The organism is Nocardiopsis lambiniae, from assembly GCF_031845465.1.
Taxonomy (GTDB): Bacteria; Actinomycetota; Actinomycetes; order Streptosporangiales; family Streptosporangiaceae; genus Nocardiopsis; species Nocardiopsis lambiniae.
This window is the reverse complement of sequence record NZ_JAVREP010000026.1, coordinates 1-57,158: the sequence shown is the minus strand read 5'-3', so window position 1 is coordinate 57,158 and position 57,158 is coordinate 1. Positions and strand designations below refer to the sequence as shown.

Genomic DNA, 57,158 nt, shown 5'->3' with positions numbered 1-57,158 from the left:
CGGCTGCGAACATCGCGGCGTCGCCCGGTTCGGGACACCAGGAGGCCACCTCCAGGCCCGCCTGGTGGGCCAGGTCCACCGTGTACTCCACCGAACGGCGCCCGGGCAGCGGACCGTCGTCGGTCAACCCGAACGACCGCACGTCCACGGCCACGATCGGGCATCCCAGCCCCACGGCCCCCGCGACCGCCTGGTCCAGCGGGTTGCGCACGAACGGCATCCAGGCCGTGGGAACCTCCGGGGCGCCCTCGTGGACGGCCAACAGCACACCGGGGTCGAAGGAGCAGACGAACACCCGGCGCCGCTCCGCCTCCCGGCGCAGGTAGGGCATCAGCAGGGACGTGGTCCGTCGGGAGGGGGCGTCGATCGCGTCCTCCATCACCGTCTTCACGTCCACGTCCAGCCCCACCCGCTCGGGGATGGCGGCCAGCCCCTCCTCCAGGCCCACCAGTCCCGCCTCGGCGCACTCGGCCGCCGTCAGGTCCACGATGGCCCGCCCGTCGTCGAGGGCGGCGTTGTGGTAGAGCACCAGTTCGTCGTCGGAGGTGCGGCGCACGTCGATCTCGATCCAGTCCGCCCCGGCGGCCACGGCGGCGGCGAAGGACGCCGGCGTGTTCTCGCGGGCCTGGTCCACCACACCGCGGCCCACGCCCCGGTGCCCGATGATCTCGGTCCCGCTGAAGACCCCGCTCATAGCGCCGCCTCGTGCAGGGGGGCGGGTCCCCGCGACCGGCGCAACAGCGTCTCGGCCACCTCCACGTCCCCCGGATTGGTCACCTTGATGTTGGTCTCCTCGCCCGGCACGATCCGAACCTCCTTCTCGGGGAGGTAGCGGAGCACCACCCCGCAGTCGTCGGTGGCGACCAGGTCCGGATCGGCCGTCGCCAGAGCGTAGGCGCGGCGCACCGTGCCCATGCGAAAGCCCTGGGGGGTCTGCATACGGCGCAGTTCCGCGCGTGGGGGGACCTCGGCGATCGCCTCGCCGTCGGGACCGGCGACCACGCGCACCACCGTGTCCGCGCTGGGCACCGCCACCCCCACCGCGTCCACCCGTGCCAACGCGGCCACGCAGGAGCCGATCGTCGCGGGGGAGACCAGGGGCCGGGCCGCGTCGTGCAGGAGCACGATGTCGTCGTCGGCGGCCCCGGCCAGGGCGGTCAGCGCCGCGACGGAGGTGTCGGTGCGCGTGGCCCCGCCCGGCAGTACCCGGCTCACCTTGGCGAATCCGGCCTCGGCGACGAGCTCCTCCACCCGGGGGGCGTACTCGGCCACCATGAGCACGATGATCTCGTCCACCTCGGGGCAGGCCTCGAAGGCGGAGATCGTGTGTTCGATGATGGTCCGTCCGGCCAGGGGCAGGAGCTGTTTGGGCGTCGCCGCGCCCATGCGCGCGCCGACCCCACCGGCCAGGACGGCGGCGAACACCCGGGGGCGGGTGGTTCCGCTCACTTCGCTCATCGTTCCCCTCCTCATCGTCAGTTTCCCAATCGAAGGGAAATCGATACCGCAAGCGCGCGGAACAGAAGGTGACGGGCCGTCGGCGATAAGGCGCCCGGTACCGGCGACAACGCCCGTGGTCGAGGGCGTGTGCGTTTCCTTCGTGTTTCCGGATGCTTCGAGCCGAGGCTAGCCGACGGGGTTCGACGACGCGTGGTCACGGTCCGGACACGGATGTGCGGCAGGTTGGTGGGCGCGCCCCGTCCGTCGCAGCGGTAACCTATGGACGCCTGTTCAACGTGCCCGGTCCGACCTCCTTCCGAAGCGGTCGTGAGAGCCGGGCGCGGTCCGTGACATCCCCCGGTCGCCCGGACACGCTCCCCCGTATCCCGGTCGTGATCGATCCGGGCCTGGACCGCGCGTGTCGACCGGTGCGCGCAGGCGCGAGCTCACCGTCCGGCCCCGAGCCTGTGCCGGGCGACAATTCTTCGATCCTTGGAGGTGGCGGTGGCGTCAAGGGCGCTGGCCGTCTGGGAGCACCGGAAGGTCGTCGGCCTCCTGGTCCGACGCGACCTGAAGGTCAAGTACCAGCAGTCCATTCTGGGTTACGCGTGGACGATGTTGGAGCCGCTGGCTCTGACCCTGGTCTACTTCTTCGTCTTCGGGGTCATTCTCCAAGCCGACCGGGGCATGCCGGCCGACGCGCCGGAGTACGGAGGTTTCCTCCTCTTCCTGGTGGCCGGGATCCTGCCGTGGACGACCTTCGGGGCGATCCTCAATGAGGCGCCCCGGGCGATGATCACGCACTCCAAGCTGATCACCACCATGAAGGTGCCCCGGGAGATCTTCCCCATGGCCACCGTGGGGACCAAGTTCGTCGAGTACCTGCTGACCTGGCCGGTGCTCATCCTCTTCGTGATCTTCCTGGGCGGTCGCCCCTCCTGGGAGGGCGTGCTGGTCTGGCTGCCGCTGGCCGTCCTGCTCCAGTTCACGATGGGCCTGGGCCTGACGCTGCTGCTCTCCTCGATCAACGTCCTGGTGCGCGACGTCGAGCGGCTCGTGCGGATCGCCTCCCGCATCCTGTTCTACGGTTCGGCGATCCTGTACCCGGCCTCCCTGGTGCTGGACTCCCCGAAGGTGCCCGAGTGGCTCATGATCGCCTACCAGATGAACCCGTTGCTGGGTATCTTCGAGATGCACCGCGCGGTGTGGTTCGCCGGGTTCGAGGAACTGACCCCGGGGCCGATCGCGATCACTTCCGCGGTGGTCGGTTCCCTGCTGATGGTGATCATCGGATACTGGACGTTCCGCCGCTTGGAGATGTCCGTCCTGAAGGAGTTGTGATGGCGCAGACCGATTACGGCGCCGACCTGGCGACCGGCCCGGTCATCGAGGCCAAGGGGCTCGGTGTCAAGTTCGCCGTCAACCGCCGTCGCAAGCGCAGCCTGCGTGAGATGTTCATCCACGGCACCAAGCGCGACCCCAACGCCGAGGGCGACGAGTTCTGGCCGCTGCGCGACGTGTCCTTCGAGGTCGCCCGCGGCGACTGCGTGGGCATCGTCGGCAAGAACGGCACCGGTAAGTCCACCCTGCTCAAGATGATCGCCGGGGTGCTCATCCCCGATGAGGGCGAGGTGCACGTCCGGGGCAAGGTCGCGCCGCTGCTGGAGCTGCGCGCCGGCTTCAACGACAACCTCACCGGCCGCGAGAACGTGTACCTGGTGGGTTCCCTGCACGGGATGAGCGAGAAGCAGATCGACGAGCGCTTCGAGGAGATCGTCGACTTCGCCGAGATCAAGTCGAAGTTCGTGGACACCCCGGTCCGCCACTACTCCAGCGGCATGAAGGTGCGGCTGGGCTTCGCCCTGATCTCCCAGTTGGAGCACCCGATCATGCTGGTCGACGAGGTGCTCGCGGTGGGCGACAAGGCCTTCAAGCGCAAGTGCTACGAGGCCATCGAGCGGATGCTGGCCAACCACCGGACCATGGTCCTGGTCTCCCACAACGAGGGGGACCTGCGCCGGTTCTGCAACCGGGGCCTGTACATCAAGGGCGGCTCCCTGGCGGTGGACACCGACATCGAGGCCGCGCTGGCCGCGTACAACGAGGACACCAAGGCCGAGATCGCCAAGCGCAAGAAGGCCGACGAGGCCAAGAAGAAGCGCGCGGAAGAGGCCGAGAAGAAGGCCGAGGAGGGCAAGGACGGCGGCCAGGCCGCCTGACCCGTCCCCCTGTCGCGAGGGCGCCCCGGGGTTCCGGGGGCCGCCGGTCGAGGGTGGTGGTGGGTGAGGCCGTGCCGGAGTCGGGGCCCGAGAAGATCACGGTGCGCATCGCTGGAGCATTCCGGCGGTGCGCACTTTGGCATCTGACCTGGCCGAAAAACCCGTATGCCGCGCCGACCAGGCCAAACGGACACCATTGGCGTGTCAGTGATTGAATGACCACAGAGCGTAAGCGACGGTTGCTCTCACTGTGCGATTCGAGAGGGACACGTCCATGGCCAACGGCACGGCGGCGCGGTCGACCGCGCGGCTCCTGGAACGCAGGCACGTCACCCGGGCGGGAATGAGCCGGATCGCCGTGATGGCCGCGGTCGGGGCCGCCATCTGGTTCACCCGACCCGACACCATCGGGGGCCTGGCCGGTTCCGCCTTCCTCGTGGCCGTGCTGTTCTGCGACTCCGTCCGCGAACGCATGCGCGTCGGTCGGCGCGACGCCCTCACCCTGTGGCTCGCGGCGATGCTCGCGCAGTTGCGCGAGTACATCGTCTACCTGGGGTTGGCGATCGGCGCGGTCCTGGCGGGGATCGGCGGCGCCTGGGGGTGGGCGGCCGGAGCCCTGGTGGCCCTGGCGCTGCGCGACTGCTTCCTGGTGGCGCGCGAGGCCCCGCCCGCGCCCCCGGCACGCCCGTGTCCGCCGCCGTCCCTCCCCGCGCACCGTGAACGCGTCGACGTCCTGCCGGGCGGTCTCGTGCCGCGTCCCGCCGACGGGGCGCACGACGACGCGGTGGCGGGGCGGGCTCCGGGGCCGCAGCGCCGGCGTCCGCCGGGCGACCCCGGACCCTCCGATGATCCGCGCCACCCGGGTCCGGGGCGGCGGAGCGCGCCCCTGGCCGACCTCGCCCGTCGGGTCCTGATCTTCCCCCAGCCCGTCCGTTTCCTGGCGATCGCGGTCACGGCCACGCTCTGGGACGCCCGGGTCTCCTTCATCACGCTCATCGTCGGCTGCGTCGTCGCCGTCACCGCGGCCCTCGTCGACCCCTCCTCCGCCCGCGGGAGGCGATGATGAGCCGTCCGGGGACACCGGAACCCACGGGGGAGGAGGCCGTTCACGAGCGTGCTCCGAGGCCCGGGACACGGCTCGGAGTCATGCCCGACCTCCGATACCTTCGTGATGATGGTCATATCTGCCGGCTTCTCGGGCGGATCGCCCCCGGAGCCGTCCCGCCGCTTCCGACGGCTGTGGCGGCGGCCCTGATCGTCCTCACGCTCCTCGCGGCGGATCGTGGACATCCGGCAGGCATTACCCTGTTCGCACCGGTGGCTGCCCTACTCCTGTCCGGACCGGCCTCGGGCCACCCCCACAACGGACGGTTCGACCGGTTCGTGCCACCCGTACTGCGCGTCATGGAGTACGCGTACCTGACGGTCGTGGGGCTCGCCTCCGGTGTACCCGGTCCTCTGGTGTTCGTACTCTTGGTGGCGGTCGCCTCGCATCACCGTGATGACGCCGCCCGCCCCCCGGTCGGCGTGGCGAGATCGGCGAAGGCGCGCGCGGCGACCCTCGGTTGGGACGGGCGCGTGCTCGTCGTCGCGGCGGGGAGTGCGCTGCACGTGCTCACCCCGGTCTACGGCATACTCGCTGGATACCTGGCGGTACTGCTCATGATCGAGGCGGTGCGCACCTGGAGTGCGACACCGGTGACCGACGTGCGTCCGGAGGGTCCCACCCTCCGGGGCGGCGCCGATCCCGGACACCCCCGGACCGGGTACGGCCAGGAAGGCGACCCTTCATCGGTCGCCGGAACGAACGGGGAGGCGTGAGAGCCTCCCCGCTAAGGAGGAACACGCCCGCATGCTCGGAATGGTTCTCGCCGCAGGCGCGGGTCGACGTCTGCGCCCCTACACCGACACCCTCCCGAAGGCCCTGGTGCCCGTCGACGGTGAGACGACCATCATGGACATCTCACTGGGCAACCTGGCCGCGGCCGGGCTGACCGACGTCGTCGTCGTGGTCGGTTACCGCGCGGAGGCCGTCGAGGCCCGCAAGGAGGCGCTGGAGGAGCGCCACGGTGTGAAGATCACCCTCAGCTACAACGACAAGGCCGAGGAGTGGAACAACGCCTACTCCCTGTGGACCGCGCGCGAGTTCTTCTCCGAGGGCGTCCTCCTCGTCAACGGTGACACCGTGCACCCGGTGAGTGTCGAGGAAACGCTACTCGCCGCTCGGGGACCGGAACTCCTCCTCGCGGTGGACAACGTGAAAAGCCTTGCCGACGAGGAGATGAAGGTGACCCTCGACGAGGACGGTCACCTCGCCACCATCACCAAGCTCATGGACCCGGCCACCGCCGCCGGCGAGTACATCGGCGCCACCCTCATCGAGGGCTCCCTGGACGCCCGCCTCGCCGACGCCCTCCAGGCCACCTGGGAGCGCGACCCGCAGCTCTACTACGAGGACGGCTACCAGGAGCTCGTCCGACGCGGCGAGAAGATCGCCATCGCCCCCATCGGCCAGGTCGCGTGGGTCGAGGTCGACAACCACGACGACCTCGCCAAGGCTCGGGAGATCGCGTGCCGCTACTAGCCCGAATGCTGCCCTCGCCGTTGTCCATCGACGTCCGGCGCGGGGCCATCGCCTCGCTCGGATCGGTGCTCGCCGACCGGCGCATCGCCACCGAGGGACGGATCGCCGTCGCCGTCGGCCCGGGGCAGGGCGAACAGATCGCCGCCGACCTCGACCTGCCGCACTGCGAGGTGTTCCGGGTCGAGGAGGGCACCGTCGACGCCGCCACCGAACTGGGCAAGAAGCTCCGCTCGGGCGCCTACGAGGCCGTGGCCGGCATCGGTGGCGGCAAGACCATCGACGTCACCAAGTTCGCCGCGACGATGGCGGGCATCCCCATGGTGGCGGTCGCCACCAACCTCGCCCACGACGGCGTCGCCTCCCCGGTCAGCTCCCTGGAGCACGAGGGCGGCAAGCCCTCGATCGGGGTCACCATGCCCATCGCCGTGGTCATCGACCTCGACTACGTCCGGGCCGCGCCCTCCCGTCTGGTCCGCTCCGGCATCGGGGACGTGGTCAGCAACATCTCCGCCATCGAGGACTGGGAGCTGTCGGGCCGGACCAACGGCGAGCCGGTCGACGGCATGGCCGTCACCTTCGCGCGGGTCGCGGCCGAGGCGATCCTGCACCGGCCCGACTCGGTCGACTCCGACGCCTTCCTCACGGTCCTGGCCGAAGGACTGGTCCTGTCCGGGATGGCCATGTCGGTGGCCGGATCGAGCCGGCCGGCCAGTGGCGCCTGCCACGAGATCCTGCACGCCGTCACCCAGCTCCACCCGGCTGCCGGGAACCACGGCGAACTCGCCGGTCTGGGCGCGCTGTACGCGTCCTTCCTGCGGGTCCGCCACCTGGGCTGGTCCGAGGCGCGCCTGGGCGAGATCCGCGACTGTCTGATCCGCCACGGGCTGCCCGTGCTCCCCTCCGACGTCGGCCTCGACGAGGAGCAGTTCACGCGCGCCGTGGTCCACGCTCCGGGTACCCGGCCGGGCCGGTTCACCATCCTGGAGCACCTCAACCTCTCAGAGCACGAGATCGGGCGGAGTGTCGCCGACTATGTCGAAGCCGTCGGTCGCTGAGGTCCGCGCGGGCGGCCAGCCCGCGGGGATCAAGGAGCGGACGAACGAGGAGCACTGGGCGGGCCGCCTCTACATGAGGGACCTCTCGCCCTACGTCAGCACCGTGTTCGTCCGGCTCGGCGTGCCGCCGAACCCCATCACCTACCTGATGATGGCGTTCGGCGTTCTGGCAGGGGTGGTCGTCGCCTTCGGCGGCCCGTGGACGGCCCTGGTCGCCGCCCTGATGATCCAGATCTACCTGCTGTTGGACTGCTCCGACGGCGAGGTGGCCCGGTACACCGGACGCACCAGTGTCACCGGGATCTACCTGGACCGGATCGGGCACTACGTGTCCGAGATCGCACTCCTCGTCGGTCTGGGCGTGCGCGCCCAGGGCGACGGGGAGGCGGGCGGCTGGGTCGTCCTGGGCATGATCGGCGCGATCGGCGTCGCGCTCATCAAGGCCGAGACCGACAACGTCGTGGTGGCCCGGGCCAAGGCCGGGTTGCCGGAGAAGGTCACCGACGAGGCGATGCGTCCGCGTTCGTCCGGGCTGAGCCTGGCCCGGCGACTGGCGTCCGCCCTCATGGTCCACCGGCTCATCCAGGCCGTCGAGCTCTCCCTGCTCATCGTGGTGGCCGCCGTGGTCGACGTGGTCCTCGGAGACCTGACCGCCACCCGCGTCCTCGTCGCCGCCTGCGCGGCGGTGGCGGCGCTCATGAGCGTCGCCCACTTCGTGAGCGTGGTGGCCTCGCGCCGCCTCGAATAACGCGTCGGTGACGTTCCTGTCACATACGGGGCCGCGGACATTACCCTGCCCGGGGCCCCGTACACCTGGCCTTTATCCTTTCGTTAGCCTGTTTCTGCGAATGTCGGTCTCCGTCAATCTGCAGGAAGCCTGTCGTCCACTGATACGGTCCCGAACATGACCACACCCGTGATTCCGCCCCGGTCGGACCCCGAGGAGTCCGAGGCGGAGGTCTCCCCAGGGTCCAGAACCGAACGGAGCCGTCCCCAGGTGTCCGGTAGCAAACCCAGCCTCTCCTGCGTTCTGCTCACCATGGGCAACCGTCCCGCCGAGCTGCGCCGCGCCATCACCAGCGTGTTCGAGCAGGAGGGCGCCGACGTCGAGGTGATCGTCGTCGGTAACGGCTCGGATCTCCCCGAACTGCCCGAGGGTGTGGTCACCGTCCGGCTGCCGGAGAACGTCGGTATCCCCGAGGGGCGCAACCACGGTGTGCGCGCGGCCCACGGGGACGTGATCCTCTTCCTGGACGACGACGGCTGGTACCGGTCCACCGACCTGGCCCGGCACGTGCGCGAACGGTTCGCGGCCGAACCGTCCCTGGGCGCCCTGTCCTTCCGCATCGCCGACCCCGACGGCGGCCCCGACCAGCGTCGGCACGTGCCCCGGCTGCGGGTGGGCGACCCGCGCCGCTCCAGCGTGGTCACCACCTTCCTCGGCGGCGCCTGCGCGATCCGCCGCACCGCCTTCGAGGCCGGCGGCGGCCTGCCGGGCGACTTCTTCTACGCCCACGAGGAGACCGACCTCGCCTGGCGGGTCATGGACTCCGGGTACACCATCGAGTACGACGCCGAGGCGGTCATGTACCACCCGGCGGTCGCCCCGACGCGGCACGAGAACTTCTACCGACTCAACGCCCGCAACCGGGTGTGGCTGGCCCGCCGGAACCTGCCCTGGCCGCTGGCGTTCGTCTACCTGGGCACCTGGGTCCTCCTGACCGTGGTGCGCGAGCGCGACCGCGCCTCCCTCAAGGCCTGGTTCGCGGGCTTCCGCGAGGGCTGGCGCGAGGACGCGGGCCCGCGCACCCCGATCCGCTGGTCCACCGCCTGGCGCATGACCCGGGCCGGTCGCCCCCCGGTGATCTGAGCCGTCCGTGCCATGATGGGCGTCCCGCCCCCATGCCGGCGGTCCCCGCACTCCGGGGAGGATCGTGTTCTCCGGCGTCGGTCGTCATCGTCCTGCTCGTGGGCGCCCTCGTGGGCCTCGCCGTCATCGGCGCGACCGTCTTCCCCGTGGTCCGGGCCGCCGGACCCGGGGCACCGCGCCCGCCGCCCCCTCGGGGGCGGGGTGGCTCCGACGCCCCGCGTCGAACCGTGAACGACGAAGGGCTCCTCACCGGGTGGTGGGGGGCCCTTCGGGCGTTCGGTCGCCCGCATGGTAACTGTTGTCGCTTGACAATAGTTGAACTTGTCGGCATTGTTTCGGATGGGATGCGGACCCTTCGGGGTCGCGGCGCTCCCCGGTGACGCGGGGGAGCGGAGCCTCTCCGTCCGGTCCGGCCCGAGGTGTGTGCCGCCTCAGGCCGTTCGGACGTCGGACCGCTCGGAGTCATCGGAGTAACGGTCGGAACGGTGTGCCGCCTCACGGAAGGACGCGAGTCCCTCCAGGAGCATCGCCCGCTTACGCGGGGGCATGCGGGCGATCACGTCGTGGAACTCCGCCTCCCTGCGGGACCGCAGGTCCCGGAGGAAGGAGCGCCCGTTCTCGCTCAGCCACAGGCGCAGCTCCCGGCGGCTGGTGGCACTCGCCGTCCGCTTCACGAAGCCGACCGCCTCCAGGCGGTCGCACAGCCTGCTCACGGACGGAGGGGTGGAGCCCAGACGCTCGGTCAAGGTACGTAGGTTGACCCCGTCCTCCTCGTCGAGGACGAAGAGGACCTTGAGTTGCGATGGGGACACGGGGGATGAGGCGACCTCGCGGCCGCGTCCCCAGAGCACTTCCATGAGTTCGGTGGCGGTGGAGGCCGCGCTGGCCGTCTCCGCCGTGTCTTCCCGCGGTTCAGGACTCACTTTCCACTCTCGCACTATCACCTCGGTGAGCCGCGCCCGCTCGTGAACGGGCATCGGGTATCTCTACGACCATAACGGAACGTCCCCCTCCGCGCCCGTTCACGGTGCCGTCCCGGCACGAGGGCGCTGACAGAAAACGCAGGTCTACCACAGTGAACAGATCCCAGGCCGTGGCGCGCTCCCTCCGGGAGGCCGAGCCCTACCGGCTCATGGCGGTCGTCCGGGCCTCGCTCGCGCGGGACCACGGAGCGGTGTCCGCCGACCTCTACCTCGCGGACTACGGACTCAAGACGCTCTGCGGCGTCGAAGACCTTCCGGGAGAGGAGGCCCCCGAGTACTCCGTCTTCAACACCGTCATCGGCCGTGTCTTCGGCTCGCAGGAGGTGTTCGCCGAGGAGACGGACGAGGACGGGACGCGCGCCGTCCACCTGCCCGTCACCGCGCGAGGTGAGCGGCTGGGCGTGCTCACCGTGCGCACGGCGCCCGAGACACGGGTCCGCGCCATACTCCCCGACCTCATCGACACGGCCGACGCCCTGGGGCACGAACTGATCGTGGCCGCGCGCCACACCGACCTCTATCGCTCCTTCCGCCGGCGCGAACGGCTCACCCTGGCCGCCGAGATCCAGTGGGACCTGCTGCCCGGGCGCGGCTACGAGTGCGCCGAGTACGTCATCGGCGCCCAACTCGAACCCGCCTACGACGTGCGCGGGGACAACTTCGACTGGTCGGTGATGCCCGACCGTCTCGAAATCGGCGTCACCAACGGGATGGGCGAGGGCATCGAGGCCTCGCTGCTCACCAACCTGGCCGTCAACGCCCTGCGCAACGCCCGACGCGGCGGAATCTCCCTGGCCGACCAGGCGGCCCTCGCCGACAAGGCCGTCTACGCCCTCCACAGGGGAAAGCGCCACGTCGACATGCTCCTGCTGGGCTTCGACCTGGACACCGGACGGGTGGAGGTGGTCGACGCGGGCTCCCCGCGTCTGTACCTGCTGCGCGGCGACCGCGTGACCCGTGTCCCCTTCGACGCCCAACTGCCGCTCGGCATGGCCGAGGACACGGTCTACGTCGCCCAGCACTTCCAGGTCGAACCGGGGGACCGGCTCGTCTTCGCCAGCGACGGCGTGTTCGACGCCGTGGGATCCTCCGGTCCGGAGGCGTTCGGGGACCGGCTCCTGGCCCGTGCGATCCTGGGCACCCGGCTGCTGCCGGGCGCCTCGGTGCCGCAGGAGGTGCTGCGACACCTGGTCGAGTACCAGGGCGGCCGGGAGGCCGAGGACGACGCGCTGGTCGTCTGCGTGGACTGGAGGGGGCGCCCCTGAACCCGTCGGCCCCGGGAAGCCCTTCCTCCACGGTCGTGGTTCCCTCTTCCCCCTTCCCGTTTCCGCGGGTTCCGGGGTCGTGGATACTTGTCGAACGACAACTGAATGCCATCCACGAGGGTCGAGAGGACCCCTGAGGACGAGGAGACCCATGACCGACGGACCGCCCGACTCCGGCCTGTCGTCGACCGAAGCGCTGTCCGCGTTCCTGCGACGGCGTACCGAACAGATCGCCCAACGATGGGCCGACCTGCCGCTCTTCCAAGCGGTGTTCACCGTGACCCGCGACGAAGCGGTCGAGGCCTGCCAGGCCGTGATCTCGTGCCTGGTCGAGGTCGCCGAGAGCGGGCGCCTGGAGGACTTGGAGGCCCCGGGCTTCCTTCCCGCCCGCCGACAACTGGTGGCGATGACGGCCTCCCGTTCCCGCTCGGGTCTGTCCATCGCCCAGGTCGACCGCGAGTTCATCGTCCTGCGCGACGCGGCGCTGGACGTGTTCGCCGCGGACTCCTCCGCCGTCGACCCGGAGGAGTCCGCACGGCTCCGCCTGCTGCTCGTCACCCTCTTCGGCACCCTGCGCGTGGTGGTCGTCGAGACGATGCTCCAGGAGAACCAGGAGATCGTCCAGCGCCAGCGTCAGCAGCTCCTGGAGATGGCCACTCCCGTCGTCAAGCTCTGGGACCGCCTCGTGGCGGTGCCCCTCATCGGCATGCTGGACAGTGCGCGCAGCCAGGTCGTGATGGAGAACCTCCTGGAGGCGATCGTCGAGCACAACGCGGACATCGCCATCCTCGACATCACCGGAGTGCCCACCGTGGACTCCCTGGTGGCCCAGCACCTGATGAAGACCGTGGCCTCGGCCCGGCTCATGGGCGCCGAATGCGTGATCTCCGGGATTCGCCCCGCCATCGCCCAGACCATGGTCCAGCTCGGGCTGGACCTGGGCCACGTGACGACCCGGGCCACCCTGGCCGACGCCCTGGAGTGGGCGCTCGAACGGCGTCGCCGGCGGGAGCGAGACTCCCGGATCCCGGGATGAGGGAGTGAACCCCACATGACGACGCGTTCCCCGATCCCCGTTCTCGACCTCGGCGGCCTGTTGCTGGTCACCATCCAGGGTGAACTGCCCGACGACGCCGCGGTCGCCCTCCAGGAGGAGGTGACCGAGACGATCGCGCGCACCGGGGCGCGGGGCCTCATCATCGACGTCGGCTCGCTGGAGATGGTGGACTCCTTCCTGGCCCGCGTGCTGGCCGAGGTGGCCGCCGCCTCGCGTCTCCTCGCGGCCAGGGCGGTTCTGGTGGGCATGCGCCCGGCGGTGGCCATCACCCTGGTCGAACTCGGTCTCACCCTGCCGGGCCTGGCCACGGCCCGGACGCTCACCGAGGCCGCGGCCGGTTTCGGGGTCTCCATCGAGCACGCCGGTTCGCGGCGACAGGGGGAGACGTGACCCCGGAGCGCGAACGGGTGGAGCTCGTGCACCTGCCGATCCGCGGGGACACCGACCTGACGGTGATCCGCCACCAGGTGCGCTCCCTGGCGCGGTTGGCCGGGTTCGGGCTGGTCCAACAGACCAAGCTCGTCACGGCCGCCAGCGAACTGGCCCGCAACACCCTCCTGCACGGCGGTGGGGGAGAGGCGGAGATCCGGGTCCTGGACGGTCCGGACGGGCCGGGGCTGAGGGTGATCTTCACCGACTCCGGCCCCGGCATCCCCGACGTGGAGCGCGCGCTCCAGGACGGTTTCTCGACGGCGAACGGACTGGGCATGGGGCTGGGCGGTTCCAAACGCCTGGTGCAGGAGTTCCGGATCGAGAACCCGCCCGAAGGCGGGGCCAGGGTCACCATCGCCTCGTGGGCCGCCTCCTTCCCCGCACGGTACGGAGTGTGATGACAGAGGTCTGGGAGATCGCCGTCACCGACACGAGCCGCATACGCGACGCCGCCCGGGCCGCGTCCGAGGCGGCCCGGGTCGTGGGCCTGGACGCGTCCCGTACCGCCGCCGCCGTCCTCACGGCCTCCGAACTCGCCACCAACATGTGCCGCTACGCCGGTGGTGGTCGGTTCCTGGCCGAGACGGCGCGCGAGCCGTGGGGCGCGTCCCGGGCGCTCCAACTCGTGGCGCTGGACCACGGGCCCGGCATCGAGAACGTCCCGCGCGCCCTGACCGACGGGTTCACCGGTCACCCCGACTCCCTGGGGACCGGTCTGGGCGCGTGTCTCCGGGCCGCCGACTTCTTCGAGGTGCAGAGCAGCCCCGGTCGCGGCACGGTCGCCGTGGCCCGCTTCGCCCTTCCCACCGACCGTGAGCGGTTCACCGGGCCCACCGTCACCGGCGGCCTGCACGTGCCCCTGAACGGCGCCGCCCTCTCCGGCGACGCCCTCGCCTTCCGTAACGACCGGGGGCGCCGCACCGTCATGCTGGCCGACGGGCTCGGTCACGGCGCCGCCGCCGCGCAGGCGTCCGAACTGGCCGCCCGCCTCGTCCTGGGACGGGGCGGAGACCCTCCCGAAACGCTCCTGCGCGACATGCACGAGGCCCTGCGCCGCAGCCGCGGGGCCGCGGTGGCCGTCGCCGACATCGACGAGTCCCACCGGCGGTTGACCTTCTGCGGGGTCGGGAACGTCGGGGCGCGGCTGTACCACGGAGGGCGGTGGCGGACCCTGACGTCCCGACCCGGGATCGTCGGGGCCTTCGCCCTGCGCACACCGTCCCCGCAGCGGCACGGGTGGGAACCGGGCGACATGCTCGTCCTGCACACCGACGGGCTGCCGAGCCGTTGGACACCCGACGGCGTCGAACGGCTGGTCGCGCACGACGCGGCCGTCATCGCCGCCGTCGTCTTCCGGGACGCGGGCAGTGCCGCGCGTCCCCTGCGCGACGACACCGGGGTCGCCGTGGCCACGCACACCGTTCGACCGGACGGAGGAGACCGATGAGACGCAGTCGGATCGAGGTGCCGGTGCGCGGGAAGGTGGACGCGGCCCTGGCGCGCACCGCGGCCGCGCGTCTGCTCGACGCGGCCGGCATCTCCGACGAAACCGGACTGGAGTTCCTCGACGCCGTCACCGACCGGGTCCTGACGGAGGTCGAGACCGGTCCGATGAAGCTGATCGTGGAACCCGAGGAGGCCGACGCCGTCATCCGGGCCACGGTCCGAGACGGCTCCGGGGGCGACCGGTGGGTCGGTCTGCTGAGGCTGCCCGCCCCCGTCGATCCGGACGTCCTCGCCCTCGGGCGCCCCGAGGGCGACGCGCGCACGCTGGCCGAGGAACTGCTGCGCGTCTCCGCGAGGGCCGGCCGGCTCGCCTCCGTGGCCGCCGAGCGGGCCCGGGCGCTGCGGTGGCACCAGGCCGAACTGGAGGAGACCAATCAGGGCGTGCTCGCCCTGCACGCCGAACTGGCCCAGGTCGGGGACGAACAGCGGCGCGCCCTGGCCGCCGAACGCGCAGCCCGGGACGAGGCCGAGACCGCCCGTAGCCGGCTCACCTTCCTGTCCGGGGCCAGCGCCCGCCTCATGGCCACCCTCGACCAGAAGGAGTTGTTCAGCCTGCTGCGGGGCCTGATGGTCCCCGAGTTCGCCCACGAGATCCGGGTGTGGTCCCTCGTGGAGGACATCGGGCTGCGGCGAGCCGACGCCCCGTCGGACAGGAGCGCCGCTCCGGCCCCCGCACAGGCCGCCGCCACCGGGCGCCGTTCGGTGCACGAGGGAGGGTGGTCGTGCCTGCCCCTGATCTCCGGAACCGAGGTGCTGGGGGTTCTGGAGCTGCGTCGATCCCGGCCGCACGGGGACGAGGAACTCCTCCTCTCCGAGCTGGCCCGCCGGGTCGCCGTCGCCCTGGACAACGCGCGCCGCTTCGAGCACGAGCGCGACGTCGCCGCCACGCTGCAACGCGCCATGCTCACCCGGCTTCCGCGCACCCCGGGTATGGAGCTGACCGCCCGCTACCTGCCGGCCGCCCGGGGCATGAACGTGGGCGGTGACTGGTACGACGTGTTCCCTCGGGGGAACGGCGAGTTCATCGGTGTGGTCGGCGACGTCACCGGACACGGGATCCAGGCCGCGGTCATGATGGGCCAGCTCCGTACCGCCCTGCGCGCCTACGCGTTGGAGGAGCGCAGCCCGGCCGGCCTGCTGGCACGGCTGCACCGTCTGCTCGGCCACCTGGAACCCGACCTGTTCGCCACCGCCGTCATCGTGCGGTTCCGCCCGGGGGACCCGGAGATCACGATCTCCGGAGCGGGACACCCCCCGCCGCTGTGGCGGGACGGCACCGGGTCGGCCCTGGCCGTGGAGCTGCCCCCCGGCGTGATGCTGGGGCTGCCGATCGATCCCGCCTACACCGATCACACCGTGCTCCTGCCCCCGGGCACCGCGCTGTTGCTGTACAGCGACGGTCTGGTCGAGCGGCGGGGAGAGTCCATCGACGACGGCATCGGCCGCCTGCTGGAGTGCTTCTCCGGCCCGCCGTACTGGGAGGGCGGACCCGACGAGGCGGCCGACGACCTGCTCGACGCCATGGTCAAACAGCAGGACTGCGACGACGACGTGTGCGTGCTGGTCTTCCTCGCCTCGGAGCCCGAGGCGGGCTGAGCCGGGGCCGCCCCGAGGCGCGTACGACGATGGGCCCCAAGCGGAGCGAGGGGCCCATCGGTGCGGCGGCGGGGATCAGACCTCGGTGACCACGAGGTCCCGTTCCAGGCGCGGCAGGCGGTCGAACCAGGCGTCCGGAGCGGGGCGGCCGATGTTCATGACGACGACCGGACGCAGGGGGGAGTCCTCCCCGAAGAACTCCCCGCGCACGCCCTCGGCGTCGAACCCGGTCATCGGGCCGGCGGCCAGACCGGCCGCGCGCACACCCACGATCAGGTAGGCGACCTGGAGGAACGCGTTCTTGACGGCCATGTCCTCGCGCGCCCCGACCGGCATCCCCGCGAAGTTCTCACGGGCGTCCGGGGCGACCGGGAAGGTCGTCGGGAAGTGCTCGTGGAAGTCGGTGTCCGCGGACAGGATGAGCGTCAGCGGCGCGGACGCGGTCTTGGGCGCGTTGCCGCCGGACATGTGCGGGACCAGGCGCTCCCGGGCCTCGGGGGAGCGGACCGCGGTGATCCGGAGCGACTGGAGGTTCATCGCGGTCGGACCGTACTTGACCAGGTCGTAGATCGCGGCCAGCTGCTCCTCGGTCACCGGCTCGTCGGTGAAGGCGTTGGCCGTGCGGGCGGCACGGAACAGGAGATCCTGGGTGTCCTTGTCGAGAAGCAACGGTGTCATGGTCCCACCTCGGTCGTGGTCGTGGTCTCCGACCGGCGGGAACGGTGCCTCCGGTCGCTACACGGATCCTCAACCTTGTTGACTGGGAAGATATTTCCTACGTCAGGTAGGTGTGGTCGTCCTCACTGGTCGCGGGGCTCTCGTCGCTGCGCTGCCGGGGGATCCTGGGCGCCGTCGGCCCGGCGGCCTCGTCCGCCCACTCCTCCAGTTGCTTGACGAACGCCCGGGCCTGCACCGGCCAGTGGTAGGAGGTCTGCGCGATGTGGTGCCCGGTCTCGGCCAGGCGGTGGCGCAGCTCCCGATCCGCGCGCAGCCGCAGGATCGCCTCGGCTGCCGCCGGCACGTCACCGAACGGCACCACCAGGCCCGACGGGCCCTCACGGCGTTCCGTCACCAGCTTCGTCGCCACCGGGCTCGGCGTCGTGATGACCGGCAGCCCGTGCGCCATGTACTCCACGACCTTGGTCGGCATCGAGTGGCGGTAGTTCGGGGTGTCGTGCAGCAGGCTCAGCCCCGCCAGCGCCCCCGCGCACATCCGCAGTGCCCGATCGTTGGGCACGAACCCGTACCAGGTCAGCGCGTCCTCCTGCTGGGCCTCGCGCAACAGCGGGCGGACCCCGGCGTCGGCGCCCCCGATGACCTCCAGCCGGATCCCCTGCGGACGCAGCAGCCGACCCAGCTCGATCATCTCCCGGGCGCCCCGGGCCAGGGACACGTGCCCCAGGTACACGATCCGGTCGTCGCCCGGCGGGCGGGCCGGCGCCTCGGGCACCTCGGTCGTGTTGGGCACCACCGGGTGCGGGCACCGGAACCGTGAACGGTAGCCCTCCTCGGCCAGCAGCAGCCGCATCCGCCGTTCCGCCCGGCGCTCGAAGGAGCGCACCATGAACCCCAGCGGCCTGCGGAGCGGTCCCGGCACCCAGGGCTTGGTGAGCATGGCCGCCGCCGTGTCCTCGTGCACGTCCCACACCGTCACCGGGCGCTTCGCCGGCAGGGCCAGCAGGAGTTCCGGGTCGTGGAAGAGCAGGAGGTCGGCGCCGGGCGCGTGCTCGGCGAGCACCTTCCGGGCGGCCCGCAGAGCCGACAGGCGTTCCCGCCCGGAGGCACGCGGAACGTCCACCGAGCGCAGCTCGTTCCACGGGGTCACGCCGCACTCACGGAACGGCGCGACATAGGTCACTGTGTGTCCGGCGTCCAACAGGGCGCGGATCTGCCTGTGCAGGATCCGGGCGTCCTCCGGATGATGAACGACCGTGGCCACAAGCGCGTGCATCAACTCACCTACCTGTGTCGCCGGTATGACGCATCTGAGAAGATGATCCGCTTTTGGGAAGCGGTACCGGCTATGCGACACGGTATTCAGTGGCGGAAACACGCAAAGGTCGGTGGGGTGGACTGTCGGCATGGAGCCGGTGAACCTTCACGTGATGGAATGTGAACGCACAAAGGCACGCCATCGGACACCGGGTGTCCGACGACGTGCCCTCGATGGGTCCGGGCGTGCCTAGAGGACCTCGATCCCCTCACGGCGGGCCCGCGAAGGCGCCGCCGGGGACTCGTCCGGGTGCGCACGACGCAGCACGCCACGGGTGTCCAGGAGCAACCGCGCGTACTCCTCCAACCGCTTGGGCCGGTACTCGCCGTGGTCGGTGAGCAGGATCGTGAGGTCGGCCTCGGCCAGCGCCCGGTCCAGGTCGGTGGACCGCTCGACGTCGGCGCCGTCGACCTGCCAGGAGTCCACGTGGGGGTCGTGGTAGGTCAGGGTGGCGCCCTTGGCGAGCAGCTTGCGGGCCACCGGGCGGGCCGGCGATTCGCGCTGGTCGGCGATGTCGGCCTTGTAGGTCACGCCGAGGAGCAGCACCTTGGACCGCGACAGCGCCAGACCGGACTCGTTGAGCAGTTCCTGCGCGCGTTGGATGACGTAGGACGGCATCCGACCGTTGATCTCCTGGGCCAGCTCCACGAACCGGAACGGGTACCCCAGGGTCTTGACCTTGTACGACAGGTAGTTCGGGTCGATGGGGATGCAGTGCCCGCCCACGCCCGGCCCCGGGTAGAAGGCCTGGAAGCCGAACGGCTTGGTGGCCGCCGCGGCGATCGAGTCCCACAGGTCGACGCCCAGCTCCTGGCAGAAGATGGCCATCTCGTTGACCAGGGCGATGTTGACGTGCCGGTAGGTGTTCTCCAGCAGCTTGGCCATCTCGGCCTCGCGGGTGCCGCGCGCGCGGACCACCGTGTTCACGAACCGGCCGTAGAACGCAGCCGCCGCCTCACCGCACTCGGGCGTCAGGCCGCCCACGACCTTGGGCGTGTTGACCACGCCGAAGGTCGGGTTGCCCGGGTCGATGCGCTCGGGCGAGAAGGCCAGGTGGAAGTCGGCTCCGGCGACCAGGCCGGACTCCTCCAGGAGCGGACGCACGACCTCCTCGGTGGTGCCCGGGTAGGTGGTCGACTCCAGGATCACCAGGGTGCCCGGGCTCAGGTGGGCGGCGATCGACCTGGCCGCGGAGGTCACCGCGCCCAGGTCCGGGCCGCCCTCCGGGGACAGCGGCGTGGGCACGCAGATGACGATGGTGCGCGCGGTCCCCAGGACCGACGCGTCCGTCTCCGCCCGGAAGCCGCGGTCCAGCATCGCGCGCACGTCGTCACCGGACAGGTCGTCCACGTGCGACACACCGTTGTTGAGACCGTCGACGACGCGTTCGTTCACGTCGAGTCCGGTGACCTTCAGACCGGCCGAGGAGGCTGCAGCGGCCAAGGGAAGGCCGACGTAACCGAGACCGATGATGACGAGGTCGCCGACCGCCGCGGCGGGCTGCTCGGGTGCAGGGACTGGGTTGGAAGCTGCGGCATCCACTTCGTGGTCACACTCGCATTCATTTCGTGAACGGGCGCACTTCATCGAGGACGGCCGAGAACGTCACTGCTTGAGACGTCCGAGTGTAGGTAGCCGTTGTCCACGATCACGGGATATGGCCTGGTTCGGACATTTTCCGAATAAGAGCCCGATACGCATGGTCATAGCGGTATACGGCCCCGGTCCAGGTGCGGTCCTTGCCCACAAGGCTGCGACCTGCGAGACCGTAGGCCTCTCGCTTTTCATGACTGTAAGCGAGTTTTGTCAGGGCATCAGCTAGACCTGCCGATTCGCCCGGAGGAATTAACTCTCCGGTCACCCCAGGTTCCACGATCTCTCGCAGAGCCGGAAGATCACTGGCCACAACCGGCAACCTTCCGGCCATCGCCTCGACCGGTTTCAGTGGTGTCACCACTCGGCACACCCTGTCGTCGCGCCGTGGCACCGCGAACACGTCCATCGCCGCGTGGTGTTCGCGGACCCGGTCCGCCGGCACCCGCCCCGGGAAATGGGCGACCCCCGTCAGCCCCAGCTCCTCGGCCAGGGCCCGCAGGGCGGGCAGCTCCGGGCCGTCGCCCACGATCAGCGCGTGCGCCGACTCCCCCCGGGAGCGCAGTTCCGCGACCGCCGCCAACAGGGTGTCCAGACCCTCGTAGCCGAAGCAGCTGGTCGTGGTCCCCACCACGAACTCCTCCGGGCCGATGCCCCACGCCTCACGCACACCCGTCCCCGAGGGCAACGGTTCCAGGAACGACGCGTCCACCGCGTTGGGCACCACCAGCAACCGCTCGCGCGGCACCCCCCGGGCCTCGATGTCGGCGCGCATCGCCTCGCCCAGCGTCACCACCAGGTCGGCGGCGAGCATGCACTCCGTCTCGCTCTTCCGCTCGGCCCGGTAGAAGGCGTCGTCCACGCTCCGGGACGGGTCGCGTGACAGCCACGACTCCTCCAGGAAACCCCGCACCTCGTACACCACGGGCAGGCCGAACCGTTCACCCAGGGCCAGCGCCAACCGGGCGTTGCGATGGTTGCTCGCGGCGTGCAGCACGTTCGGACGCAGCCGTTCCACCAGCTCCGACGCCATCCGCAACCCGACGGCCAGCTCCTCCTCCGGGCCGGCCGGGGCGGTCCAGGGCAGCAGCCGGTGGTAGGCGACGCCGTCCACCCGCACCAGCGTCCGGGCGTCCGTGCTCCCCTTGTCGAGGGGGTGGCCGACCCGGGTGACCACGTGCACGTCCATGCCCGCCTCGCGCTGGGCGACGGCGATGCGATGGGTGCGCTGGGTGTACCCGGCGTTGGTGTGCGGCAGCGCGTTGGTGACCAGGTGCAGGACGCGCACACCCGACCCGTCCACGGGCCCTTCGGCAGCCGATGCGGAACGTTCATCCGCCGTGGTTTCCGGTCGCCGAGCGTTCACCGTGTCGTCGGGTCGCGTTGGCGCGCCTCGGGTTAACGTGATCCCGTGAGGGACGGGCGACGGGGACGCGGACGCTATGACGGCCCGCCCCGTGGCCAGATCCGTCCGATGGGCGGCCCGGTCGCGGACCGGACCCTCCGGAAGCCGTTCGAGCAGTTCGCGGGCGGTCTGCGCGTCCCCGGCGGCCAGACAGGCCGCCACCAGGCGCCCCACCCGACGGGGACCGGCACCGGCCGACGCGGCGAGCACCGCCTCGCGCGCCTCGGCCCGCCGGCCCTCGTCCCACAGGGCGTAGGCGCGGGCCGGACCACCCACGCGGGTGGCCGTACCGCGCGCCGCGCGCCGGATCGGGCCCGGCATCAGCCGCAGCGCGAGCAGCGGTGCCCGGGCGGGATCGGAGCGCAGGTGGCGCCAGGCCGACGACGCGGTGAACGTCACCGCCCGCAGCCTGCGGGTCCGGGGGCGGGTCACTTCGGAAACACGGATGTCATGCACGGTCAGTCACCCAACCATGTGGATGTGGCCGGGCGGTGACACCACGGCGACACGGACGGGACGGGCCGGCGAGGAACGTCCCTCCGATCGCCACGGCCCCACCGAGCCGGTGGGGCCGCCCAACGAGCAGAAGGAGACATGAGAGCCGTGGCAGCGAGCGCTCCCTTGGGGAGTCGGGACACCACGATCGTGCACATCGTCGGTGCCCGCCCCAACTTCGTCAAGGCCGCCCCCGTCGTCTCCGCCCTGCGCCGTCGCGGCGCCCACCAGGCGGTCGTCCACACCGGCCAGCACTACGACGACCGTATGTCCGCGGTGTTCTTCCGCGACCTGGGCCTGCCCACCCCCGACGTCGACCTCGGCGTGGGATCGGGTTCGCACGCGGCCCAGACCGCCGCTCTCATGGTCGGCCTGGAACGGGAGTTCGTCGCGCGCGCCCCCGGTATCGTCGTCGTCTACGGTGACGTCAACTCCACGATCGCCGCCGCCTTGGTCGCCGCCAAGCTCCGGATCCCCGTGGCGCACGTGGAGGCGGGCCTGCGCTCCTTCGACGACACCATGCCGGAGGAGATCAACCGCCGGGTCACCGACCAGCTCAGCGACCTGTGCTTCGCCACCTCCCCGGAGGCGATCGGCCACCTGGCGGCGGAGGGCGTCTCCCCGGACCGGGTGCACCTGGTCGGCAACCCGATGATCGACACCCTGCTCGCCAACCTCGACCGGTTCGACGTGGCCGCCCTGCGCGAACGCGTGGACCTGCCCGAGCGCTACATCGCCGCCACCCTGCACCGTCCGGCCAACGTCGACGACCCCGACACCGTCGCCCGCCTGGTCGCCCGCCTCCACGAGATCGCCGACCTCGTCGACGTGGTCATGCCGGTGCACCCCCGCGGCAAGGCGGCCTTCGAGCGCGCCGGACTCGGTGACCACCCCCGGGTCCACCTGCTGGAGCCCCTGGGCTACCTCGACTTCGTCGCCCTCGTGCGCGGCGCCGCCGCGGTCGTCACCGATTCCGGCGGTGTGCAGGAGGAGACCACCGTCCTGGGGGTGCCCTGCCTGACCCTGCGCCCCAACACCGAACGCCCCATCACCATCACCCACGGCACCAACCGGCTCGTCACGGAGTCCGACCTGCTCCAGACCGTCACCAAGGTCCTCCAAGGTCGGGAATCCGAGGCACTCCTCGACACGACCCCGCCCCTGTGGGACGGCCGCGCCGGTGAGCGCGTCGCCGCCGTCCTCTCCCAGTGGTCCAGGTGATCCCATGCCCCACCCCGTTCCTCCTCGAAGAGCCCCCGCTCCCCGACTCCCCGCCGACGCCCTCGGCACCGGGGCGGCCCCTCGACCGTGTTCGGACCAACGTTCCACCGATGACCCGGTGCGACACAGGAAGGGTGAATGCACCGTTATCCGCCCGTTCGGGGGTACCGTTCCCCCACAGAGGGGCAGGTGAGCCCCATGTCCCATCAGAAGACACCACCGAACGCGTCCCACGAGTCCGCGACACGGCTCGCCAAGGGCATCCGGACCCGTCCCGGCACCCGCCGGAGGCCGTACCCGTCACCGTCGTGGCCCGGCCGCACGGCGAACCCGGCGGTTCCGCCGATCCGATCCGAACACAAGGTGGCAGACCGTGAAACGGCGTGAACAGAGCCAGACCGAACAGCTCAGGCAGGCGCTGGCCGAACGCGAGGCCCAGCTTCAGGAGGCTCGCGCCCGCCTGTCCGCACTGGAGGACTCCACGTCGCTCCAGGTGGGCCGGGCGCTCACCGCCGCGGCCAAGAAGCCCGGCCGTTCCCTGGTCCGCCTCCCCCGCGACCTCTACCGTCTCTGGCGGCGCAGCGGCACCACCAACCACAGCGAGCAGCGCCGTCGCGGAGCCGAACCGATCCGCTCCTTCGACGCCGACCGCCAGGAGGCCCGTCTTCTGGCCGGTGCCGTCGGCGGCGCCTCGGAGCTGCTCGTCGTCGCCACCATCGTCGGCCCCGCCGTCCAGCGGGCTCTGGCCCCCTACATCCGGCCGGTGCCCCTGCGACCGCACGACTCCCAGATCGTCATGGACGGCGTCGACGTCGACCTCGTCCTGGTCTCCGCCTCCGCCGCGGCCCCGGGCTCGCCGTGGGCGCACGTCGGCGACCCCGCCGCGGCCGACCGCACCCGCGCCCTGCACTGGGTCCTGGAGTCCGCCGCGTCCCGGGGCATCCCCACCCTGCTGCTCGACGACGCGCCCACCGCGCCCGGGCTGCGGTCCCTGGACTTCGACCGGATCCACCGGGGCGACGCGGGCGTGCCCCTGCACCTGTTCAACCCGGTCGCCGCCGACCTCGCCGAGGGCCCCGAGGCCGTGTTCGTCCGTGACACCCCGGCCGCGCCCGTCCCCGACACCCTCAACGGCCTCGGGGCCGGCGTGGTCGACGCCGACGCCCCCGACCTGGCCGACGCCCTGCGCGCGGCCCACGTCGCCGTCATCCCCGCCCACGGGCCCTCCACCGAGGCCCTGCGCCACCGCGCCCAGGCCTGCGGCACCCGCTTCGTCGCCCACGACCCGGTCGCCGAGGAGACCGGGGCGGTCGAGGGGATCTCCGTCGCCGTGCCGCGGATGCGCGCCACCGCGCTCACCGCCGACGAACAGCGCACCATGCTCCGCGAGGTCTTCCTCCGCGAGGCCACCCCGGTCCGGCTCGCCGAGATCCTCGGCGGCCTGGACTTCCCGCCCGGCACCCCGGGCCCCGAACTGCCGCTGCGCGGCCGTGCCGTCGCCGTCCTGGCCGACCCGGCGGGGGAGGCCGAGGCCGCGGACCTGGCCGACGCCCTGCTCGCCTCCAGGCTGCGCCCGGCCGAGGTGGTCGTCCCCGACACGGCCGGCCGACTGCCCGGACTCCAACGTCTGCGCGCCGAAGGCGTCACCGTGCGCACCGCCCGGTTCAGCACTCCGGACACCCTCGAAGAGCTGACCCGCGCCGGCGAGCGCCCCTCCCGTGTCGGCGGTCTGGGCCCCGACCGGTGGGCGGTGCTGGCCGAACGCGCCACCGCGCCCTGGTCGCACCTGTGGTCCGGCCCCGTCGGACCGGACCGCCTCGCCGACCTGGTCTGCGCGGTGGAGTGCTCCGACGCCGACGCCGTCGGGACCGCCGCCACCGGTCCCGCCGCCGAGGTGGGGGAGCGGGGCTTCTTCGACCGTCCCACCGGCGAGCAGTACGTTTTCGTCAGTTCCCTGACACCGGAGCTGGCCCGCACCGCCCTGGTGCGGCGCGGCTGGAACCCGGCGGAGTGGAACCGTCGCGGCACCCGTCTCCTGGCCCTGGGACCCGACCACGGGCCCGGGACCGACGGGAACGCCCAAGGGCCCGCCCACAACGCGGCGGACGCCTCGACCGGTGCCGTCGGTTGATCGCCGACCGCACCGCCCGCCCGGCACGGGCCACCCGCAAGCATTCGAAGGGAAGAACGTGAGCACACCTCCTCCGCGCGCACTCTTGTACGGGGACGTGGACCTGAACATCATCGACGGTTCCGCGATCTGGGCACAGTCGATGGCGCAGGCCCTGGCCGCGGCCGGATGCGAGGTCACCCTCCTGCTCAAGGCCCCCGTGCGCACCGACCGGCTCATCGCGCCGCTCGCCACCGTGCCCGGGGTCCACCTGCTGCGCCCCTACGAGGACGCACTGGTCCCGGACGCCGGACCGCGCGGGCTCACCCCCGAGCAGGCCGTCTCCCTGATGGTCGCCCGGCACGAACGCCGCCCCTTCGACCTGGTCGTCGTGCGCGGTCGCCGCCTGGCCGGGCTGGCCGCCCAGGAGGAGTCCCTGGCCGGACGGCTGTGGACCTACCTCACCGACTTCCCCCACGGTGTCGACGGTCTCACCGCCACCACCGTCGCCGAACTCACCGAGATCTCCCTGGCCTCCCGGTTCCTGCTCTGCCAGACCGAGGAGCTGCGGGCCTTCCTGGAATCGTCGGTGCCCGCCGCCTGCGGCCGCTCGGTGCTGTTCCCGCCCGTCGTGGTGGTTCCCGAGGACGCCCGCGCCGACGGGCAGGTGCACGCACGCGCCCGACTGGCCTACACCGGCAAGTTCGCCCAGGCCTGGAACACCCTGGAGATGACGGGGCTGCCCGCCGCCCTGGAACGCCGGGGCGTGGAATCCGAACTCGTGATGATCGGCGACAAGATCCACGCCGATCCCGCGGACTGGTCCAAGCGCATGCGCAAGGCCCTGGAGGGCACCCCCGGCGTGGACTGGCGGGGCGGCATGGCGCGCGCCGATGCCCTGCGGGCCTCCGCCGAATGCGACTTCGGTCTGTCCTGGCGCGACCCCTCCATGGACGCCAGCCTGGAACTGTCCACCAAGGTCCTGGAGCTGGGAGCGCTCGGACTGCCCGTGGTCCTCAACCGCACTCCCATGCACGAGGCCCTCCTGGGTTCCGATTACCCGCTGTTCGCCGGGGCCGACCTGGACTCTGTCGCCGAGGTCGTCGCCCGGGCCTACCACGACCGCTCCGTGTACGCCGACGCCGCCGCCCGCTGCCGGGCCGCCGCGGGGGACCACACGCTGGAGCGGGCCGCCGAACGGCTGCGCGGATACCTCACCGAGGCGCTGCCGCCGGTCCCCACCGGAGCCGACCCCGAACGCCCGCTCAAGGTGGTCGTGGCCGGGCACGACATGAAGTTCTTCACCCGACTCGCCGAGTACCTGTCCTCGCTGCCGGGCCTGGAGGTCCGCATCGACGAGTGGGAGGGCCTGGGCACCCACGACCAGTACCGGTCCCGGGAACTCGCCGGTTGGGCCGACGTGGTCATCTGCGAGTGGTGCGGCCCCAACGCCCTTTTCTACGCCAAGTGGAAGCGGCCCGACCAGCGGCTCATCGTCCGCCTGCACCGGTTCGAGCTGTACGCGGAGTGGCCGCGCCGGCTCGACATCGACAAGGTCGACGCGGTGGTGTGCGTCAGCCCCCATTACGCCGACCTCACCCGGGAGATCACCGGTTGGCCCGCCGACAAGGTCGTGGTGGTCCCCAACTGGGTGGACGACGAACAGCTCGCCCGGCCCAAGCTCCCGGGCGCCGAGTACTCGCTGGGCATGATCGGCATCGCGCCCTCCCGCAAGCGGATGGACCGGGGCCTGGACGTGCTCGCCGAGCTGCGGCGCATGGACCCCCGCTACACGATGTCGATCAAGACCAAACAGCCCTGGGACTACTGGTGGATCTGGAACCGTCCCGAGGAGCGCGCCTACTTCGAGCGCGTCTACCGGCGGGTCCAGCGCGAGGAGGCGTTGGCCGGGGCCGTGGTCTTCGACCCGTTCGGGCCTGACGTCGCCACCTGGCTGCGTCGGGTCGGGTTCATGCTCTCCACCAGCGACGACGAGTCGTTCCACCTGGCCCCGGCCGAGTGCGCCGCCTCCGGCGGGGTGCCCGCCCTGCTGCCGTGGCCCGGCGCGGACACGATCTACGACCCGCACTGGATCCACGACGACGCCGTGGCGATGGCGGAGGCGATCCACGCGGTCGTGCGGGAGGGACGGTTCGAGGAGGAGGCCGAACGCGCCCGCGCGGAGGTGATCGGGGCCTACTCCCTGGGACGGGTCCGATCCCTGTGGACCGACCTGGTGGTGCTGGGCACGGTCCCGGCGTCCGTGCCGGCCCGGGCCTGACCGCCCCGGGCCGGTCAGGCCCCTGGGGCGTGTTCGACACCGCCGTCCGCGAGGCCGTGACCGCGCCGCGGGCGTTCGTGAAGGACCCCGCTCGTGCGGGAACGTGTTCGCGGGACCCGTCCCAGGGGTCAGACCGGGCCGGTCATCTTCGACAGGCCGCCCGCTCCGGCGGGCAGGAACAGCGCGAAGGTGGTCGGCCTGGCCTGGATCAGTTCCACCCGGGCCCCCTCGGACTCGGCGATGTGCCGGGCCAGGGCCAGCCCCAGACCGGTGCCCCCGCCTCCGCTGACCTCGCGTTCGAAGATCCGCCCGGCCAGGTGCTCGGGCACGCCGTCGCCCTCGTCGCTCACCTCGATGCGCACCGACTGGCCGGTGTCGATCCGCCGGATCGTCACCGTGCCCGCGCCGTGTTTGTAGGCGTTCTCCACGAGGGTCGCCAGGATCTGGGCCAGGTCGGTGGGCACGGTCATCGCGGTCAGCCCGGGCTCGCCGGTGACCAGGAGCCTGCGGTCCTCCTTCTGGAACACCGGGGCCCATTCGGCCTGGAGGCGGTTGAGGACCGAGTCCACCTCGACCGCCTCCACCTCGGGGTTCTGGCTCTTGCGGGCCCGTCCCAGCAGGCTCTCGACGGTCTCCACCAGCCGTTCGGTCTGGGCGAGGGCCGCCTCGCCCTCCTCCCGGACGACCTCGGGGTCGTCGGCCTCGGCGATGATCTCCTCCAGACGCATGGTGAGCGCCGTCAGCGGGGTGCGCAACTGGTGGGAGGCGTCGGTGGCGAAGTGGCGTTCGGTGGCGATCAGGCCGGCGATGCGCTCGGCGCTGCGGTCCAGGACCTCGGCCACCCGGTCCGCCTCGGGGATGCCGTAGCGGTGACCCCACGGCGTGGTGACCCCCGAACCCAGCCGTTCGGCGGTGTAGGCCAGGTCGACCAGTGGCAGGGTCAGCCGCCGTGCCTGGAACATGGACAACCCCACCGCCACGCCGATGGCCAGCAGCGACAGGGAGGCGATGCCCAGCCAGGCGCGCACCACGCTCTGCTGGACCTCGTCACCGCTCATCCACACCTCGACCACGGTGCCCCGCCCGGTGGTGGCCGTCGCCAGCATCAGCGCGGGGGCATCGGGCGCGTTCGGGTCCAAGGCCGGGTTCCCGGCCGTCACCGTGTTGGTGCCGTCGCCGGTCGTGATCCGGATGAACCGGTCCGGATTCTCCCGGTCGAGCTCGGTGAGGTTGATCTCGTCGTGGATCTCCAACATGGTGTCGCTCTCGGCACCGATCAACTCCGCCTCGCCCTGGAGGGCACGACTGCTCTCGTCGTGCACCAGTTTGTAGGTGAGCGCACCCAAGGGCAGTCCGAGCAGCATGACGGCGATGACGGTCACCACCAGGGTGGAGAAAACCATCCGCCTGCGCATGTCACCTCATGTTCGTCCGACCGGGAGCCGGCCGACCGGGGAGGGGACGCGTCGAACCCACGGTCCGATCAGTCCCGCTCGAAGCGGAAGCCCACGCCGCGGACGGTCGTGATGTACGACGGCTGGTTGGCGTCGTCACCGAGTTTGCGTCGCAGCCAGGAGATGTGCATGTCCAGGGTCTTGGTCGACCCCCACCAGTTGGTGTCCCACACCTCGCGCATGATCTGTTCCCGGGTGACCACCTTGCCGGCGTCGCGCACGAGCACGCGCAGCAGGTCGAACTCCTTGGTGGTGAGCTGGAGTTCGCGTTCGCCCAGCCAGGCCCGGCGGGAGTCGTTGTCGATGCGCACGCCGTGGACGACGGGCACCTCGGCTCCCCCGCGCCGCAACAGGGCGCGCACCCGGGCCAGCAGTTCCGCCAGCCGGAAGGGTTTGGTGACATAGTCGTCGGCGCCGGCGTCGAGGCCGACGACGGTGTCGACCTCATCGGCGCGGGCGGTGAGGATGAGGATCGGCGTTCCATGGCCCTCGGCTCGGAGCCGACGCGCCACTTCCAGCCCGTCCATTTCGGGCAGGCCCAGGTCCAGGACCATCAGGTCGATGTCTCCCGCACGGGCACGGTCGAGTGTCTCAATGCCGTTGACGGTCACGTCCACCGTGTAGCCCTCGCGGCGGAGTGCGCGCGCGAGAGGCTCGGAGATCGAGACATCGTCTTCGGCCAGCAAAACGCAGGTCATGCTGTCGATCGTAGGTCCGGGGTCGCGCATTTCCCTATTATGCGCGCCGGATGGCCCAAGGTTGGCCGAAAATACGGTATTCACATACCAGACAAACAACTCGATTGCTCTATCAATGGGCTTTCTTTGCCCTTGGCCGGGAAAAATCAGGGTTCTTGGTGAAGTGTGGTGCGCGGAGTGATCGAGCTGCGGCGCTCGGTCGCCGAAACCGGCCCCGGTCGGCCGCTTTATCGGTATCAATGGGATGATCGTGGATGAAAGGGTGGAAGAACAACGGCGATGTGCGAGCGGTCCCCCATCGTCGCCGTCGGACCGCTCGACGCCGATGACGAGGAGAGAGCGCGTGAACCCCCACCGGGAACCCGAGCAGCCCCCATGGAATCCGCCGCCCGGCCCGCCACCGGGTCCCCCTCCGCCTCCGCCGCCCCCTCGTCCCGCCGGCAGGTACGGCACCGGACTGATGGTCGTGCTCGTGGTCATCGCCGTCCTTGCGGGCGCGTCCGTCCTCGGTGGCGGACTCGTCCTGGGGAGCGTGATCACCTCTGGTGTGGCCGCGGGGGAGGCGGGCGCCGAACCCTCGCCCGAGCCCACCCGTGAGGAGACGCCCACCCCGGAGCCCACGCCGGAACCGGAGCCCGAACCGGAGCCCACGTCGGAACCCACCGATGAGCCCACTCCCGCCCCGGAGGACCTGCCGACCTCCGACGACCTGGTCGCCGAGTTGCGCCGGGAGTACGACATCCGGGAACGGCGCAACATCACCGCCGAACTCTGCGAGGGCTCCGAACAGGAGGGGACGCTGTTCCAGTGCACCTCCGCCACCGACACCGAGGTGGTCCGCGTGATCGCCTACGCCCAGGAGGGGTCGGCCTCACTGGCCGCGCTCCTGCTGAAGGAGGGCATGGGGGAGGACGGCAACGACGCCGTGGACGTGCAGGAGGCCTGCCACTTCGTCCTCATCTGGTTCGAGGGCTCCGAGGCCGATCAGGCGGCGCGCGACGGGATGGCGGAGTACGCGCGCGAGGCGGCGGGCTGCGCCTGACACGCGGGGTCCGCGAACACGGCCGTGTCGCAACGGAATGAATTGTTCGCTGTGAGTGACAATGTGTGGGTGGGCGGTGGTCGGTCACGATCATCGCCCCCCATCCCATTCCAGCAGGATCATCCGTCCCGGCACCAGGGCCGGCGATGCCCTGGGGACGATGACCGTCCCGGGGCGCGGGCGCAGCGGACCCGGGAGGGGAGTCGAGGAGCGTTCCGATGACCCGAGCAGGCACCTTGCGAACGGCGGCGCTCGCCGTCGCGCTCGCCCTGCCCATGGCACTGGCGGCACCGGCCGCCGCCCAGACCCGAGGCGAGACGGCGGCCGGTACCACCTCGGCCGAGGAACGCGGCGCCCTCTCCGTCCGCCACTACTACACCACCTGGCGCGACGCCCGCTCCTACTGGTCGCAGGACACCCGCTACACCACCGGAGGCTGGCTGTGGGCCGGCCGCCACTACTTCTTCTGCCAGACCGAGGGCACCGCCCACTCCGACGGCAAGGGCGCCAACTCCACCTGGTGGGTGCTCACCGACGACGACACCGGCAACCGGGACGTCTTCGTCAGCGCCACGGCCCTGCGCGTCGCCGAACCCTGGAAACCCATCGAGGGTCTGCCCCGCTGCTGACCGGAGCGGTCCACCGGACACGAGGAAGGGGCCCGGCCGGGTGGAGTGCGCACCCGGCCGGGCCCCTCGTTCCGTGAGGCTCGACGCCGCCGGTGTCAGCCGTCCAGCCCGGCCGGTTCCGCTCCCTTGCGCTTACGGCTCAGGTACAGGGCCGCGCCGCCCGCGCCCACGGCCACCACGGCGGCTGCGACCAGGCCGAGAACCGCCGTGCCGGTCCTGGGCAGCGAACCGTCGCCGCCGTCGCCCGGCTTCGGGCTCTTGCTCGCCGGGTCGGAGGGGTCGCCGCTCGGACCGCCGGTCGGACCGTCCGTGGGGCCGCCCGTGGGGCCGTCGGTCGGGGACGGGGAGGGCGAGGGGGACGGGCCGGTCCCGGGGTCGGGAACGGTCGCCTCCTCGCCCACCACGATGCGACCGGCGCCGCCCTCGGGGTAGGCGGCCTCGGTGATCCGACCCTCCAGCCGTCCGGTGATGAGCCGCTCCAGGGCGCCCTGGTAGGTGGATCCCACGACGGTGAAGTCGGCGCCGCGGAACGGGTAGTTGTCGCCGCCCCGGGCGGAGAAGTCGTTGGTCACCACCGTGATCGGGTCGCCCTCCACGACCTTCCCGTCCTTCACGAGCACCGTGCCGTCGTGCAGGATCACGTTGCGGACCCGTTCACCCGGGGTCGTCACGTTGCCGTCCCCGTCGACGACCTGCGCGGTCCGCGCCGGGTCGTAGGCGAAGTTCACGCCCGCGACCTGCATGAACGCGCCGCTGGCGGCCGGAGCCGCGGCCACACCCTGCTCCAGCAGCTCCTTGATCTGGGAACGCGGCAAGTCGGGCACCACGGCCACCTGGTTGGCGAACGGGGCGATCGAATAGGTGTCCAGCGAGGTCAGCGGACCGGCCGGGATCACGGAGGCGTTGCGGATGCCGCCGCCGTTCTGGATGCCGATCTGCGGTTCGGGCACCCCGTAGTCGGCGGCGTTGCGGACACCGGTGTCGAGCAGTCCGTCGGCCACCAGGTCGCCCAGGTTGGTCTCCTGGGTGCGCACGCCCGGGTTCTGGACGCCGTTGAGGTCCACCTCGCTCTGGGCGACCACGGTCTCGGCCAGTTCGGCCACGTAGTCGGAGATCGGCTTGGTCACCTGCGCCTCGACGTCGGCGTCCGGGGCCACCGCGTCGTCGCCCGCGCCCGACACCCGGACCGTGCCGGAACGGTCGGACACGGAGATCACGTCGCCGGCCGCGTCGAAGTCGAGGACCAGGCGTCCCACGTACTTGTAGTTGGAGCCGGCGGTCACGATCGGCACCTCCTCCCCGTCGGGGTTGGTGGCGATCAGGGGGTAGGACAGCGGCGCGCCCGTGCCCGGGTGCGCCGTGACCTGGTCACCGGGGACCAGGGCGTCGTCCGGGTTCGCCATGATCTCGTGGCCGCCGCCCGCGACGATCGCGTCGATCCCGGTCAGCTCCCGCGCGACCCGCTCCTCGTAGGCGATGCCCTGGAGGTGCGAGATCATGATGATCTTGTCGACACCCTCCGCGGTGAGCCGGTCGACCTCGGCCTGGACCGGGGCGACCACGTCCTCGATCACCACGTTGCGCGGGCTGCTGATGGTGGACAGCAGCGGGTAGAGCGCGCCGACGATGCCGACCTGCTCGCCGCCCGCCTCCACGACGGTGCTGGGGGCGATCCGGCCCGCGTCCCTCAGCGCGGCCAGGGACGGCTCCTTGGACACGTCGACGTTCGCGGCCACCACCGGCACGTCGGGCAGCTGCTCGATGAACTCGGCGTACACGTCCGGGCCGAAGTCGAACTCGTGGTTGCCCATGGCGATCGCGTCATAGCCGGCGTACCGGGCGGCCACCGCGTCGTAGAACGGGGCGCCGTCCTCTCGGGAGGCCGAGAACTCCGGGCCCGGCAGGTACATGTCGCCGGAGTTCACGGTCACCACACCGTCGGAGCCGGACTCCTCGGCCTCGCGCAGGTCGTTGATCAGGGTGGTGAACCGGGCGGCCCCGCCGAAGTCCTCCTGCCCCGACGCGGACAACAGCCGCGACTCGGGGTCGTTCGCGTGCAGGATCGTCAAGGTGAAGTCGGCGTCACCCGAGGGTTCCATGGGGACGGCCGCGCCGGCGGTGGGCGCGAACGGCACCACGAAGGCGCTCGTCAGCAGAAGTGCCGCCGAGGCGCGCACGAGTCTGGACATGGGTCCGGGCTCCTTTTGGGGGTCGGGGGATCATCGTGTGCTCCGCCCGGGGCGGAAGTGGGGTCAGAGACGCCACATTAGAGGCGATCGCCGTGACGGTCATGGGCCTCAGGGTTACGATTTGCAGAATCCTGCTGTACCGATGGAGGTTTTCGACCCGTCCGTATCATCGGGATCGATCACGGCGACCCGTCTCCCGGGCGGCGACCTCCCACCTCTCGCACCCGGTAGGGCGCCCTCCCTCCGGAGGGCGGCTCTACCATGAGTGGTGTCACTGACCCCGAAACCCCTCGGAGGACGGCCTTGTCTCCCTCTGGCCAGGACCCCTATGAGCCCGACGGCATCCCGCCGCAGAGGGGCCTGCCGGACTTCGAAGCGGGCTTCGCCGCCCTCCACCCCGACGCGCCGCTGCCCCGCAGGGTCGCCGTGGTCCGCATCCTGATGTTCATCGGCGGCGCCTGCGGGATCGCCCTGTCCCTCCTGCTCCTGCAAGGCCTGGTCATCCCCCAGGCGCAGATGGAGGAGGCCCTGGCCGCCCAGGCGCAGATGCTCGGGGAGCAGGGCGTGCAACTGGAGATCAGCGTCGAGATGATGCGCTCCCTGATCATCGTCATGGCCGCCGTCACCGGCGTCTACGGGGTGCTGTCCACCCTGCTGGCCGCGCGCATCCGCCGCCGGACGCTCGGCGTCTTCTGGGGCGTGGTGCTCTTCCAGGGCGCCGCCGGCGCGCTGCTGCTGTGGAACCTGCTCTCCGGGGCCCTGGAGGCGGTCGTCCCGCTCGGCTTCGCGGTGTACATGATCACCGTCATGTTCTCCCGTGAGGCCCGCGCCCACTACGGCCTGCTCTGATCCCGGGCGGGGGAGCGCCCGAACAGGCGCGCCCCCTCGCGGGGCGGGGCCGGTGCCCGCACCGCCACCTCCGTCCACCGCCGTCCCAGGAGTCCGCGCACGGCCGCCGCGCCGGTCCCCGGCGTGTCGACGCCCTCCTCCAACGCCAGCACCTCGCTCAGCAACTCCGCCGCGTCCGGCCGCTCGTCGGGATCCTTGGCAGTCGCGGCCACCACCACCCGCTTCAGGCCGGGCGGCAGGTACTCCAGGTCGGGCTCCTCGAACAACACCCGTCGGGCCATCTCCTTGGCGTCGGCCCGCCCGAACGGGTCGTGGCCCAGGGCCGCGAACGCCACCGTCGCCCCCCACAGGAACACGTCGGAGCGTTGTGTCGTGGGTTGCCGCGAGTACTGCTCCGGACTGATCCACCCCGGGGTGCCGAGCTTGTCCACCCACGCGGTGATCCGCTCGTCCGGCAGGGTCTCCGGCGAGGGCAGCTTGAGGTCCCGGTAGGCCCGTCGCATCCGCCGCAACCGGATCCACTTGGTGGGGTCGGGGTCCTCCACCGGGTGCGCGATGCCGAAGTCCACCAGCTTGGGGCCCTTGTCGGACAGCACCACGTTGCTCGGCTTGAGGTCGCGGTGGACCACACCGGCCGCGTGGATGGCGCGCAACGCCTCCGCGGTCCCCGCCGCCAGCCCGAGCAGCATCCCCTTCTTCAGCCGGCCGTAGCGCTCCACGTGGTGGCGCAGGGTCGGACCGGGCACGTACTCGGTGATCATCCACGGCAGTTCGGCCTGCACGTCGGCCCGCACGAACCGGGCCACCGACGGGCTGTTCACCCGCGACAGCAGTCGGGCCTCCAACGCGAACCGGTCCCGGAACCGGTGATCGGACGCCTGTTCCGCGTGGATCACCTTGACCGCGAGGTACCCGTGCACCCCGGGCGAGTCCGCCGCGTAGACGGTGCCCATGCCCCCGGAGCCGATCCGGCCGACCACCCGGTGCCCGCCGACCTCACGCGGGTCGCCGGGTTCCAGGGGGTGGAGTCTGCGGATGCCGCGCGCCTTCATGAGGGCTCCCGGGGATCGTGGGGGACGTCGAGCCGGAGTCTATCCACCGACCCCCGCCGGGGAGGGGACCTGGAACCGGGTCGGGTCCGGGGCGCCTCGGATATAAAGAACGCGTCACCCCCGTCGCCCCCGAGGATCCGCTTGGAAATCACCCTCTCCGACGGTCGCACGATCTCCGTGAGTCCCGGAATCGCCCGGGCGCTGCTCGGGGCCGCGCCCCTGCCCGACGACCCGGACGTGTGGTCCCCCGCGTACCGGGGCGCACCGGGCAACGCCGCCCTCATCGAACGGGGTCTGGCCGAACGCACCCGTCAGGGATTCCTCTCCCTGACCCTTCTCGGCCACGAGGTCCGGTCCCGTCTCCTGGAGTCGCACACCGCCGACGGTCCGAGGCGGATCACCCTCGACCCCGACCTGTCGGACCGGGAGAAGAGGGCGGTCCTGGCGGCCTCGGCCGACCGGAACGCCGCGGACCGGAGCGAACCCGTGGACCGGAGCGAACCCGTGGGGCGGAACAAGACCATCCTGCGGACGTCCTACGGCGCCCTCCTCACCTACGTGGCCTGCCAGATCCTCCTGGACCTGAGCCCCCTCGGGTCGATCCCCCTCGTCCTGTTCGCGGTCGTCGCGGTCGCCGTCCCCTCCGAGCTGGCCGCCCGGGAAAGGGACCGCCGCGACCCGCGCCGCGTTCTGCGCGACCTGGCCGACCGGTACGTCACCCTCGACATGGTCGAGGGGGAGTACCGCTCCCTGCTGGAGCGCGCCCAGCGGGCGGTGGACGCCGTCCTGGAGTCCGGACCGCACCGCGAGGGGCTGCTCCTCGACACCGTTCGCAACGAGGTCGTGCTGGCCGAGACCGAGTGGATCATCGCCCACGGGCTGGTCCGCCTGGGACGGGAGGCCGTCCGCGCCGACCGCACCCCGGTCACGGGCGAGCGTTCCAGGGCTGCCGCCGAGCGGGCCCGCGCCGCCCTGGCCGGGGAGCGCGGTCGCCTGGAACACCGCATCGGACTGCTGGAGGAGTACGCGGCCCGGGTGCGCACCTTCGAGGACGAGCGCACCGACGCCTCCTCCGCCCGCGCGTTCGACGCGGTCGCCGATCGCGTCGTGGAGTCCGGCGCCGCGCACGAGCACCATGAGGCGGAACTGCGCTCCCTGGTCCGCGCCCAGGAGGCCGCCCTCCGCCTGTCCGAACCGACCGACCCCGACGCGGTCGGGACCTGACCCCGGCCGTTCACAGGCTCGGGCGCACGGACCCGAACGTCGCCCGTCTCTGGCAGGCTCGAAGACGGAAAGGAGGCGATCGTCATGAAGCCGTCCCGGTTCATCGAGGCCGCCCTGTGGTTCCCGGAGGCCGTCGAGACCGAACCCTTCGGTCCCGGTCCACTCGTCTACAAGGTGTGCGACAGGATGTTCGCCCTGTTCATGGAGGGTTCCGACGGCGACGCCCCGGCCCGGGCCAACCTCAAGTGCGACCCGGTCCACGCCCTGGAACTGCGCGACCGCTTTCCCGCCGTCACCCCCGGCTACCACATGAACAAGGACCACTGGAACACCGTGGTCCTGGACGGCACCGTCCCCGAGGACGAGGTGCTGGAGATGCTGCGCGACTCGTACACTCTGGTCGCCCGCGGGCTGCGCAAGGCCGACCGGGAACGTGTCCTGGCCGTGCTCGGCGACGACCTCCCCGAGATCGGGGACGCCTGAGAAAGGGGACCGTGTGCCCGACGAGAAGCGTTCGCCCGCCGTGGTCCAAGGCGTCCTCGAACGCGTCACCTACGCCAACGAGGAGACCGGCTACACCGTCGCCCGGGTCGATACCGGGCGCGGCGCCGAGCTGCTCACCGTGGTCGGCACCCTCATGGGCGTGCAACCCGGTGAGGCCCTGCGCATGCACGGCCGCTGGGGCTCGCACCCGCAGTACGGTCGCCAGTTCCACGTCGACGACTACACCACCGTCCTGCCCGCCACCGTCCAGGGCATCCGCCGCTACCTGGGCTCGGGCCTCATCAAGGGCATCGGCCCCAAGATGGCCGAACGCATCGTCGAGCACTTCGGCACCGACGCCCTCGACGTCATCGAACAGGACCCGGAACGCCTCATCGAGGTCCCCGGCCTGGGCCCCAAGCGCACCCGGCTCATCGCCGACGCCTGGGAGGAGCAGAAGGCCATCAAGGAGGTCATGGTCTTCCTCCAGGGCGTCGGGGTGAGCACCTCCCTGGCCGTGCGCATCTACAAGAAGTACGGCGACACCTCCATCGAGATCGTCCAGAAGGAGCCCTACCGGCTGGCCACCGACGTGTGGGGCATCGGCTTCAAGACCGCCGACACCATCGCCCAGGCCGTCGGCATCCCCCACGACAGCCCCCAACGGATCATGGCCGGCATCCAGTTCACCCTCTCGGAGTCCACCGGCGACGGTCACTGCCACCTGCCCGAGGAGAAGCTCATCTCCGCCGCCGTCAAGATCCTCGGCGTTGACTCCGGCCTGGTCATCGAGTGTCTGGCCCGGCTCATCGAGGACGAGGGAGTGGTCCGCGAAGAGGTCCCCGGCCCCGACGGCGCCCCGGTGCGCGCCGTCCACCTGGTGCCCTTCCACCGGGCCGAGGTCGGCGCCGCCACCGGGCTGCTCACCCTGCTGAACCACCCGCACGACCGGCTGTCCGCCTTCGCCGACGTCGACTGGGAGGTCGCCCTGGGCTGGCTGCACCGGCGCACCGGCACCGAACTCGCCGACGAACAGCGCGAAGCGGTGACACAGGCGCTCACCCGCAAGGTCAGCGTCCTCACCGGCGGCCCCGGCTGCGGCAAGTCCTTCACCGTCTCCTCCATCGTCACCCTGGCCGCCGTCAAGGGCGCGAAGATCATCCTGGCCGCCCCCACCGGCCGCGCGGCCAAACGCCTCACCGAACTCACCGGGCACGAGGCCGCCACCGTGCACCGGCTCCTCGAACTGCGCCCCGGCGGCGAGGCCTCCTACGACCGCGACAACCCCCTCGACTGCGACCTGCTGGTGGTCGACGAGGCGTCCATGCTCGACCTCATCCTCGCCAACAAGCTCATCAAGGCCGTCCCGGCCGGCGCCCACCTGGTGTTCGTCGGCGACGTCGACCAGCTGCCGTCCGTCGGCGCCGGGCAGGTCCTGCGCGACCTGCTCGCCGAGGGTTCCCCCATCCCCAGCGTCCGGCTCACCCGGGTGTTCCGCCAGGCACAGGAGTCCGGAGTGGTGAGCAACGCCCACCGGGTCAACAAGGGCGAACCGCCCCTGTTCGAGGGCATGCGCGACTTCTTCCTCTTCGCCTGCGAGGAGTCCGAGGACGCCGCGCTCATGACCGTCGACGTCGTCGCCGGCCGGATCCCCCGCGCCTTCGGCCTGGACCCGCGCCGCGACGTCCAGGTCCTCACCCCGATGAAGGGCGGGCCCGCCGGGGCCGGCAACCTCAACATCGCGCTCCAGGAGGCCCTCACCCCGGCGGGGGAGGGGATCCCCGAACGCCGGTTCGGCGGCCGGACCTTCCGGGTCGGCGACAAGGTCACCCAGATCCGCAACAACTATGACAAGGGCGCCAACGGCGTCTTCAACGGCGCCCTCGGCGTCGTCACCGGTCTGGACCCCGTGGCCCAGGAACTCACCGTGCGCACCGACGAGGACGAGGACATCACCTACGACTTCGCCGAACTCGACGAGCTCGCCCACGCCTACGCCATCACCGTGCACCGCTCCCAGGGCAGCGAGTACCCGGCCGTCGTCGTGCCCGTCACCACCAGCTCGTGGATGATGCTCCAGCGCAACCTGCTCTACACCGCCATCACCCGGGCCAAGCGCCTCGTCGTGCTGGTCGGCTCCCGCCGCGCCCTGGCCCAGGCCGTCCGCAACGCCTCCTCCGGCCACCGGCACACGGCCTTGGCCCACCGCCTGCGCACCGCCCGCTACCCTGGGGGATCGTGGACCGAGACACCCTGATCGTCGTGGGCGCCGCCATCATCCGCGACGGCCGCATCCTCGCCGCCCAACGCGCCGAACCCGCCGCCCTGCACGGCCGGTGGGAGTTCCCCGGCGGCAAGGTCGACCCGGGCGAGACCCCCGCCGACGCCCTCGTCCGCGAATGCCGCGAGGAACTCGGCGTCACCGTCCGCGCCCGTGAGGCGATCGGCGTCGACGTCCCGTTTCCCACGACCCCGGGGCGCACCCGGTCCGCCGTCCTGCGCCTGCTGCGCGCCGACCTGATCGACGGCGAACCACGCGCCCTGGAGCACCTGTCCCTGCGCTGGCTCACCGCCGCCGACCTGGGCACTCTCGACTGGCTCCCGGCCGACGTGCCCTTCCTCGACCCGATCGGGGCGCTGCTCGTCCCGACGGGATGAACCGCGTCTTCGGCCTTGTTCCCCCTGGAGGGGTGATCAGGGTGACCTGTGCGTTTCCCGACCAGCCCCTCATGACCGCATAAACTGGCAACGGGCCGTGGCATCCTGCGGTCTCTTCCCAGACCAGGAGATCGAGACTTTTCCATGTCCAGCGCTACGCCCGTCGAGGGCTCCGCACGCCGTCGCGACCTTCGCAACGTCGCCATCGTGGCCCACGTCGACCACGGTAAGACGACCCTCGTTGACGCCATGCTCTGGCAGTCCGGTGTCTTCCGGGACAACCAGGATGTCGACGACCGCGTGATGGACTCCAACGACCTGGAGCGCGAGAAGGGCATCACCATTCTCGCGAAGAACACGGCCGTCCACTACACCACGCCCGAGGGCGAGGACGTGGTCATCAACATCATCGACACCCCCGGCCACGCCGACTTCGGCGGTGAGGTCGAACGCGGCCTGTCGATGGTCGACGGCGTCGTCCTGCTGGTGGACGCCAGCGAGGGCCCGCTGCCCCAGACCCGCTTCGTGCTCCGCAAGGCCCTCAAGGCCAAGCTCCCCGTCATCCTCGTCATCAACAAGGTGGACCGGCCCGACAGCCGTATCGCCGAGGTCGTGGACGACACCTACGAACTGTTCATGGACCTGGAAGCGGACGAGTCCCAGATCGAGTTCCCCATCGTCTACGCCTGCGCCCGCGACGGCAAGGCCTCCCTGGAGCGCCCCGCCAACGGCACCATCCCGGACAACGACAACCTGGTGCCGCTGTTCTCCACCATCCTGGACACCATCCCGGCGCCCGAGTACGTCCCGGACGCGCCGCTCCAGGCCCACGTCACCAACCTGGACGCCTCCCCGTTCCTGGGCCGCCTGGCGCTGTGCCGCGTCCAGCAGGGAGAGCTGCGCAAGGGCCAGCAGGTCGCGTGGATCCGCACCGACGGCAACGTCCAGCAGGTCAAGATCACCGAGCTGCTCATGACCGACGGTCTGGAGCGCAAGCCCGCCGAGAAGGCCGGACCCGGTGACATCGTCGCCATCGCCGGCATCGAGGACATCATGATCGGCGAGACCCTCGCCGACCTGGAGAACCCGGTCCCGCTGCCGCTCATCACGGTGGACGAGCCGGCCATCTCCATGACCCTCGGCACCAACACCTCGCCGCTGGTCGGCAGGGTCAAGGGCGCCAAGGTCACCGCCCGCCTGGTCAAGGACCGCCTCGACAAGGAACTCGTCGGCAACGTCTCGCTGCGCGTGCTGCCCACCGAGCGTCCCGACGCCTGGGAGGTGCAGGGCCGTGGTGAGCTGGCGCTGGCCATCCTGGTCGAGCAGATGCGCCGCGAGGGCTACGAGCTGACCGTCGGCAAGCCGCAGGTGGTCACCAAGGTCGTCGACGGCAAGGTCCACGAGCCCGTCGAGCGTCTCACCGTGGACGCCCCCGAGGAGTACATGGGCGCCATCACCCAGCTCCTCAGCGTCCGCAAGGGCCGCATGGAGAACATGGTCAACCACGGCACCGGCTGGGTGCGCATGGACTGGCTGGTCCCCTCCCGCGGCCTCATCGGCTTCCGCACCGAGTTCCTCACCGAGACCCGCGGCACCGGTATCGCGCACCACGTGTTCGAGAAGTTCGAGCCGTGGTTCGGCGAGCTGCGCACCCGCCCCAACGGCTCCCTGGTGGCCGACCGGGCCGGCGCCGCCGTGGCGTTCGCGATGTTCAACCTCCAGGAGCGCGGCACGCTGTTCGTCGAGCCGGGCACCGAGGTGTACGAGGGCATGATCGTCGGCGAGAACTCGCGCTCCGACGACATGGACGTCAACATCACCAAGGAGAAGAAGCTCACCAACATGCGCTCCGCCACCGGCGACGAGCTGGTGCGCCTGGTGCCGCCGCGGAAGCTCTCCCTGGAGCAGGCCCTGGAGTTCTGCCGCGAGGACGAGTGCGTCGAGGTCACCCCCGAGCACGTCCGCATCCGCAAGGTCGTCCTCGACCAGAAGGAACGCGGTCGGATCACCGCCAACAAGAAGCGCCAGCAGCAGTAGGACCCCGTGTCCTCGGGACGGGCGGGCCGCGACGCGGCCCGCCCGTCGTGCGTTTCCGCCCAGGTCAACCGGGTAGATGGCTAAGACATGAAGACCGATCCCTCGTGCCCCCGGTGTGGACGCGCGGTCCGGCCCCCGGGGTTGTGGACCAGCGCCTGGCAGTGTGACGCCCACGGCCCGGTCAGTCCGCTCCAACCGGTGCGCACACCCAACACGTCCGCGCTGGAGGCGTTGCTGCCCCAGTCCCGGGTCCCCGTGTGGGTCCCGTGGCCGCTGCCCACGGGGTGGGTGGTCACCGGATTCGCCGAGGCCGGTGACGACCGCAGCGGAGCCCTGGGCATCGCCGTCGCCCTCTCCGGGCCGGACCCGCTGGGCGGTGTCGGCGAGGCCGTCATCGTCGCCGAGGCCCCCGGAGTCGGACTGGGCGCCCGCCTGGCCGGACTGGAGGGCCCCGACCCCGGCGACGGCCTCGACACCCGGGCCGCCGACGCCAAGGTCCGCTTCGAGGGACACGAGATCCCGCTGTGGAACCTCGATCTGGGCCGCGACCGCGCCGGATACACCGGCGAGGCGCTCTCCCAGTGGCTGTGGGTGATCTTCGCCTCCGCCGACACCGCCCTGCTGATGTGCGAGATCAACGCCCTGCGCGATCTGCGCGACATCAACGACGGCGGCGTCGCCTTCGAGCCGCCCTTCGGCGCCCCCAGTCCCTTCCTCTCCGGAGAGCTGGCGCCCCGGTCGCCCTGACCCGGGTGGCGGCCTGCCGACGGCCCTCCGGCCGATCAGGGCGTGCCGGGGCGTCGCGCGGCGAGGTGGGCGCCCGCGGAACACGCCCTAGTACGATCACCCGGTGACACGTATCGACCTGCACTCCCACAGTTCCGTCTCCGACGGCGGCGATTCGCCGGCGGAGGTCATCGAGTACGCGGTCGCCGCGGGTATCGACGTCCTCGCCCTCACCGACCACGACACCGTCGGCGGTATCGCGTCGGCGGCCGAGGCCCTGCCGCCCGGGTTCACCCTGGTACCGGGGATGGAGCTGTCCTGCGCCTATCGGGGTTCCAGCGTCCACCTGGTGTCCTATCTGTTCGACCCGGACCACCCCGGCCTGACGGAGGAACTGCGCCGGGTCCGCTCCGACCGGGCCTCGCGCGCCGAGGAGATGGTCCACAAGCTCCGGGCCCAGGGCGTTGACGTGACCTGGGAGCGCGTGCTGGAGATCGCCGGCGCCGGACACGAGGAGTACGCCGACGCCAACACCATCGGCCGCCCCCACCTGGCCCGCGCGATCGTGGAGGTGGGTGCCGCCCGCAACGTCCAGGACGCCTTCGACCGGTGGATCGGCTCCGGGGGACCCGCCTACGCCTCCCGGTACGCCATCGACCCGGTGCGCGCGGTCGAGCTGGTCCGGGCCGCCGGAGGGGTCTGCTCCCTGGCCCACCCGGCCCGCGCCGAGGGCGCCCTCAACGGGGAGGTCCCCCTGGAACTGGTCGAGCGCATGGTCACCGCCGGACTCGGCGGCATCGAGGCAGATCACCCCTCGCACAACCGTGAGCAGAGCCGCCACTGGCGCGGGGTCGCCGCCGACCTGGGCGTCGTGGTGACCGGTTCCAGCGATGACCACGGCTCGCTCACCGGGCACCGGCTGGGCGCCCGGACCACCGCGCCGGAGGCGTTCGAGGAACTGGTGGCGCCCGCCACGGGAGTACCCCTGATCAGGGGTTGAGACTGTCGGCGCCCGCCCGGGGTTCGGTACGGTACGGACCATCGCGCGCGGGCGCGACAATGGTCGCAGCATAACCACCCATATCGAACGAAGCGAAAGGTCTGACGCCGTGTTCTGGAAGCGGAAGCCGAAGAAGCAGGACGGCCCGGAGGCCACCGATTCCGCTGCGGAGGTCGCGGTGGACGACAAGGAGGCCGTCGAGGAGACCGGGGCCGAGGGGACGGCGAAGGCCGACACCGAGGTCGTGGCCGCCGAGAAGGAGACCTCCGCGAAGAAGGACGAGGCCGAGGAGGCCGCGGCCGAGACCGACGGCGGCCCCGACACGGACGTCGACGCCGAGGAGAAGGCGGAGGAGACCGAGAAGGCCGACTCCGACGACGCCACGGAGGACGACGCCACAAAGGACGAGGCCGCGGAGGTCGTGGCCGCCGAGAAGGCGGTCCCCCACATCTTCGCCGACGAGACCGAGGAGACCGGAGTCACCGGCCCCGACTCCGACGGCGTCACCCGCGTCCGCACCGCCGGCACCTTCGAGTTCGACGACGAGAAGTTCGATTTCGTCGGCAACACCTGGATCGTCGACGCCGACGACGAGGGCGTCATCGTCATCGACCCGGGCCCCGACGCCGAGGCCGTCCTGGAGGCCGTGGGCGAGCGCGACGTCTACCTCATCGCCTGCACCAACGCCTACAGCCCGCACATCGAGTCGGCGGTGAAGATCGCCGAGGAGACCGAGGCCTCGATCGCCCTGCACCCGCGCGAGATGCGCCTGTGGCGGCGTCTGCACGGCGCCGAGCACCGTCCGGACGTCGAGGTCGAGGGCGGCGGTTCCATGACCGTCGGCGACCTCCAGATCGACGTCCTGCCCCTGCCCGGCACCTCCACGGGCACGATCGGCTTCTCCATCAGCCAGCTCGGCGTCGTCTTCTCCGGCGACACCCTGCGCAAGGGTGAGCCCGGCATGGTCGGCAACACCTACATCGACTACACGACCCAGCTCGCCTCCATCGGCGAATCGCTGCTGTCGCTGCCGCCGGACACCCGCATCCTGCCCGACCGCGGCCCCGCCACCACCGTGGCCGCCGAGGGCAAGAACTTCGACACCTGGGTCTGACCCCCGCGACGCGCCCCGGCCCGCGAAGGGGCCGGGGCGCGTCCGTGTGCGGGAGGTCAGCGACGGCCGACCGACTCCACCCCGTTCCAGAACGCGGTGAACGCGCTCGCCGTGGTCTCGGGGGCCTCCACGTTGGGGGAGTGGCCCGCGCCGGGCACGACGATCCGCCGGGCGTCCAGCCGTTTCGCCATGTCCTCCTGCGCGGCCGGCTCCCAGGCGTCGTCGTTCTCGCCGTAGACCACCAGGGTCGGCAGCTCCAGCGCGGCCAGCTCGTCCACCCGGTCGCGGGCGCCCAACAGGTCCTCGGCGCAGCGCAGCAGGCCCAGCGCGCTGCTCTCGACCAGCCGGTCGTGAAGGAAGGAACGCACGTGCTCATCGGGGGTGCGCTGCCGCGCCTCGGCGTCGAACCGCTCCTCCCACAGCTCTTCCAGCCGTTCCCGGGAGGGATCCATGGACAACGCGGCGATGAGGGATCGGACGCGCATCGCGCCCTGACCCTGGAGGGCGGCGGGACCGCTGCACAGCAGCGTCAACGACGCCAGGTCGACCATCCCGCTCAGCGCGGTCTCGCGAGCCACCAGACCGCCGAAGGAGTGCCCCACCAGGTGGACCGGTGCGCGGCCACCGACGAGTTCGACGACCTCGGCCACGGTCTCGCCCAGCGAGGACAGCCGGTAGTCGGGGCGCTGCGCGCCCGGTGGCGGGGTGAGGGTCTCCGGCCCCGGGGACGCGTAGGTCCCGGGCAGGTCGATCGCGACCACCTCCCGACCTGCCTGGGCGAGGGTCTGGAGGACCGCGATGAAGTCCTCCTTGCTGCCGGTGAAACCGTGCACGAGCACGGCGGGCGACAGCTCCACGCCCCCGGAGACGGGCAGTGCCCGCAACGCCGCCACCGGGCCGTAGGACAGGTCGAGATCGACTCGACGCACGCCGGGCGGCAGGTCGAGGAACTTAGGTGTACTCACGTCGGGTCACCCTAGACGATGACGGCCCGGTCCGTTGCGGACCCGGCCGGGGGCCGTGCGCGCCGGCGCGGTGCCTTCGGGCACCGCGCCCGCTCGGCGCCGTGGCACCCGGGGTGGGGCCACGGCCTCGGCGTTCGGTCAGGTGTTCTCCGGGTCACGGCGGACGGCCGCGCCACTACGGGTGCGACGGCGACGGCGGACCTTGCGGGCGCCCTCACCGCCCTCGGCCTCGCGCGAGGGCGCGGCGGGGGCCTCGGTGCGCTCGGCGGCGGGTGCGGCCACGGGGGCCTCGGCACCCTTCACCGCGCTCTCGCCGGAGCGGGTGCGACGACGCGGTCGACCGCCCCTGCTCCGCCGGCGGCTCTCGTCGCGCTCCTGGTCGCGACCGTGGTCCCGCTCGCGACGACCGCGCTGGACCCGGGGGCCACCGGTGTCACCGATGTCCTCGATCTCCTCGGCCTCAAGACCGGCGTGCTCGGCGCGCTTGTCCGCGGCCAACCGGCCCTTGGTGCCCGCGGGGATGCCGAGCGCCTCGAAGAAGTGCTTCGACGTGGAGTAGGTCTCCTCGGGCTCGTTGAACGGCAGGTCCAGTGCGGCGTTGATGAGCTTCCAACGCGGCATCTCCTGCCAGTCGACGAACGTGATGGCGGTACCGGTGCGTCCGGCCCGGCCGGTGCGGCCGATCCGGTGCGTGTAGGTCTTCTCGTCCTCGGGGGTCTCGTAGTTGACGACGTGCGTCACGTCGTCCACGTCGAGTCCGCGGGCGGCCACGTCGGTGGCGACCAGGATGTTGATCTTGCCGTTGCGGAAGGCCCGCAGGGCCCGTTCGCGCTGGCTCTGGCCCAGGTCGCCGTGGACGGCGGCCACGGCGAAACCGCGGTCCTTCAGTTCGCCCGCCACCCGGTCGCAGGCCCGCTTCGTCTGGCAGAAGACCATGCTCTGACCGTGGTCCCGCGACTGGATGAGACGGGCGAGCATCTCGATCTTGTCCATCTGGTGGGTGCGGAACGCGTGCTGGGCGATCCGGCTGGTGATGGCCGAACCGTCGATCTCGTTGTCGTCACCGGCCCGCACGTGGGTGGGCTGCCGCAGGTACTTGCGGGACAGGGAGACGATCTCACTCGGCATGGTCGCCGAGAAGAGCATCACCTGGCGCTCGGTCGGGATCTTGGTGAGAATGCGCTCGATGTCGGGCAGGAAGCCGAGGTCGAGCATCTTGTCGGCCTCGTCCAGGACCACCGCGCCGACCCCGTCGAGCCGCAGGTGCTTCTGGTTCTCCAGGTCGAGCAGGCGGCCCGGGGTGCCGACGACGACGTCCACACCCTCCTTGAGGCCGTTGATCTGCGGCTCGTAGGAACGGCCGCCGTAGACGGTCAGGATGCGGGAGCCGCTGCGCTTGCCCGCTGTGGTCAGGTCCGCCGCGACCTGGATGGCCAGCTCGCGGGTGGGGACGACGACCAGGGCCCGGGGGCTCTTCGACGTCCCGGGGGTCTGCTGCGCCCGCTGGAGCAGGGGCAGGCCGAAGGCCAGGGTCTTACCGGTACCGGTACGGGCCTGTCCGATGATGTCGCTGCCGCCGAGTGCGATCGGCAGGGCCAGTTCCTGGATGGGGAAGGGTTCGATGATCCCCTCCGCCTCCAGGGCGTCGGCGAGTTCCACGGTCACACCGAGGTCGCGAAAGGTGATCCGGGGTTGCTGTGTGTCTTCTGTGATGCTCAGGGCTCAGGCCTCCATCTTGGCGGTGACGCGAGTGGCGTCGCCGCGTCGGGATCGCGGTCGCGGGCGGCTTTCGAGGGCCGCCGCGGAAGGCGCGGCTCGCCGTCCGTTCCGGGGGAACGGTGCGGCGGCGCTGCCGTCGGATCCGTGGCCCGGGGGCTCCCGGCCGAATATCGGATCCATCCGCTCGGCGCGCTCCCGTTTTCCATCGGGGGCCCGCCGTGGGTCGTCGGGTTCGTTCGCGCGGCCTTCGGCCACCATCGGGTGACCGGGTCGCGCGGCGGGTGCGGCGTTCGTACGACGCCGCCGCGTGCGGGAACGTCCCCGCGTGCGTTGAGGAGAGGTCCGTTTCGGCCGCACACGCAGGTCGTCACGCAGAGTCTAGCCGGTGCCCCGGCCGATGGACATGGACGTTCACCGGGCCGGACGGACGACTTGGACCTACCCGTCCCCAGCACGTGCAACCGCACCGTCGGAACGTTTAGTCCCCGGTTCGGTGTGAGAACCGCCGAGCGATACCCTGGCGGGCATGACCAAAGGCCCCTCTGTGAACCCCGGTGTGATCGACCTCCTCGGCCTGTTGGCCTACGCCGAGCTGGGTTCCTTCTTCCGGCTCGCCGGTGACGCGGTCTTGGCCCCGACCCTGCGCGGCAAGGGCCGGCTGGCCGGTCTGGCCGCCACGGAGCAGTCGCACTACCAGGTGCTCCGCGACCGGCTGGAGGAGCTGGGGGTCGACCCCGAGGAGACCATGGCCCCCTTCGTGGAGCCGCTGGACGCCTGGCACGCGCGCACCGAGCCCAAGACCTGGTTGGAGAGTCTGGTCAAGACCTACGTCGCCGACGGCATCGCGGGGGACTTCTACCGCCGCGTCGCCGAACTGGCCGACGACGAGACCCGGGCCCTGGTCGAGGGGGTGCTCGCCGAGACCGGTCGTGCCGAGTTCGTCTCCGAGACGGTGCGCGAGGCCCTCGCGCAGGACCCGGTCCTGGCCGGTCGACTGTCGCTGTGGGCGCGCCGCCTGGTCGGCGAGGCGCTCAGTCAGGCCCAGACGGTCGCCGTGGACCGCCCCCGACTGGCCGCGCTCCTCGCCGAGGGTGTGGAGAGGCCGGGGGACTCCGGGGAGGGCGTCACCGGCCTGGGCGATCTGGCCGCGGTGAGCCGCATGTTCGCCTCCCTCACCGACCGGCACGCCGCCCGCCTGGAGGCGATGGGGCTGAGCGCCTGAGCCGGGCGCCCGCGGGGCTGCGACCGGGCTTCCGTCCGTGTCGGGATTCACCGTCGGGGGCGACCCCCTCTGTTCTGTACGGGTTCTTGACCCGCGCTTGGGGACACTCTGGTCAAGAGCGGGTAATTTCCAACACTTTCGTGACGATCAGTTGGGGCCCGGACGTAAACTCGATGACGATTCCCGTGTCTCGACCACCCCGAGTAGGTACTTCCATGCCCCGTGGGACCTCCGTGCGCCACCCGCTGGCCGGACTCACCCGTGACTTCCATCGGATCGGCCCCCTGGACGGCCGACTCGCCCCCTGGATGTGCGCTGAGCTGGACCAGCACGCCGCACAGGTGTGCGACGGCATCGTCGCCGCCGGCGGCGAGGTGACCGCCCGGACCCTCGGCACCTACCTCCACGGTTTCCTCGACGGGTGCCTCGAACGCGGCTGGGATTCCGCGGCCGTCGAGTACGACTGGGAGACCCTCCGTGTACTCGCCATCTGCCGCTTGGCGAAGGAGCGCGGTTTCGTCCGCTAGGTTGTTGCCATCCGCAGGCACCGATGTGACCGACGACGCGCTCTTCCTCTCGGTCACCCGCCCCGCCCCGTTCACCGGCGAGAATCCCCTTCACGGGCTTAGGCTGGGAGCATGGGCGAGCCCACGGCGGCCGGAACGCGACCCGGGATCGGAACCGGGCGCGGGGCACTGCGGAATGCAACGTGGGATCCACGGTGTTATGCCGGTCCGGAGTGGACCGGACACCGTGACTGGCGGAGCGGCCCGCGGGAGCCGCGAGAAAGGAATGGCGAATGAGGAGCGGTCGGCATGGGGCGGCGCGCCCACCGGTCGGCGTCCTGATCCAGCAGGATCGCGTCGACTTCGCGCTTTTCGCACTGATCTTCGTCGTCGCGCTGGCCTCCATGGCCTTCAGCGGTCCCGGCAGTGCGGTCTTCTGGCTGGCGCTGGTGCCCATGGTCGCCACCGTGGTCCTGGCCTTTCGGCGGATCGAGCACCTGTCCCGCCTGGAACTGCGCGACTCGGAGTTCCTCTAGGTCGCCGGCACGGACGACATCGGAGACGACGGGAGGGCGGGGCCGTGAGGCCCCGCCCCTCCCTTATCTCCCTTGTCTTCTCCGTCCGATACCTCTCCGATATCCGGCTCCTTCCTCCTCGACAGCACTCCTGATGCGCCTGTGACCCGTCAGGCGCCGCCCTCGGTGCGTTCGCCCGTGCTCGCCCCGGCCCGGCGGGGGCTCTCGGCGGGCGTCGCGGTCCCGGCCGCGGGACGGCCCATGGCGGCCTTGTGTCCCGCCTGGTAGCTGCTCTGCTCGGCGATGCGGCCGGTCTCCTCCTCGGCCCGGTTCAACCAGTGTTCCCAGCGGCTCTGCATCGGTCGGATCAGACCACCGCCGACACCGACCACGAGGATGCCTCCGACGGTGGCCAGCACGGCGATGAGCACCGGCGTGGTCACGGTCGTGGCGATGCCCATCTGGTTGAGCGCCGCGATGACACCCAGGGCCAGGATGGCCACACCCGCGATGTTGCCCAGCAGGCGGCCGTAGGACAGCCCCCCGAGCGCTCCGCTGATGATGTCCCTGACGGCCTTGGCGATCATCGCGGTCACGACCACGATGATGAGCGCGACGATGCCGCGCGGCATCCAGGCGATGACATCGTTGAGAAGCGTGCTCACCGGGTTCGGTCCGAAGACGTTGAACGCGAGCGTGAACACGAACAGCAGGGCGACGTAGTAGATGATCTTCCCGCACAGTTCGCTGGCGCTCCAGCGGCTGCGCTCGAAGTACTCGCCCACCCCGCCGCGGTGGAGCGCGCGATCCAACCCGGCACCGTGCAGGCCCTTGGCGACGGCCTTGCCCACGAGCCAGGCGATGAACCAGCCCACCACGAGGATGATGAGAAAGCCGATCAGCAACGGCACGAAGGCCGCCACTGACTGCCAAGCGGTCGACAGACCCTGACCCACGTCCATGACGTCTTCACCCCCAAGTCGCTCGCTCCATTCGGTCGTACCGAAAGGTCGCCGTCAGAAAGCGGCGAAGAGAGGCGCGGTGCCCCTCAATCCGGCGATACCCGGAGCGCTCGTTTCAAATCATTTATCGAGGGCTGATCAGGGGTATTGCTTTTTCTTTGTCCTTTGTTGGCTAAGGCGGGGGTGACAAATGTTTTCCAGGGGAGGAGAATCCGCCCGGAAGGTGGTATCCCGGACGTGCCGAGGGGCCCCGGGCGCGTACACTCGGGGCCCCTCGGCACGTCCGTGTCCCGACCCTCGCGGTCGGTCGTGCGGGGTCAGGACCCCCGCACCTCCTCGCCGCCGCGGTGCAGGTCCCAACCGCTGATCCCGCGCCATGCCAGGCGGGCCACCAGGAGCTCGGCGGCGTCCTTGGGCACCGATCCCCGCGTGTTGATCCAGTAGCGGGCGCTGGTCTCGGCCATGCCGACCAGGCCGATGCTCAACAGGTGCGCCTCCTCGTCGGAGATGCTGGTGTCCTGACGGATCACCTCGCCGATGAGTTCGGCGCAACGCTGGAACGTCTGCTCGCTCTTCTCGCGCACGGCCGGCAGATTGCGCAGGTCCGATTCGAAGACCAGGCGGAACGCCTCGCCGTCGCCCGCCACGAAGTCGAAATAGGCGCGGAAACTGGCGATGACCCGCTGGCGGTTGTCATCGGTGCTCTCCAGCGCCTCGCGCTGTTTTTCGACCAGGGCCTCGGAGTGTTCCTCCAGCAGCGCCAGGTACAGCTCCAATTTCCCCGGGAAGTGCTGGTAGAGCACCGGCTTGCTGACACCCGCGCGGTCGGCGATCTCGTCCATCGCGGCCGCGTGGTACCCGCGGGCGACGAAGACCTCCTGCGCCGCGGCCAGAAGTTGTCGGCGGCGCCTGACCCGGGGCAGACGGGTGCCCCGGGAGCGGGCGTCTGAAGGAGCTGTCACACCCACACCCTCCGAACTCGGCATGGCAGATGCACGCCATCATCGGACATCTGCGTGGCTAACACCGTCGCACACGTCATCGGCTCATGACACGCCCCACGGCTTTTCGGCCATCTTACTCCTGCGTAAGTTCCCTGTGACATAGGTGTTCCCCCGACCACGGCGCGCGCGGCCCGGGGGCGGGGTCACCGGTGCTCATCGTCGTCGCCCCCGGCTTCGCGGAGCTGTTCCACCACGTCGGCCTCGTTCGCGGTGGGGAAATCCTCGTTCTCGGCGCGCTCCAGCCAGTCCTCGTCCCCCGTCTCGGTGGCCGGCAGTCGCTGCTCGGCCGCGTCGGCCTCGGGGACCGCGGCGATCGGGTCCTCCCCGGGCGCGGGACGTGTCCTCGGATCTTCGGTCACGGGTCCTCCCAACGTCGTCGGACGTACCGCCGACACTACCCGCCGCCCGCCCGACGCAGGGGGAGGCGAACGCCGGGAGCGGATCGGCGGGTCAGGTGGGTCCGCCCCGCACGACGTGAGCGGGTCGGAGGCGCGTGTCACGTCTCCCCGGGCTGGGAATGGAAAACCCCACCCGTTAGGTTGGGTATGAGTGCAAGCACGCTTCGCGCCCCGCGACCCCCGCACCCGTGGTCTTCCTTCGGGCGGTGTGAAGCATCACGAATCAGACATGAGGAGTCACCGTGTCGCTGCCGCCGCTGGTGGAACCAGCTGACGAGCTGACCGTGGACGAGGTGCGTCGCTATTCCCGGCACCTGATCATCCCCGACGTGGGCATGGACGGGCAGAAGCGCCTGAAGAACGCCAAGGTGCTCGTCGTCGGCGCGGGCGGCCTGGGTTCCCCGGCGCTGCTCTACCTCGCCGCCGCGGGCGTGGGCACGCTCGGCATCATCGACTTCGACGTCGTCGACGAGTCCAATCTCCAGCGCCAGATCATCCACGGCCAGAGCGACGTCGGCCGTCCCAAGGCCGAGTCGGCCCGCGACAGCGTCAAGGAGGTGAACCCCAACGTCGAGGTGATCCTCCACCAGGACCGCCTGGACTCCGACAACGCCCTGGAGATCCTCGCGGACTACGACCTGATCCTGGACGGGACCGACAACTTCGCGACCCGCTACCTGGTCAACGACGCCGCCGTCATCCTCGACAAGCCGTACGTCTGGGGTTCCATCTACCGCTTCGACGGTCAGGTGAGCGTCTTCTGGAACGAGTACGGGCCGCAGTACCGCGACCTGTACCCGGAGCCCCCGCCGCCCGGTATGGTCCCCTCCTGCGCCGAGGGCGGCGTCCTGGGAGTGCTGTGCGCCTCCATCGGTTCCGTCATGGTCAACGAGGCCATCAAGCTGATCACCGGCATCGGTGAGCCGCTCGTGGGCCGGCTGCTCATCTTCGACGCCCTGGAGATGAGCTGGCGCGAGGTGAAGATCCGCAAGGACCCCGACACCGAGCCGGTCACCGAGCTCATCGACTACGAGGCCTTCTGCGGCGTCGTCTCCGACGAGGCGACCCAGGCCGCCGCCGGGTCGACGATCACCGCCGGCGAGCTCAAGGAACTCCTCGACGTCAAGCCCGACGAGATCTTCCTCGTGGACGTGCGGGAGAAGAACGAGTACGAGATCGTCAGCATCCCGGGCGCCACGCTCATCCCCAAGGGCGAGTTCCTCAACGGCAAGGCCTTCGAGAAGCTGCCCCAGGACAAGCGCGTGGTCCTGCACTGCAAGTCGGGCGTCCGCTCCGCGGAGGCGCTGGCCGTGGTCAAGTCCGCCGGTTTCGCCGACGCGGTGCACGTCGGCGGCGGCGTCCTGGCCTGGGTCAACCAGGTCGACCCCAGCCTGCCCGCGTACTGACCCGGTCACCTCCACCGCTCGGACGGCGTCGGGATCTCCCGGCGCCGTTCGCCGTATCCGGGGACGCGAGTGGGTACAGGTCTCTGCGAGGGCCGTCGACCGAGAGTCGGGGGCGGCCCGGCCGCAGGGAGGTGGCGCTATGCGCGAGAAGGGACGTCGGACGGACTGGGTGGCGATCGCCGCCGGTCTGGCCTTGGGGTTGAGCTTCCTCTGGCACGGGATGTACGGGTTCAGCGGGGGCGCGCTGTTCGTGCTCGGCCTGGGTGTCATCCTGGCCTCGGTCATCTCGCTCACCCGGCCCGGTGCGCTGTCCGGCGAACTCGCCGTGCTGGCCATCGGCGTACTGGTGTTCGCGATGCCGTGGCTCCTGGGTTACACCCACCTGCCCCTGGCGGCCTGGACCGCCTGGATCATCGGCGGCGGTATCGCCCTGCTGGGCGCCTACGGCCTGACGCAGGCCGGCCGGACCCGTCGACGCGACCCCGAATCCATGTGGGGCGCCAACGCGAACGAGATGCCCACCTGACCCGCGATCCCCGGGGCCGGCGCCGTACGGCGCCGGCCCCGACGCGCGTGTCGTCGCCCCCGGCTAGGGTGTGGCCGTGTTCATCGACGAGGAGGGCGGCCCCGACGACTACGCCGAGGAGGTCCTCGCCGTGGTCGAGCGGATCCCGCCGGGACGGGTGATGTCCTACGGCGACATCGCCGAGTACGTCGGGCAGGGCGGGCCGCGCCAGGTCGGCGCGGTCATGTCCGCGTGGGGCGGTGCCGTGCCCTGGTGGCGGGTGGTCCGCTCCGACGGACGACCACCCTCCGGCCACGAGGTGAGAGCCTTGTCGCACTACGCCGCAGAGGCCACCCCGATGCGCCCCGGAAGCGACCGGGTGGACATGCGACAGGCCCGATGGGACGGGGAAAGCGGAGGCTGAGGGCACCACCGGGGCGACGGAGCCCGTTCGGGACGGTCTGCACCCTCTGGTGAACTGGTGGGGTGAACACATCCCCGTACCGTCTCGTGCGGCGCCCCCACCGGGTGCAGCCGCCGCCGGTGCTGGACGAGAACCAACGCAAGGTCGTCGACCACGAGGGCGGCCCCCTCCTGGTGCTCGCCGGTCCCGGCACCGGCAAGACCACCACCATCGTCGAGGCCGTCGTCGACCGCATCGACAACCGGGGCGTGGACCCCTCCCGCGTCCTGGTGCTCACCTTCGGCCGCAAGGCCGCCCAGGAGTTGCGCGAGCGCATCACCGCCCGGCTGCGCCGCACCACTCGCGAACCGCTCGCCCTCACCTTCCACGGGTACGCCTACGCGCTCATCCGCCGTGAGTTCCAACGGATGGGCGACCGGCCGCCCCGCCTGCTGTCGGGGCCCGAACAGCTCATGGAGGTCCGCGAACTCCTGCGCTGGGAGGCCGCCGACGGCGGCGCCGACTGGCCCGAACGGCTGCGTCCGGCCCTGGAGACGCGCGGATTCGCCGAGGAGCTGCGCGACTTCCTCATGCGCGCCGAAGAGCGCGGCCTGGGCCCCGACGCCCTGGCCCGCCTCGGCCGCGAACGCGGCCGTGACGACTGGGAGTCCGCGGCCGGCTTCCTGTCCCGTATGAACGGCCGGTTCGACATCGCGCCCGTGCCCACCCTCAACTACGCCGAACTCGTCCGGATCGCCGCCGGTCTGCTCTCCGATCCCGAGGTGCAGGAACGCGAGCGCTCCGCGCACGAGATCGTGTTCGTCGACGAGTACCAGGACACCGACCCCGCCCAGGAGGAGCTGTTGCAGGCCCTGGCGGGGGACGGCCGCGACCTCATCGCCGTCGGCGATCCCGACCAGTCCATCTACGCCTTCCGCGGCGCCGAGGTGCGCGGCATCCTGGAGTTCCCGCACCGTTTCCCCACCGTGCGCCGTGGGCCCGCCCCGGTGGTGGCGTTGCGCACCTGTCGCCGCAGTGGTGCGGACCTGCTCGCCGTCAGCCGCGCGGTCACCCGGCGTCTGCCCGCCGTCGGCTCCGCACCCGGCCACGTCAACGAACACCGCGCCCTGGCCCCCGCCGACGGCGTCCCCCCCGGGCGGGTGCGCCTGCTCATGGCCGACAGCTCCACCCAGGAGGCGGCGGTCATCGCCGACACCCTGCGCCGCGCCCACCTCGTGGACGGCGTCCCCTGGTCGGACATGGCGATCCTGGTGCGCTCCGCCACCCGCCAGCTCCCGGTGCTGCGCCGTGCCCTGACCGCCGCTTCGGTGCCCGTCGCGGTCGGCGCCGACGAACTCCCCGTGGCCGCCGAACCCATCGTGCGGCCCCTGCTGGCCCTCATCCGGTTCGGGCTGAGCCCCGGGGAACTCGACGACGACACCGCCCGCGACCTGCTCACCGGGCCCTTCGGCGACGCCGACGCCATCGGCCTGCGCCGGCTCACCCGCGCCCTGCGCCGCCTGGACCTGGACCGGGCCGCCGCCGAACGCGGGAACGGCGCAGGCGAGGGCGGCTACCGTCCCGCCGCCCGTCTCCTCGTCGACGCCCTGCGCGAACCCGCCGACCTCACCCTGATCGAACCCGAGGTGGCCGCACCGGCCGTGCGCATCGCCACCGCCCTGGCCACCGTCCGCGAGCTCGACGCCCGGGGCGCCGACGCCGAGCAGGTCCTGTGGCGGTTGTGGCGCGACAGCGGTCTGTCCGACCGGCTGCTGCGGTCCAGTCTCGCCGGGGGACGCCGGGGCGCCGCCGCCGACCGCGACCTCGACGCCGTGGTCGCCCTGTTCGAGAGCGCCGCACGCTACTGCGACCGGCTCCCTCCCGGCACCCCCGAGGGGTTCCTCGCCGACCTCGCCGCCCAGGAGATCCCCGGCGACAGCCTCGCCGAGCGAGCCCCGGAGGGCGAATCGGTGCGCATCCTCACCGCCCACCGGTCCAAGGGACTGGAATGGGGACTGGTGGTGGTCGCCGGCGTCCAGGAGGGCGACTGGCCCGACCTGCGTCTGCGCGGCTCCCTGCTGGGGGTGGAGGAACTCATCGACGTCGACGTGCACACCGCCGACTCCTCCGGCGCCGCCATGGCCTCCAAGCTCCTCGACGAGGAGCGACGCCTGTTCTACGTCGCGCTCACCCGTGCCCGGCACACCCTCGTGGTCACCGCCGTGGGCGGCGAGGACGCCGAGGAACGCCCTTCCCGCTTCCTGAACGAGATGGGCGTCGGCGACCCCGAACCCGTCGGCACCGGCGTGCGCTGGCTGTCGCTGCCCTCCCTGGTCGCCGACCTGCGTTCGGTCGTCACCGACCCGAGCGCGCCGGGCGCCCTGCGCGACGCGGCCGCCGTCCACCTGGCCCGCCTCGCCGAACAGGGGGTGCGCGGGGCCGACCCCGCCGAGTGGTACGCCCTCACCCCGTTCTCCGACGACCGACCCCTCGCCGACGAGGGCGACACGATCCGGGTCTCGCCCTCCCAGGTGGAGAGCTTCACCAACTGCCAGCTGCGCTGGCTCCTGGAACGCGCCGCCGGGGCCTCCTCCGGCGACTCCGCGTCCGCGCTGGGCACCATCGTGCACGCCGTCGCGGTCCTGGTCGCCCAGGGCACCGCGCCGGAGGACATCGACCGGCGCATGGACGAGATCTGGGTCGACCTGGACTTCGGCGGCCCGTGGCAGTCCGACAAACAGCGCGAACGCGCCGACACGATGGTCCGCAAACTCCTCACCTGGGACGCCGACAACGACCGCGAACTCGTCGTCACCGAGGAGGGGTTCAAGGTCGAGGTCGGCGGTATCGAGATCACCGGCCGTGTCGACCGGCTCGAACGCGACGAACGGGGACGCGCCGTCGTCGTGGACATCAAGACCGGCGCCGCCAAGGCCGAGGACCTCGAACGCCACCCCCAGCTCGGCGTCTACCAGATGGCCGTGCTCAAGGGCGCGTTCGCCGAACTCGGCCTCACCGAGCCGGGCGGGGCGATGCTCGTCCAGCTCGGCGAGAAGCTCAAGGCCGCCCGCGAGCAGGTTCAGGCACCCCTCGGCGAGGACCCCGACCCCCGGTGGGCGCAGGACCTCGTCGTCGGCGTCGCCACCGGTATGGGCGGCTCCCGATTCACCGCCACCCGCAACAAGGGATGCAGGTCGTGCGCCGTGCGCGCCTGCTGCCCGGTTCAGGACGAGGGCAGACATGTCTGAAGCCCCCCCCCCCCCCCCAACCCCCCCCCCCCCCCCCCCCCCCCG

51 protein-coding genes (1 of these 51 running past the window's edge) are annotated in these 57,158 nt (G+C 71.3%); 35 read left to right on the top strand and 16 right to left on the bottom strand.

Translation table 11 applies throughout. From position 1 onward, the window contains the following. Both RM479_RS25115 and RM479_RS25110 read right to left on the bottom strand, forming a co-directional pair. On the bottom strand, window positions 1-694 hold the 5' portion of the coding sequence (locus RM479_RS25115) for a glycerophosphodiester phosphodiesterase (protein ID WP_311514166.1). Its footprint begins 83 nt before the window's first position; only the first 694 of its 777 coding nucleotides appear in the window; it begins with the start codon at window positions 692-694; the stop codon falls past the left edge of the window. Next, complete coding sequence (locus RM479_RS25110) at window positions 691-1,458, bottom strand: IspD/TarI family cytidylyltransferase (protein WP_311514165.1); 768 nt, start codon at window positions 1,456-1,458, stop codon at window positions 691-693. The genes RM479_RS25115 and RM479_RS25110 overlap by 4 nt, the downstream gene beginning before the upstream one ends. A 474-nt stretch (window positions 1,459-1,932) precedes the next feature. On the opposite strand from RM479_RS25110, the gene RM479_RS25105 reads away from it, so the two are divergent. From RM479_RS25105 to RM479_RS25070, 8 genes are all read left to right on the top strand, one after another. Next, the gene (locus RM479_RS25105) at window positions 1,933-2,781 is read left to right on the top strand and encodes an ABC transporter permease (protein ID WP_311514164.1); all 849 of its coding nucleotides are present in this window, start codon (window positions 1,933-1,935) and stop codon (window positions 2,779-2,781) included. Next, window positions 2,781-3,659, top strand: coding sequence for an ABC transporter ATP-binding protein (locus tag RM479_RS25100; RefSeq protein WP_274808719.1), 879 nt, complete (start codon window positions 2,781-2,783; stop codon window positions 3,657-3,659). Before RM479_RS25105 ends, RM479_RS25100 begins: the two co-directional genes overlap by 1 nt. Before the next feature lie 274 nt (window positions 3,660-3,933). Further along, window positions 3,934-4,722, top strand: coding sequence for a hypothetical protein (locus tag RM479_RS25095; RefSeq protein WP_311514163.1), 789 nt, complete (start codon window positions 3,934-3,936; stop codon window positions 4,720-4,722). Between the two features lie 83 nt (window positions 4,723-4,805). Next, a complete protein-coding gene (locus RM479_RS25090; RefSeq protein WP_311514162.1) occupies window positions 4,806-5,480 on the top strand; it encodes a DUF5941 domain-containing protein in 675 nt (224 codons plus the stop codon). 31 nt (window positions 5,481-5,511) lie between these two features. Then, window positions 5,512-6,243, top strand: a complete 732-nt coding sequence (locus tag RM479_RS25085) for a phosphocholine cytidylyltransferase family protein (protein WP_274808716.1) — start codon at window positions 5,512-5,514, stop codon at window positions 6,241-6,243. Between the two features lie 5 nt (window positions 6,244-6,248). Then, the gene (locus RM479_RS25080; RefSeq protein WP_311514182.1) at window positions 6,249-7,298 is read left to right on the top strand and encodes an iron-containing alcohol dehydrogenase family protein; all 1,050 of its coding nucleotides are present in this window, start codon (window positions 6,249-6,251) and stop codon (window positions 7,296-7,298) included. Continuing rightward, the gene (locus tag RM479_RS25075) at window positions 7,276-8,046 is read left to right on the top strand and encodes a CDP-alcohol phosphatidyltransferase family protein (protein ID WP_311514161.1); all 771 of its coding nucleotides are present in this window, start codon (window positions 7,276-7,278) and stop codon (window positions 8,044-8,046) included. The genes RM479_RS25080 and RM479_RS25075 overlap by 23 nt, the downstream gene beginning before the upstream one ends. A 291-nt stretch (window positions 8,047-8,337) precedes the next feature. Further along, on the top strand, window positions 8,338-9,168 hold the full coding sequence (locus RM479_RS25070) for a glycosyltransferase family 2 protein (protein ID WP_397223124.1): 831 nt from the start codon (window positions 8,338-8,340) through the stop codon (window positions 9,166-9,168). A gap of 431 nt (window positions 9,169-9,599) precedes the next feature. On the opposite strand, the gene RM479_RS25065 is transcribed toward RM479_RS25070, so the two are convergent. Next, the gene (locus tag RM479_RS25065) at window positions 9,600-9,980 is read right to left on the bottom strand and encodes a MarR family winged helix-turn-helix transcriptional regulator (RefSeq protein ID WP_311514159.1); all 381 of its coding nucleotides are present in this window, start codon (window positions 9,978-9,980) and stop codon (window positions 9,600-9,602) included. Window positions 9,981-10,243: 263 nt separating this feature from the next. Here RM479_RS25065 and RM479_RS25060 point away from each other — a divergent pair, with 263 nt between their 5' ends. From RM479_RS25060 to RM479_RS25035, 6 genes are all read left to right on the top strand, one after another. Continuing rightward, window positions 10,244-11,416 (top strand): PP2C family protein-serine/threonine phosphatase, encoded by a 1,173-nt coding sequence (locus RM479_RS25060; protein WP_311514158.1) that lies wholly within the window; start codon window positions 10,244-10,246, stop codon window positions 11,414-11,416. A gap of 151 nt (window positions 11,417-11,567) precedes the next feature. Further along, the gene (locus RM479_RS25055) at window positions 11,568-12,452 is read left to right on the top strand and encodes an STAS domain-containing protein (protein WP_311514157.1); all 885 of its coding nucleotides are present in this window, start codon (window positions 11,568-11,570) and stop codon (window positions 12,450-12,452) included. Between the two features lie 15 nt (window positions 12,453-12,467). After that, window positions 12,468-12,863, top strand: coding sequence for an STAS domain-containing protein (locus RM479_RS25050; protein WP_311514156.1), 396 nt, complete (start codon window positions 12,468-12,470; stop codon window positions 12,861-12,863). Further along, complete coding sequence (locus tag RM479_RS25045; protein WP_311514155.1) at window positions 12,860-13,303, top strand: anti-sigma regulatory factor; 444 nt, start codon at window positions 12,860-12,862, stop codon at window positions 13,301-13,303. The genes RM479_RS25050 and RM479_RS25045 overlap by 4 nt, the downstream gene beginning before the upstream one ends. Further along, the gene (locus RM479_RS25040; protein ID WP_311514154.1) at window positions 13,303-14,352 is read left to right on the top strand and encodes a SpoIIE family protein phosphatase; all 1,050 of its coding nucleotides are present in this window, start codon (window positions 13,303-13,305) and stop codon (window positions 14,350-14,352) included. Before RM479_RS25045 ends, RM479_RS25040 begins: the two co-directional genes overlap by 1 nt. Next, entirely contained in the window at window positions 14,349-16,007 is a 1,659-nt protein-coding gene (locus tag RM479_RS25035; RefSeq protein ID WP_311514153.1) for a PP2C family protein-serine/threonine phosphatase, read from the top strand. The genes RM479_RS25040 and RM479_RS25035 overlap by 4 nt, the downstream gene beginning before the upstream one ends. 75 nt (window positions 16,008-16,082) lie before the next feature. Here RM479_RS25035 and RM479_RS25030 read toward each other — a convergent pair whose 3' ends face one another. The 4 genes from RM479_RS25030 to RM479_RS25015 form a co-directional block, all read right to left on the bottom strand. Next, a complete protein-coding gene (locus tag RM479_RS25030; RefSeq protein WP_311514152.1) occupies window positions 16,083-16,685 on the bottom strand; it encodes a malonic semialdehyde reductase in 603 nt (200 codons plus the stop codon). A gap of 97 nt (window positions 16,686-16,782) precedes the next feature. Then, complete coding sequence (locus RM479_RS25025) at window positions 16,783-17,958, bottom strand: glycosyltransferase family 4 protein (RefSeq protein WP_311514151.1); 1,176 nt, start codon at window positions 17,956-17,958, stop codon at window positions 16,783-16,785. 231 nt (window positions 17,959-18,189) lie between these two features. Beyond that, window positions 18,190-19,542: a nucleotide sugar dehydrogenase gene (locus tag RM479_RS25020; RefSeq protein ID WP_311514150.1), complete on the bottom strand. Its 1,353-nt coding sequence runs from the start codon at window positions 19,540-19,542 to the stop codon at window positions 18,190-18,192. A gap of 106 nt (window positions 19,543-19,648) precedes the next feature. Beyond that, on the bottom strand, window positions 19,649-21,319 hold the full coding sequence (locus tag RM479_RS25015; protein WP_311514181.1) for a glycosyltransferase family 4 protein: 1,671 nt from the start codon (window positions 21,317-21,319) through the stop codon (window positions 19,649-19,651). 282 nt (window positions 21,320-21,601) lie between these two features. On the opposite strand from RM479_RS25015, the gene wecB reads away from it, so the two are divergent. The 3 genes from wecB to RM479_RS25000 all read left to right on the top strand — a co-directional run bounded on the left by wecB (window position 21,602) and on the right by RM479_RS25000 (window position 27,105). Further along, window positions 21,602-22,714: a non-hydrolyzing UDP-N-acetylglucosamine 2-epimerase gene (wecB, locus tag RM479_RS25010; protein ID WP_311514180.1), complete on the top strand. Its 1,113-nt coding sequence runs from the start codon at window positions 21,602-21,604 to the stop codon at window positions 22,712-22,714. A 373-nt stretch (window positions 22,715-23,087) separates the two neighbouring features. Next, a complete protein-coding gene (locus RM479_RS25005) occupies window positions 23,088-24,845 on the top strand; it encodes a hypothetical protein (protein WP_311514149.1) in 1,758 nt (585 codons plus the stop codon). Window positions 24,846-24,903: 58 nt separating this feature from the next. Continuing rightward, window positions 24,904-27,105: a glycosyltransferase gene (locus tag RM479_RS25000; protein WP_311514148.1), complete on the top strand. Its 2,202-nt coding sequence runs from the start codon at window positions 24,904-24,906 to the stop codon at window positions 27,103-27,105. A 128-nt stretch (window positions 27,106-27,233) separates the two neighbouring features. Here the strand turns inward: RM479_RS25000 and RM479_RS24995 are convergent, their stop codons facing one another. Together RM479_RS24995 and RM479_RS24990 are read right to left on the bottom strand one after the other, a co-directional pair. After that, window positions 27,234-28,520 (bottom strand): sensor histidine kinase, encoded by a 1,287-nt coding sequence (locus RM479_RS24995; RefSeq protein ID WP_311514147.1) that lies wholly within the window; start codon window positions 28,518-28,520, stop codon window positions 27,234-27,236. Between the two features lie 68 nt (window positions 28,521-28,588). Next, the gene (locus tag RM479_RS24990) at window positions 28,589-29,257 is read right to left on the bottom strand and encodes a response regulator transcription factor (RefSeq protein ID WP_017570862.1); all 669 of its coding nucleotides are present in this window, start codon (window positions 29,255-29,257) and stop codon (window positions 28,589-28,591) included. Between the two features lie 343 nt (window positions 29,258-29,600). On the opposite strand from RM479_RS24990, the gene RM479_RS24985 reads away from it, so the two are divergent. Then, window positions 29,601-30,299, top strand: a complete 699-nt coding sequence (locus tag RM479_RS24985) for a hypothetical protein (RefSeq protein ID WP_311514146.1) — start codon at window positions 29,601-29,603, stop codon at window positions 30,297-30,299. 218 nt (window positions 30,300-30,517) lie between these two features. After that, window positions 30,518-30,928: a hypothetical protein gene (locus RM479_RS24980; RefSeq protein ID WP_311514145.1), complete on the top strand. Its 411-nt coding sequence runs from the start codon at window positions 30,518-30,520 to the stop codon at window positions 30,926-30,928. A gap of 95 nt (window positions 30,929-31,023) precedes the next feature. Here RM479_RS24980 and RM479_RS24975 read toward each other — a convergent pair whose 3' ends face one another. Beyond that, on the bottom strand, window positions 31,024-33,117 hold the full coding sequence (locus tag RM479_RS24975) for a bifunctional metallophosphatase/5'-nucleotidase (protein ID WP_311514144.1): 2,094 nt from the start codon (window positions 33,115-33,117) through the stop codon (window positions 31,024-31,026). 303 nt (window positions 33,118-33,420) lie between these two features. Between RM479_RS24975 and RM479_RS24970 the strand changes: the two genes are divergently transcribed. Next, window positions 33,421-33,966: a hypothetical protein gene (locus RM479_RS24970; protein ID WP_311514143.1), complete on the top strand. Its 546-nt coding sequence runs from the start codon at window positions 33,421-33,423 to the stop codon at window positions 33,964-33,966. On the opposite strand, the gene RM479_RS24965 is transcribed toward RM479_RS24970, so the two are convergent. After that, a complete protein-coding gene (locus RM479_RS24965) occupies window positions 33,951-35,018 on the bottom strand; it encodes a serine/threonine-protein kinase (RefSeq protein WP_311514142.1) in 1,068 nt (355 codons plus the stop codon). The genes RM479_RS24970 and RM479_RS24965 overlap by 16 nt on opposite strands. Window positions 35,019-35,195: 177 nt before the next feature. Here RM479_RS24965 and RM479_RS24960 point away from each other — a divergent pair, with 177 nt between their 5' ends. The 8 genes from RM479_RS24960 (at window position 35,196) to RM479_RS24925 (ending at window position 44,260) form a co-directional block, all read left to right on the top strand. Next, window positions 35,196-36,242, top strand: a complete 1,047-nt coding sequence (locus RM479_RS24960) for a hypothetical protein (RefSeq protein ID WP_311514141.1) — start codon at window positions 35,196-35,198, stop codon at window positions 36,240-36,242. 84 nt (window positions 36,243-36,326) lie between these two features. Beyond that, complete coding sequence (locus tag RM479_RS24955; RefSeq protein WP_311514140.1) at window positions 36,327-36,725, top strand: MmcQ/YjbR family DNA-binding protein; 399 nt, start codon at window positions 36,327-36,329, stop codon at window positions 36,723-36,725. A 13-nt stretch (window positions 36,726-36,738) separates the two neighbouring features. Continuing rightward, window positions 36,739-38,982, top strand: a complete 2,244-nt coding sequence (recD2, locus tag RM479_RS24950) for an SF1B family DNA helicase RecD2 (protein ID WP_311514139.1) — start codon at window positions 36,739-36,741, stop codon at window positions 38,980-38,982. Then, a complete protein-coding gene (locus RM479_RS24945; RefSeq protein ID WP_311514138.1) occupies window positions 38,964-39,383 on the top strand; it encodes a (deoxy)nucleoside triphosphate pyrophosphohydrolase in 420 nt (139 codons plus the stop codon). Before recD2 ends, RM479_RS24945 begins: the two co-directional genes overlap by 19 nt. 144 nt (window positions 39,384-39,527) lie before the next feature. Then, entirely contained in the window at window positions 39,528-41,420 is a 1,893-nt protein-coding gene (gene typA / locus RM479_RS24940; RefSeq protein WP_311514137.1) for a translational GTPase TypA, read from the top strand. Window positions 41,421-41,507: 87 nt separating this feature from the next. Beyond that, window positions 41,508-42,167 (top strand): DUF6758 family protein, encoded by a 660-nt coding sequence (locus RM479_RS24935; protein ID WP_311514136.1) that lies wholly within the window; start codon window positions 41,508-41,510, stop codon window positions 42,165-42,167. Window positions 42,168-42,270: 103 nt separating this feature from the next. After that, the gene (locus tag RM479_RS24930; protein ID WP_311514135.1) at window positions 42,271-43,146 is read left to right on the top strand and encodes a PHP domain-containing protein; all 876 of its coding nucleotides are present in this window, start codon (window positions 42,271-42,273) and stop codon (window positions 43,144-43,146) included. Between the two features lie 109 nt (window positions 43,147-43,255). Beyond that, the gene (locus tag RM479_RS24925) at window positions 43,256-44,260 is read left to right on the top strand and encodes an MBL fold metallo-hydrolase (protein WP_311514134.1); all 1,005 of its coding nucleotides are present in this window, start codon (window positions 43,256-43,258) and stop codon (window positions 44,258-44,260) included. A gap of 56 nt (window positions 44,261-44,316) precedes the next feature. Here RM479_RS24925 and RM479_RS24920 read toward each other — a convergent pair whose 3' ends face one another. Together RM479_RS24920 and RM479_RS24915 are read right to left on the bottom strand one after the other, a co-directional pair. Next, on the bottom strand, window positions 44,317-45,225 hold the full coding sequence (locus RM479_RS24920; protein WP_311514133.1) for an alpha/beta fold hydrolase: 909 nt from the start codon (window positions 45,223-45,225) through the stop codon (window positions 44,317-44,319). A 138-nt stretch (window positions 45,226-45,363) separates the two neighbouring features. Then, window positions 45,364-46,890: a DEAD/DEAH box helicase gene (locus RM479_RS24915; RefSeq protein ID WP_311514132.1), complete on the bottom strand. Its 1,527-nt coding sequence runs from the start codon at window positions 46,888-46,890 to the stop codon at window positions 45,364-45,366. 580 nt (window positions 46,891-47,470) lie between these two features. Between RM479_RS24915 and RM479_RS24910 the strand changes: the two genes are divergently transcribed. From RM479_RS24910 to RM479_RS24900, 3 genes are all read left to right on the top strand, one after another. Then, on the top strand, window positions 47,471-48,166 hold the full coding sequence (locus RM479_RS24910) for a ferritin-like fold-containing protein (protein WP_311514131.1): 696 nt from the start codon (window positions 47,471-47,473) through the stop codon (window positions 48,164-48,166). 215 nt (window positions 48,167-48,381) lie between these two features. Further along, window positions 48,382-48,693, top strand: a complete 312-nt coding sequence (locus tag RM479_RS24905; RefSeq protein ID WP_274808684.1) for a DUF6401 family natural product biosynthesis protein — start codon at window positions 48,382-48,384, stop codon at window positions 48,691-48,693. Between the two features lie 272 nt (window positions 48,694-48,965). Next, window positions 48,966-49,208 (top strand): hypothetical protein, encoded by a 243-nt coding sequence (locus tag RM479_RS24900; RefSeq protein WP_274808683.1) that lies wholly within the window; start codon window positions 48,966-48,968, stop codon window positions 49,206-49,208. Between the two features lie 149 nt (window positions 49,209-49,357). Here RM479_RS24900 and RM479_RS24895 read toward each other — a convergent pair whose 3' ends face one another. The 3 genes from RM479_RS24895 to RM479_RS24885 form a co-directional block, all read right to left on the bottom strand. After that, window positions 49,358-50,149, bottom strand: a complete 792-nt coding sequence (locus tag RM479_RS24895; RefSeq protein ID WP_311514130.1) for a mechanosensitive ion channel family protein — start codon at window positions 50,147-50,149, stop codon at window positions 49,358-49,360. Window positions 50,150-50,466: 317 nt separating this feature from the next. Continuing rightward, a complete protein-coding gene (locus RM479_RS24890) occupies window positions 50,467-51,111 on the bottom strand; it encodes a TetR/AcrR family transcriptional regulator (RefSeq protein ID WP_311514129.1) in 645 nt (214 codons plus the stop codon). A 185-nt stretch (window positions 51,112-51,296) separates the two neighbouring features. Then, entirely contained in the window at window positions 51,297-51,512 is a 216-nt protein-coding gene (locus RM479_RS24885; protein WP_274808680.1) for a hypothetical protein, read from the bottom strand. Window positions 51,513-51,793: 281 nt separating this feature from the next. Between RM479_RS24885 and moeZ the strand changes: the two genes are divergently transcribed. The 4 genes from moeZ (at window position 51,794) to RM479_RS24865 (ending at window position 57,113) form a co-directional block, all read left to right on the top strand. Further along, complete coding sequence (gene moeZ / locus RM479_RS24880; RefSeq protein WP_311514128.1) at window positions 51,794-52,957, top strand: adenylyltransferase/sulfurtransferase MoeZ; 1,164 nt, start codon at window positions 51,794-51,796, stop codon at window positions 52,955-52,957. Between the two features lie 139 nt (window positions 52,958-53,096). Further along, complete coding sequence (locus tag RM479_RS24875; protein WP_311514127.1) at window positions 53,097-53,483, top strand: SPW repeat protein; 387 nt, start codon at window positions 53,097-53,099, stop codon at window positions 53,481-53,483. Between the two features lie 76 nt (window positions 53,484-53,559). After that, entirely contained in the window at window positions 53,560-53,886 is a 327-nt protein-coding gene (locus RM479_RS24870) for an MGMT family protein (RefSeq protein ID WP_311514126.1), read from the top strand. 86 nt (window positions 53,887-53,972) lie between these two features. Continuing rightward, complete coding sequence (locus RM479_RS24865) at window positions 53,973-57,113, top strand: ATP-dependent helicase (protein WP_311514179.1); 3,141 nt, start codon at window positions 53,973-53,975, stop codon at window positions 57,111-57,113. Window positions 57,114-57,158 lie beyond the last annotated feature (45 nt).

What these genes read in the sequence shown, in the direction of transcription:
- RM479_RS25110 (WP_311514165.1), bottom strand. Translation starts at nt 1,458, where the DNA reads ATGAGCGAAGTGAGCGGAACCACCCGCCCCCGGGTGTTCGCCGCCGTC.
- RM479_RS25100 (WP_274808719.1), top strand. Translation starts at nt 2,781, where the DNA reads ATGGCGCAGACCGATTACGGCGCCGACCTGGCGACCGGCCCGGTCATC.
- RM479_RS25095 (WP_311514163.1), top strand. Translation starts at nt 3,934, where the DNA reads ATGGCCAACGGCACGGCGGCGCGGTCGACCGCGCGGCTCCTGGAACGC.
- RM479_RS25090 (WP_311514162.1), top strand. Translation starts at nt 4,806, where the DNA reads ATGCCCGACCTCCGATACCTTCGTGATGATGGTCATATCTGCCGGCTT.
- RM479_RS25085 (WP_274808716.1), top strand. Translation starts at nt 5,512, where the DNA reads ATGCTCGGAATGGTTCTCGCCGCAGGCGCGGGTCGACGTCTGCGCCCC.
- RM479_RS25080 (WP_311514182.1), top strand. Translation starts at nt 6,249, where the DNA reads ATGCTGCCCTCGCCGTTGTCCATCGACGTCCGGCGCGGGGCCATCGCC.
- RM479_RS25075 (WP_311514161.1), top strand. Translation starts at nt 7,276, where the DNA reads ATGTCGAAGCCGTCGGTCGCTGAGGTCCGCGCGGGCGGCCAGCCCGCG.
- RM479_RS25070 (WP_397223124.1), top strand. Translation starts at nt 8,338, where the DNA reads ATGGGCAACCGTCCCGCCGAGCTGCGCCGCGCCATCACCAGCGTGTTC.
- RM479_RS25055 (WP_311514157.1), top strand. Translation starts at nt 11,568, where the DNA reads ATGACCGACGGACCGCCCGACTCCGGCCTGTCGTCGACCGAAGCGCTG.
- RM479_RS25050 (WP_311514156.1), top strand. Translation starts at nt 12,468, where the DNA reads ATGACGACGCGTTCCCCGATCCCCGTTCTCGACCTCGGCGGCCTGTTG.
- RM479_RS25040 (WP_311514154.1), top strand. Translation starts at nt 13,303, where the DNA reads ATGACAGAGGTCTGGGAGATCGCCGTCACCGACACGAGCCGCATACGC.
- RM479_RS25035 (WP_311514153.1), top strand. Translation starts at nt 14,349, where the DNA reads ATGAGACGCAGTCGGATCGAGGTGCCGGTGCGCGGGAAGGTGGACGCG.
- RM479_RS25030 (WP_311514152.1), bottom strand. Translation starts at nt 16,685, where the DNA reads ATGACACCGTTGCTTCTCGACAAGGACACCCAGGATCTCCTGTTCCGT.
- RM479_RS25025 (WP_311514151.1), bottom strand. Translation starts at nt 17,958, where the DNA reads ATGCACGCGCTTGTGGCCACGGTCGTTCATCATCCGGAGGACGCCCGG.
- RM479_RS25015 (WP_311514181.1), bottom strand. Translation starts at nt 21,319, where the DNA reads ATGCCGGGCCCGATCCGGCGCGCGGCGCGCGGTACGGCCACCCGCGTG.
- RM479_RS24995 (WP_311514147.1), bottom strand. Translation starts at nt 28,520, where the DNA reads ATGCGCAGGCGGATGGTTTTCTCCACCCTGGTGGTGACCGTCATCGCC.
- RM479_RS24990 (WP_017570862.1), bottom strand. Translation starts at nt 29,257, where the DNA reads ATGACCTGCGTTTTGCTGGCCGAAGACGATGTCTCGATCTCCGAGCCT.
- RM479_RS24980 (WP_311514145.1), top strand. Translation starts at nt 30,518, where the DNA reads ATGACCCGAGCAGGCACCTTGCGAACGGCGGCGCTCGCCGTCGCGCTC.
- RM479_RS24975 (WP_311514144.1), bottom strand. Translation starts at nt 33,117, where the DNA reads ATGTCCAGACTCGTGCGCGCCTCGGCGGCACTTCTGCTGACGAGCGCC.
- RM479_RS24965 (WP_311514142.1), bottom strand. Translation starts at nt 35,018, where the DNA reads ATGAAGGCGCGCGGCATCCGCAGACTCCACCCCCTGGAACCCGGCGAC.
- RM479_RS24955 (WP_311514140.1), top strand. Translation starts at nt 36,327, where the DNA reads ATGAAGCCGTCCCGGTTCATCGAGGCCGCCCTGTGGTTCCCGGAGGCC.
- typA (WP_311514137.1), top strand. Translation starts at nt 39,528, where the DNA reads ATGTCCAGCGCTACGCCCGTCGAGGGCTCCGCACGCCGTCGCGACCTT.
- RM479_RS24935 (WP_311514136.1), top strand. Translation starts at nt 41,508, where the DNA reads ATGAAGACCGATCCCTCGTGCCCCCGGTGTGGACGCGCGGTCCGGCCC.
- RM479_RS24910 (WP_311514131.1), top strand. Translation starts at nt 47,471, where the DNA reads ATGACCAAAGGCCCCTCTGTGAACCCCGGTGTGATCGACCTCCTCGGC.
- RM479_RS24905 (WP_274808684.1), top strand. Translation starts at nt 48,382, where the DNA reads ATGCCCCGTGGGACCTCCGTGCGCCACCCGCTGGCCGGACTCACCCGT.
- RM479_RS24900 (WP_274808683.1), top strand. Translation starts at nt 48,966, where the DNA reads ATGAGGAGCGGTCGGCATGGGGCGGCGCGCCCACCGGTCGGCGTCCTG.
- RM479_RS24895 (WP_311514130.1), bottom strand. Translation starts at nt 50,149, where the DNA reads ATGGACGTGGGTCAGGGTCTGTCGACCGCTTGGCAGTCAGTGGCGGCC.
- RM479_RS24875 (WP_311514127.1), top strand. Translation starts at nt 53,097, where the DNA reads ATGCGCGAGAAGGGACGTCGGACGGACTGGGTGGCGATCGCCGCCGGT.